Source organism: Emticicia agri, assembly GCF_004168285.1.
Taxonomy (GTDB): Bacteria; Bacteroidota; Bacteroidia; order Cytophagales; family Spirosomataceae; genus Emticicia; species Emticicia agri.
In genome coordinates, this window is the sequence record NZ_SEWF01000014.1 from 57672 (window position 1) to 115342 (window position 57671).

The following is a 57671-nucleotide window of genomic DNA, read 5'->3' on the forward strand; positions in this document are numbered from 1 at the left end:
TATTTGTCTGATATGCGCAGGCATTTCTTTGTGCAGATACGCCAATAAAAGTAATTTACCCAGATGTCCGCCACTTCCTTCATCACCTAACCAGAAACCTAAAGGTGGCACCTGATAGGCAATTTTTTCTCCATCAAAATAGCAGGAATTAGAACCCGTGCCTAAAATACAACCTATCCCCTCCTGATGCCCACAGGCGGCTCGTGCTGCGCCTAATACATCGCTTTGCACATCAATATGCTCAACCTCATCAAAAACTTTCAGAATGGCCGTGCGCAATACATTTGCTTTTTCCTCATTGGTAATACCCGTGCCATAATAAAAAACCTGTGTAATTTTACCCCTGCAATGTGGCTCAAGATTGGCTTGCAATTCAGTGGCTATCGAATCGGCATCCTGGTAATAAGGACTAAAGCCCACAGTCTGGGTTTGTCCTGTAATTGCACTCCCATCTACAATTCGCCAATCTGTTTTAGTTGAACCACTATCTGCAATTAATATCATCTTTAATAATTTAGAGATTGGGTGACTGGGTAAATGAGTGGTTGTGTGATTAAATTGTTGATCCTTTAATCACTCATTCACTCAATCGCTAATTCACTATTTTTTTTTAAAACCCTCCCTGCCCATAAGTCTGGCGGCGACGGCTTACTTTTAGCTCTTGCAGTAAGGTGCTTCTTACACGCAAATCGAAAGAATAGTTGCTTGAGCGAAGGTTATTTCCGGCAATAGGTGTCCAGTTAAAACTCATATCCCAGCAATGTAATTCTCTGTGTAAACTCACATTGGTTAAGGTAGCAGCCTTGAACTGAAAATCCCAACCTGTATTAAAGCCCACTTTCCATTTGGGTGTCAGACTAAAATCTCCCTGTACCGTAACAGCCTGTGTTACCTGCGCAATGGCCAGCCCTTGTTTGCTATAATTAAGGTTATAACTCAAACTCAAAGTCCATGGAATAGAGAAATCAACATAGAGTTCCGGATTAGCCGCTACAAATTTTTTCATAGCATCCATTGCAGGGTCTGTCGATTTTGTTTCTTTTGGTTTGGCTTTCGATTTATCAAAGGTTTCCGGCGATAGACGGGTAGCAATAGCAATATTGGCCGAACGCAGCGTAGCCAGATTCCCTAAGCTGAACTTACCGCTCTCTGCTACTTTATAAAAACGTGTAATACGCCCGGCAGGGTTTAATGCTCTCAATTCTGCGGTGCTTTCCTGTGTATAATAATAAGGGTCAAAACTACCCGAGAGATTGACATTAATCAAGTTTTTAAACAGGTTTGTATTTGCACTCATACTGATATTCGATAAATTCATGGAATCGCCTATTGCTAAGAGGTTATAGCTTCCGTTAATACCGAAATTATCTAATAAAGAAATTTTTTCAAAAGCTTTGGCGGCAGTATCTGACTTAGACCTGACTTTAGCTTCTAACTGATTGGTTATACCAAATCCGATACTACCTGATGCTCCGGCTGACGCACCTAAGGAAGGATACCTTGGCAGAAGTCTGTTTAAGGCTGTACGTGTAACTACTCCGGTAACAGAATCTCTTACTTCATCAATACGAACCACCTTGTAGTCGAAAAGGTTTTTGGTAAAATCAGGCGCATAACTCACACTGATAGACGGAGCCAATGTATGCCTGATAGCCTGCAAGCGTCCTTTCCCCTTAAACTGATAGGTACCATATATACGAGTATTCATACTACCCGAAACGGATGTCTGATAAGTAGGAAAGAAGCCTTTAACTGTATCTATTCTGACTGCATTCTGGCTTTCAATATATTCGTAGCTAAGTGCTTGTGTAAAAATATCACCTCTTAAAGATATGCTTGGCGTAAAGTTGATATAACGGGCAATTTTGAAGTTGGGTAAAGTAATAGGCAAAGAGTAGGTAGTACGAAACTGTCCGTCAGCTAATATATCGCTTAAAGCGCTTAAACTATTGATTTTTCTTACATTATTCAATCGTTCCTGTAGTGCTTTTTGTCCGGCCCGGTCTTCTAATGATAAAGTTAATGGGTTAGCATCCCGTAGTCTTATTTCTTCATTGGTTAGTGGCTTTGCCTCAATTGACTCGTAGGTACCATCAGCTAATTGACGAACAATTTTATATTCAGAATAACTTGTAATGCTATTCACCTTGGTGTTGGTAGCCTGATAACCCCCATTCACATTGAACCCTACCCTGAATGATTCAAACCAACGCCCTATCATCTTTTTTTCCGGCACAAATGGATTGAACTGGTTCAGACCAATGCTATAATTCAATGAGGCGTCCATTTGTCCGGTCGTAAAGTTCTGCGAGATATTCAGCCCTGCACTGGTTACTACTTTCTGCGCAAAAGTACGCCCAAACTGAACAGAAGAATTTGAACTACTGCTCAGGTAATTACTTACATCAGCCGTATTCACATTATTTCTGTTGAAACCATTACTTCTCAGGTTTACTGATGAAGAAAAGCTCCGGTCAGGACGTTTGTTAGCCGGAGAATGCGACCAGTTTAAACTGAAATCTTTGGCAGCCGTTTGTGTAGTAGTAGGGTCTAAAACTTCAGCTACAGGTTTATTGTAGTTGTATTGAAAACTCAGGTTACCTGCATATTTATACCGTTTTGCATAGCTCGACTGAATACCCACCCCATAGCTACCTTTTGAGTAAATCTGAGCCAATACCTTAGCACCAATGTTTTCGTTGATAGCAAAATAATAGCCAAAGTCCCGGAAGTAAAAACCACGGTTACGAGGCTCTTCTCCATAAGACCCCATAATAATACCTGAAGTGCCTATTTCTTTCTTCTTAGGTACAGGAAAAAAACCAAAGGGAAGCCCAATAGGCAGTGGAATGCCACTCAATACAAAATTGAATGGTCCTGAAATAACCTGTTTTTTATTTACTAATTTGATTTTTCGTGCAGCAATATGAAAGTGTGGTTCTTTCAGGTTACAGGTGGTATATTTGGCATGCACCAGATAAAGATTATCCTGGGGGTCTTTCTTTACTTTTTCGCCTTGTACAAAGCCCTCTCCCTGCTGTGTTACAATATTCTTGATAATTGCCTTTCGGGATTTAAAATTATACCTGATTGTATCGGTATTGTACTTGTCTCCACTCTGGGAAAAAACGGGTTTCCCTTTTACTTTTTCTCCTTGCTTGGTAGTATCGGGCGAACCGTGCGCAAAAATCTCATTCTTTCCCCAATCTAATCTGATGTAGTCGGCTTCCAATTCAATATCGCCGTAAGTAACCTTGGCTTGCCCGTATAAATGTACAGTTTTGCCATCAACCTCCATAATGGTTGAATCCTGTGCCGTATATTTTACGGTCGATTGCAAACTGCTGTCTTTACTTTTAAGGGAGTCGGCAATAATAACCTTTACGGTATCCTGTTTTTCGGCAAACAGTTTATTTCCTGTTACGGTACGAGTTTTTCGGGTATTTTCAGGAAGTGGTTGTCCAAAGCCATTATTCCCACCAGTACCAGTACGTCTGAGCGGGTCTATAGACGGAAACTGTGCAAAGGCTGAAATACTGAAAAATATACTACAGACAATGAGGAAAAACTTCAAGCGATTATGACATTTTAAAAATTATACTACAAAACCAACAGACTTCCTCACGCAAAATGAGTGTATTTACAAAAAGTTTATCATTTAAGTTGCTTCAAAAATAGTACTTTTGTAAACAAATTCGTTCTAATAAGTCTATAACGATAAGTCGTGGCACAAAATTAGCTTATTAATACTATAGACAGAACGTTTGCCTGTAAAATCATGTTAAAATTTCTTAAAGTCCTATTTCTCATACTTATTGCTGTTGGCTCGGTTGCTGCGCAGAAGCGTCAGTTAAAAACCATTGTCATAGATGCCGGACACGGAGGGAAAGACCCGGGCACAAGTCACGGGAAATTGAAAGAGAAAAACATTGCTCTTAGTATCACGCTCAAGGTAGGTAAACTGATAGAAGAAGAGTTGGGTATAAAGGTGGTATATACCCGCAAAAAAGACGTTTTTATACCCTTACACGAGCGAGGTTCTATTGCGAACCGTCATAAAGCTGATTTATTTATCTGTATTCATGTAAATGCCAATCCCTATTCGTCAAAAATATATGGCTCTGAAACCTATACGATGGGGCTTCATAAAACAGAAGAGAATCTGGAACTGGCCAAACGGGAGAATGGGGTAATTCTGATGGAGGAAAATTATGAGAAGAATTATGATTTCGACCCTAATTCTCCGCTGGCTCATATCAAGATGGCCAATTACCAAAATGCCTTTATGAGACAAAGCCTTAACTTGGCATCGAAAGTCGAAAAACAATTTCAGAAGTCAGGTCGTAAAAGCAGAGGAGTAAAACAGGCAGGGTTTCAGGTTTTATGGGAAACTACCATGCCGGGTATCTATATTGAAACCGGATATCTGACTAACGCTACCGACAGAAAACTACTGGAAAGCGAAAAGGGACATCAGCAAATTGCTGAGGCTATTGTAAAAGCATTGAAAATATATAAAGAAGAGATTGAAAAATAAATATCAAATACGAAACGTTGAAACACGAATGTAGAAATGTATTTTTGTAAAAATTGTTCTTATTAAACGTATTTATTCCTTAATTCACCATCACACGAGTTTTGCAATTATGAAAAAAGAAGTAAAAGTAGGTTTGTTGGGTATTGTTACTTTCGCAATTTTCTATCTTGGATTTAATTTTTTAAAAGGCTTAGATGTTTTCCGTACAGAAAATGAATACTTTGCCTACTATTCAAATGTAGAAGGTTTGCAAACCTCAAACCCTGTGATGTATAATGGTGTAACCATAGGAAGAGTAGTAGAGGTAGTGCCGGAACAAAACCAGAACAGGGTAAAAGTTCTTTTAGCAATCAAACGTGAAATTTCTCTCAATGATAATTCAGTAGCCATTCTATCTGACAACGGGCTATTAGGGGGTAAAATGATAAAACTGCTGATTCAGACCGGAAATCCTTTAAAAGATGAGGGTATATTGAAAAGTGAGATTGAAGGCGGATTAATGAGCGGTTTAAGTGAAAAAGCCTCTCCGGTTCTGAAAAATGCCGACTCATTGATTGTTACCCTTACTACTATTGTCAAACAATTTGACCAGACAGGTGTGGCCTTGAAAGCATTGGTTGCCAATGCCAACCAGGCAACTACGGGTGTGAATGCAGTAGTGGCCTCTAACGCAAAAAATTTATCTGCCATTACGGCCAATGCTGCAACACTTACTTCTAATCTGAACGGCATAGCCACTAATTTAGATTCTCAGATAAAACCTATTCTGCAAAAGACCAATACTTTTGCCGATTCGCTCAATGCAATTCGCTTAGGGCAAACCGTAGCACAACTCAATAACTCTGTGGCAAGTCTGCAAGGAATCCTGAAAGACATTAATCAGGGTAAAGGCACACTTGGTAAACTCACTTCTGACGACTCGCTTTACGTAAATTTAGATAGAACTGCTGCCAACCTTGCTGCCTTAATGGCCGACCTGAAAGCTAACCCGAAGCGCTATGTACATTTTTCTTTATTTGGTGGAAAAAAAGACAAAGAGAAAAAGAAATAAATGACTTAGTATGGGCTAAAAGAAACGTTTTTACGTTATGCTGATGTAATTATTCGAAAGATAAAAACGATAGTCCATGTTCAGAGGTCTGCGCAGCATACTCATCATATTCTTCATTGTTATCGGTTCTATTTTTCTCTGGGAAAAAGGTAAATCTCTTAATCCTTTTAGTCAGCAGGAAATCAGGACTACGCATAATATGGTGCTGAAAGAAATGTCGGCCTTAGGAAAAATAGAATTAGCTAATTTTACCTTTCGTGATGTAGTAGAGCAGGAGCTGAAATTTAATTATCTGCCTAATCCTAAAGCCATTCTGATTGTGCAGGGCAATGCCATCGGTTGTATAGATTTAACAAAAGTGAAAGCCGAAGATGTAGCCACCAAAGATGATACACTGATTGTACATTTACCTGACCCGGAGCTATGCCATTATAGCATAGACCATAAAAATTCCAGGATTTATGATACACAGTATGCGTTTATGAACGAGCAAACTTTACTGAATGAGGCTTATAGTCGTGCACAGGACAAAATCAAAGAGTCGGCACTTGAAATGGGGATATTAGAACAAACAAAGAAGAACGCTGACTTGGTACTGAAGCCAATCCTCGAAAAAATATCAGGGAAAAAAGTAGTGTTACAGTATCAGTTGAGGGCAACCTTAGATAAGCCGAAGTAACAGGTTACACTTTTCCGCCATAAGATAAATCTCCTGCATCGCCTAAACCCGGCACTATATAAGACTTGTTGTTAAGGTCTTCATCAATATCTCCTATCCATAAACGACATTGAGGCAATCGGGCTTTGATGAATCTGACTCCCCTACGACTGGCAATGGCTGATACAATATGTGTCTTGGCCGGAATCCCGTAACGAAGCATGGCATGATACGCTTTTTCTATAGACTTTCCGGTAGCCAGCATCGGGTCGCTGATAATCAGCACTTTATCCTGAATATCCGGACTGGTAATATAGTCCATCTCTATCTCGAAAGATTCTTTGTCATCATGTTTGCCACGATAGGCACCTATAAAAGCATTTTCAGCTTTATCGTAGTAATTCAATAATCCCTGATGTAGCGGTAAGCCAGCCCGAAGTATAGTAACCAGAACCACCTGTTGCGAAACCTGCTGAGTAATCTTTGCCCCTAACTGAGTTACCACATCACGGTTCTGATAGGTCAATGTCTTTGAAATTTCATAAGCAAAGATTTCACCAAGACGCTCCATATTCTTTCTGAATCGCATGGCGTCTTTCTGTGTTTCCTGGTTACGTAATTCAGCCAAAAAATGATTGGCAATAGAATAGGTTTCGGTAAGGACAAACATGAGCTGTTGTTTGAGACGACTATAGGCTTAAAATATGCACCATTCTCAGCAAATCGTCGTGAATTGGCTTAGGTTTTTTTATGGTATCAATAAATGGTGTATAAACCATTTCATTATTTACGATTCCTGCCATCACATTTTTATAGCCCTTTATCAAACCCTCTACTGCCCCTACACCCAAACGGCTTGCCAGAATACGGTCGTAGGCCGTTGGTGTACCACCTCTCTGAATATGGCCTAAGGTTGTAACCCTGATATCCAATTTATCGGCTACTTGTGATTTTATTTTTTCTGCAATATCAGTAGCGTGTCCTTCCTCGTCGCCTTCGGCTACTACAACTATCGATGAAGACTTTGAGCGGGTCCAGCCGTCTTTCAGGGTACTTACTACTTTTTTCAGTGGTGTATGTGTCTCCGGCACCATTACAATTTCGGCACCGCCACCAATACCCGACTGAATAGCAATATATCCTGAATCACGACCCATTACTTCAATAAAGAAAACACGGTCGTGTGAGTCGGCCGTATCACGTATTTTATCAATGGCTTCCAGCGCCGTATTTACTGCAGTATCAAACCCAATTGTATAGTCAGTACCATACAGGTCATTATCAATCGTTCCCGGGCAACCTACAGTCGGGATTTCATATTCATTAAAAAAAACTTCTGCTCCTGTAAATGTTCCGTTTCCACCAATAGCCACCAAACCTTCAATGCCTGCATTCATCAGATTCTCATAGGCTTTTTTTCTACCTTCAGGGGTCATAAACTCTTTACTACGTGCTGATTTCAGGGTAGTACCTCCTCTTTGCACAATATTACTTACCGACTGTGATGTCATTGGAAAAATATCTCCTGCAATCATTCCACTATATCCTCTCCTGATACCATATACCTCTAATCCATGATAAATGGCTCCCCGCACCACCGCTCTTATACAAGCATTCATGCCCGGAGCATCACCACCAGAGGTAAAAACTGCAATTCGTTTCATCTTAATATAGGTACTTTATTTTAGCTTAGAATTAAAATAAAAATAGTTTAATATGGTTGTATTGTCTTACCGCAAAAGTAATTAGTTTTATTCACTTCTCCCAAATTTTAATTGTTATTAGTATTTAATGATTATTCTGTTAAAAGTAATTTTACCAAAATAATATTCTTTTATATAACTATTTTAAGAAACATTTGAATAATATCATCTTTAAAAGCCTGATTAAGCATTTGGCTTAACAAAAAAATATTTTTTCAGCATAATTTATTTCTTCTTACGGGGCAACTTCTTTTTAGCACAACCATAAATCACTCACTATCAGCCACTTACAAACAACAACACAAAAAATGATTTTTTGGCATACTATTTGAAACTGATTTACTGAAGTCATTACGACCCAATCCCACTTACTAAATTAAGTTAGCTATAATTAACTTTTACAAAATGTCAGGAATAAAATTACTTTCAAAGAGACACCGTTCTTTTACCGGAACGATTATGTTTCTACTCTTAGGTGCTTTCCCTTTAATGGCGCAAACAGGCTCTGAAAATGTTGGTATCGGAACAACGAAACCTGACAGATCAGCCCTATTAGACCTTTCATCGACCTCTAAAGGTTTACTAATCCCCCGCATGACTTTAGAACAACGCGGTAAAATTATGAATCCGGCAAACGGCTTGATGATTTACCAGACCGATTTTCTGGCAGGCTTTTATTATTATGACGGCACGGCATGGAAAAGCATGTCTGCATCTAACATCGGCAAATCTCTCAGGTCAGATGCAGCTGTAAACGAGGCAACCTGGAGCATCAACGGTAATGCAGGAACTAATTCAGATTTACATTTTATAGGTACAACCGATACTACTTCTTTATCTTTTAAAGTAAATAATTTCCGTTCGGGTCTCATTGATTACCGCTATGGTAATACTTATTTCGGATATAGAGCAGGTTATAGAAGCATAGGTTTCAACTCTGTGGCTATCGGGGCTTATGCCTTGCATGAAGTGAATTTAGGTTTAAACAATATAGCCGTAGGTTACCAGGCTTTACCTAATAATCAGACAGGTAGTGATAACGTAGCCGTAGGTACAAGTGCCTTGTTTTTCAATGTTGTAGGCTCACAAAATATAGCTATAGGCACACAGGCCGGGCAAAAATCGGTAGGCGACGGAAACGTCTTTATCGGAAATAATGCTGGGGTTAATGAAATAGGCAACAACAAATTATACATAGAAAATGGTAGCCCGAATGGGCCTCTTCTATATGGAGATTTTGCCAAAGGGTTCTTGGGTATCAACACCAAAGCTCCTGAATCTGCACTTAGCATTGATAGTAAATCAGCCAATATCAGCGGTTTACAGTTTAAGAATCTTACGAATGCTTCTCCGGCGTCAAGACCTAATCAGAAAGTATTATCAGTTGATGATAAAGGTAGAGTAATATTGGTAAGAGATTCGATTGGTGTAGGCACTACGTTTCCTACCGCCCCGACAACCAACTACTGGACAGCTAAAGGCAATGCTATTGAAAACAACAATGTTGGCGATGTAGTAGTGGGTAATATTCGTTTCAAAAGTCTGCGTTCTACTTCAACAGCGGGTAAATCGAACGGCAAGGTTTTATCAATAGACGAAAATGGTTTACTGGTTTTAGTAAAAGACTCTGTTGGAACGGCTAAAAACCAGACCAATGTTATCAATGGTTTCTGGGAAGAAAATGACAATACGCTTTCTAACCTTAATGATAACGGTGTAGTAGAACTAAAAGGCTCAGTAAAGCTAAAAAACCTGACTGCTTATAACCAGGCCTTTACACCTTACGGAAAAGTATTAACTGTTACAGATGAGGGGCGCCTGATTCTGGTAAGAGACTCTGTGGGTGTGGGAGGTGGTGGGCCTTCTTCGTGGAATATCAACGGGAATAATATTTCAAATAATAACTCCGGAACTGTACAAATCAATGCAGGGCTGAAACTATCTCAACTTACCAACGCAACTCCGGCAAGTGTAACCAGCCAGAAGTTCTTATCGGTTGATAATCAGGGAAATGTTATTTTAGCTAATAGTGCTGCCACAGGTGGAGGAGAAACTAACTGGGCACTTACCGGCAACAATATCAGCAACAACAATACAGGTATTGTAACCATTAATAATGGATTGACTACCAAAAATGGTATTAAAATAGAAACAGGTAAACTAACACTATCACAGCTAACGGCCAATTCAACTGCCGGAAAACCAAATGGCAAGGTTCTTTCAGTTGACAATGCAGGAAACCTGATATTGGTCAGAGACTCATTAGCTGCCACAAGTAATTCGGGGGGTGTACCTGTTATACCATCAACAGAGCCATCATCATGGTCTGTGAATGATAACAATATTACCAATAAAAACTCGGGCAATGTATTTATCAGCAATGGTTTGGTATTATCAAAATTAAGCAGTGATGCTCCTACTTCAATTACTTCACAAAAAGTACTCTCGGTTGATGCCAACGGACAAGTGATTCTGGTGAATACACCTGTATCAACCGGCAATGGTGGCATTGGAAACTCTTTATGGAGAAACAACGACAATGGCATCGGAATTGTAAATAACAATACAGGAGGCATTTTTGTAAACAGCAATGAAGATAATAAAAGTGGTCTGCAACTGACACGTTTAAAATCTTCTTCGCCTGCCGGAAATGCCTATGGCAAAGTGCTATCGGTAGATGATAGTGGGAACATAATTTTAGTAACTGATGGTGGTAGTAATGTAGAAAATTCATGGAATAATATTGATGGACGCTTACATAATGCCAACAACGGCAAGGTTGTCATTGGCACAGGTATTAACTCTTTCCCTGATGGCTATAGTCTGTTTGTAAAAAATGGTATCCTGACTGAGAGAGTAAGAGTGGCTCTGGCAAACTCGGAGCGTTGGGCCGACTATGTGTTCAAAGACGATTATAAATTGATGCCGCTGAAAGAGGTTGAGAAGTTTATTAAACATAATCAACACTTGCCCAATGTGCCATCGGCAGACGAAATGGCACAACGAGGCCTTGATGTAGCCGAAACTTCTGCCAAATTAATGGAGAAAATAGAAGAACTTACGCTCTATTTAATAGAAGCAAATAAAAAGATTGAGGAATTGGACAAGGAAGTAAAAAATCTTAAAAAAATACAAAAATAGACAATTCCTTTCTGAGTGAAAAATCCGACAGTGTTTTCCTAATTTTACAGTCCTTTTTTTCTTAAACAATTAAGGTTTATCGGATAGTGAATATATGCTTTCTATCTGATAAGCTGTAAAAAAAATTAGTTTTTAGCCAGAATATTTTCTTAAAAAATAGTAATTCTTAAATAAAACTGGCACACTAATTGCAATAGTATTTATTAAAATAATGCAAATATCAATAGTTTCATAATATTGATTTTTATGGGTTAGGGTTTATTGTTAAACGCCATGATACTTGATTATCGTGGCGTTTTTACATTGATGGCGAACCATTAAATTTCTCTATATTTACAGGTCATAATTTGTGATTGAGTGATTGAGTGAATTAGTGATTATTTTTGAAACAATAAGGTAATAATAACTTTAATAAATAATCAGATAAGGCAAAATCACTAAATCACCCATTCACTCAATCGCTCAATAGATATATGCCTAAATCTGTATCCTATTCACGTACAACTATTACCGAACTGATGATTCCTTCTTATGCCAATTTCGGCGGAAAAATTCATGGCGGTATTCTTCTTTCGCTGATGGACAAGGTAGCTTATGCCTGCGCCTCTAAACATGCAGGCACCTATGTAGTAACTGTGTCGGTTGATGGCGTTAATTTTTTGCAACCTATTGAAGTAGGCGAACTGCTGTCTTTACACGCTTCTGTCAACTACGTAGGGCGTAGCTCAATGGTAATTGGTATCAGAGTGGTATCAGAAAATGTAAAAACCGGAGAGCAAAAACATACTAATACCTCATACTTTACGATGGTAGCTAAAGATGACATAACCGGAAAACCAACCGAAGTACCGGAACTGATATTAGAAACCAAAGACGATATCAGGCGTTGTCTGGAGGCTATTAAGCGAAAAGAACTGAAAGAAGTCTATAAAGATGATTTTAATAATGAGATTTCAGAACTGCACATAGAAGGAAACCTGCATTTATTAGAAAAAGAAAGAATTATTATCAATCCATAACTTACTTCTTTATGAAAAACCTCATTACTATAATCTTTTCTTTTTTGTTATCATCTCATTTATTTGCTCAGAATTTAGACATTGATATTCTGAAAGATATACAAACTAACCGGACTCAAAACTCCGACCGTACTTTCGAGAATTTCAGCAAAGCTACCTATCCTATCAGTGCCGCTATTCCTATTGGTATTTTAGGGGTAGGGCTAATAAAAAAAGACAAAGATTTACAGCGACAAGGCATTGCCGCAGGAGCCGGAATGGTAGTATCTCTGGGTACTTCTTATATTCTAAAAAAAATAGTTGACCGCCCAAGACCCTTTCAGAAATATCCATTTATCCATCCGGCTATTGTTGAAACAGACCCTTCTTTTCCGTCAGGACATACAACAGCGGCTTTCGCAGCAGCTACTTCATTAAGTTTAACCGCCCGAAAATGGTATGTAACTATACCAGCCTTTTTGTGGGCAGGCACGGTAGCTTATTCCCGGTTGCATTTAGGAGTACACTATCCGACCGATGTGCTGGCAGGTGCGCTGATTGGCGCAGGTTCAACATGGGCCAGCTATAAGATTAACAGATGGCTTCAGAAAAAGAGACAGCATTGATTGATAATTACTGGTACTTTCTTGTGAACTTTAATGTACTGATACTTGTCTTAATTTTGCCGCATAAAAATTATAAAATCAATGAAAGCAATCCTATTAAAAGCATTTGGCAGTATAGATAATTTCGCAGTCGAGGAAATTGCACAACCTGTTATTCAGCGTAATGAAGTGTTAGTGGCTGTAAAAGCCATAAGTATTAACCCTGTTGATATGAAAACCCGTTCGGGTAAGGCTTTGGCCACAAGGCTGAAAGATGAAAACCCGGTTATTTTAGGTTGGGATATTTCGGGCGTAGTAATTAATGTTGAACCTGATGTGAAAGACTTTAAAGTAGGCGACGAAGTATTTGGTATGGTTAATTTCCCCGGCAGTGGCAAGGCTTATGCCGAATATGTAGCCGCACCTGCCGCACATTTAGCTTTAAAACCTGCTAATATTACACATGAAGAAGCTGCCGCAGCTACTTTAGCAGCTCTAACTGCCTGGCAGGCATTCAATACGCATATAAAAATCAACTTGGGTAATAGAGTATTGATACATGCCGCAGCCGGAGGTGTAGGGCATTTTGCTGTACAGATAGCCAAGTATTTTGGTGGGTATGTAATTGGTACGGCATCGGCCGAAAATAAAGATTTTGTATTGAGTTTAGGGGCTGATGAGCATTTTGATTACAAATCAAAACCATTTGAAGAGGCCATCAGCGATATAGACATTGTATTAGATACGATTGGCGGCAACAATATTGAGCGTTCTTTTGAAGTCGTGAAAGAAGGTGGTACAGTTATTACACTGCCATCGAATACATCAGAAGGAATTGTTGAGAAAGCGAAGGCCAAAGGTATTCATGGTTTCTTTTTTATGGTACAATCGAATGGAGAAGACATGAAACAGATAGCAGGTTTACTTGAAAAGGGAATTATCAAACCCCATGTATCTGCTGTTTATTCGTTCGATGAAATAGGCAAAGCACATCAGCAAATAGAAACAGGCTCAACCAGAGGAAAGATTATTATTAAACTCTGAGAATATTTGTTATTGAGAGTGGCACATGATAGATTTGTCTGATTGTGCCCATACTCTACTTTTTCTGATTACTCTAACATTAAAACTATGATTAACAACTCTATTACCTTTGTGATACTACGACTGGCAATAGGAACCAGTATGTTCTGTCATGGCATTGTGCGTGTGGTAAAACTTCCCAAATTCAGTGCCTGGATGGTTGAAAAGTTTGTCAACTCTATGCTACCAAAGGCACTGGTTACACCGTTTAGTTATGCTCTTCCGATAATCGAACTGGTGATAGGTGTACTTTTATTGATAGGTCTGTTTACGAGGGTAGCCCTGATTGTCGGAGGATTCACAATGGTAGCGTTAATTTTTGGCTCAGGCATGATAGAAGACTGGGGCGCATTACCCTCACAAATGATTCATACTTTCTTTTTTGCAGTACTGCTCTCTTATCTGAATTACAATAGTTATTCGGTAGATAATGCTTTGAAGAGATAAATTTGTTTTGTCCTGAACTGTGATTTAACTGATTTGATGATTACGCTGATTTTACATTAAACTAAAATCCTTTCCTAACTCATGATATAATTTTCAGTTAAATCATCAAATCAGCTAAATCAAAGTTCAGACAAAAAATTACTTAGGCATCAACACGGTATCAATTACGTGTATCACGCCATTACTTTGGTTTACATCTGCAATCGTTACTTTTGCCATTCCGCCTTTTTCGTCAGTAATCCATACATTTTTGCCTTTCATCCAGGCTGTCAGTGTACCGCCTTGTGCAGTTTTCAACGTAGCTTTACCGTTGCCTTCTTTAATTTTTGCCATCAAATCCTGTGCACTCCATTTACCAGGCACTACATGGTAAGTCAGAATGGTAGTCAACATAGTTTTGTTTTCAGGTTTTACCAATGTTTCTACAGTTCCGGCAGGTAGTTTATCAAATGCCTTGTTTGTTGGAGCAAATACCGTAAATGGGCCTGCACTTTGCAAAGTTTCTACTAATCCTGCGGCTTTTACTGCTGCTACCAATGTGGTGTGGTCTTTTGAGTTAACTGCGTTTTCAACAATGTTTTTTGATGGATACATCGGGGCTCCACCTACCTCTACGGTTTTTTCCTGTGAAAATGAGGCAATAGAAATGAAGGCAGCCATAAAGCTGATTGCTAAAGTTTTCATGGTTACTTTGTTTTTTTTAGATTGAGTTATTTATTGTAATTTTTGAATTATACTTCAACTAACGGGATTCTTCTGCAATTGGATTGAAAAGCAGTTTTATTTTTTCTTAATAATTTTTAAGCACCTATTAGTCAACACTTTACGGCAGACTATTTTATTAAACGAATTATTTCGTTGTTTTTAAGAAGAAAAAAAGAAAATCTATTCAACTTAAATAATTATTTCAGATTTTTGCAGAAGTTTTCGCCCATACTTATGAACCGCTTCGACCGAATCACTGCTATCTTAATTCAACTACAATCGAAAAAAATCGTAAAAGCACAGGATATAGCCGACCGATTTAATATCAGTCTGAGAACTGTGTATAGAGATGTGCGTTCATTAGAAGAAGCAGGTGTGCCGATTATTGGCGAAGCAGGCATCGGGTATTCAATTATGGATGGCTACCGATTGCCGCCCGTGATGTTTACCCGTGAAGAGGCACGAACTTTTATTACTGCCGAAAAACTGATGGAAACTTTTACTGACCTTTCAACCAAAGCCAGTTATAAATCGGCTATGTATAAAGTGAAAGCGGTGCTAAAAAGTGCAGAAAAAGATATGCTTGATAGTATTGAAGAAAACATTGAGGTACGCCAGCGAACTACCCCTTTCAATAAATCTATCAGCAATACCCTTGAAATTATCCTGAACAGTATTTCTGAAAAGAAGATAGCCAAAATGGAGTATGTCAGCTTTAATTCGAGTGAACCCTTGCAACGCCGGATAGAGCCTGTAGGTATTTACCATGAGTTTAATTACTGGTACACGATTGCTTTCTGCCATTTAAGAAATGACTACCGACATTTCCGAACCGACCGGATTGCGAAGATTGCACTCACAGAAGAGCCTTTTAAAAAAGAGCATTATTCGCTGAAAGAATACCTGGAGCGTATGCCCGAAAACGATAACCTGGAAACAGTAGTGATAAGGGTAAATAAACCTGCCTTACGCTTTTTGCTGGAGCAGAAATACTTTAACGGCTTTGTTTCTGAAACAGATGAAGGGGAGGTAATGGAAATGACTTTTCTGAGTGCTTCGCTGGATGCTTTTGCCCGTTGGTACATTACTTTTGCCGACCAGGCCGAAATTTTAACACCAAAAAGCCTTAAAGACCAGTTGAAAACAATGGTTGCTAATATTTCTTCAAAATTTTAAAAAATTCTTCTACCCTGCTGACATAGGGCTGTCATTAGCCCATATTTACTTTGTAGCACTAAACGGAAAAAGGGTATGCTACAAGAACTTACTGTAACTACAGACAAGCACCTGCACACACAAATAAAAGATTATGCTATCTATAATCAGGTAGCAAACAAGCGGATTGTGAATTGGCTGAAAACCAACCCCACTGACCTGCTGAATGTGGAAGTACCCTCAAGCCTGAGTAGTGTTAAACAAACTTTAGTACATATATGGCAGGTGGAACTTTCGTGGTTTGCCTGTTTAACTAACACCTCGCCCCTACTACCCTATGAACAGACTTCAACTGCTTCAGCCGAAGAAATATTTGAAGGTTTGCTGGAGCAGTCAGAAAAATTTGCCGATTATATTTTAGACCTTGAAGAAACCGAACTGAAAGAAACCACACATGTATATATACCCCATATTTTAGACTGTAACATTCCACGCTTTGAACTCATACAACTTTGTTTTGACCACAGTACCTACCACAGGGTACAAATCACCAATATGGCACGCCATATCGGGTTAACTGATCCACCCATTACTAATTACATGTACTATCTCTCGCGAGAGCGGGCGTTAGCTTAAAAATTTTAGGTGTCTTTAGGGAAATACCGCTACCAATCTACAACTTTTACTATTTCCCACAACATTTATCTTTAATTGAATCTATGGGTAAACCTCCTGTATGCTTACCAATAAGTATAAAGAGGTTTACTCTTTTTTTATGCAATTCTTAGTAGGCTACCAATAAAAATCGCCCTTTTGTATCCGGTTATTGACACAAAAGGGCGACTCACTCAGTCCTATTAAATTTATTTTACTATGCCTTCAACTTCATTGCTACAGGGTCCCATCTTACTATTTTTTTAGTCAAATAACTTTCGTTACAAGCCAAAGCAGGAGCAGCGGCTCTAAAACCAAATTCGGCATCTTCTACTACGACTTTTCCGGTTCTTATGGCATCAAAGAAATTAGTGAAGTGGTCCACGTGTTCATTATAACCTGCTGGTGGGTTATATACAATATCTTCTTTTGTTTTCTTTTTTCTTTGTTCAGGCGTCCATTTAGCTTCAAAATCTTTCTGCATTTCTTCACGCATGGCTTTTGAGAACGTGAAAAGAGAGTCATATCCACCAAAACCAGGTGCTTCTGGCATAATGCTGTGTTTTACAGTAATTGTATTACCACGCACGTCAATAATCCCTTCAGAACCAATCAGACGGGTTAACTCCTGTCCACCTGTACCACTGATAAAGTTTACCTGTAAAGTCAACTGAAATGCCGGATGCTCAGGAGTATCAGGATATTGCATTACCCCCGACATTACATCAGGCAAATCACGTCCATCTTTCCAATAGCTGAATTGTCCGGTACTTACAATCGCTTCCGGCCCCTTAGAATTAGTCATGAAGTGTGTACCACTCAATAAGTGAATAAACAAGTCTCCTGCTACCCCTGTGCCCACATCTTTAAATGCTCTCCACCAGAAAAACTTCTTCGGGTCGTAAGGTATTTTCTTTCCGGTAATAGCAATAAATCTATCCCAGTCAAGCGTTTCAGGGCTGGCATCTTTCGGAATAGTATATTGCCATGCACCAATAGAACTTTGTCTGTCATTGACTGAGTTAACCATATTCAGCTTACCTATTTCTCCGGCAGCTAATAATTCTTTGGCTTTTGCCAGACCAATGCTACTTACCCGCTGGCTACCAATCTGCACTACTTTACCTGATTTCTTGGCGGCCGCTACTACCGGATGCCCTTCACTGATTTTGTAAATCATTGGTTTTTCGCAATACACATGCTTGCCTTTTGCCAAAGCATCTAATGTCATTTTGGCATGCCACACATCGGTAGTACAGATTAATATGGCATCAATATCACTTTTGTTGAGTAGTTCTCTATAGTCTCTTGTAACAAACAGGTCGTTACCATATGTTTCTTTGGCATTTTCAAGTCTGCCCGGATACAAATCGCAGATACCTGCTAATTCAACTCCGGGTACTTTCAGGGCAGAACCTAAATCATAATGTCCCTGAACACCAAAGCCAATCACACCAATTCTCACTTTGTCGTTGGCTGTAATTTTTTTGTCGTAGGTTAAAATACGCTCTTCTGCTTTCTGTTGGGCGGCTAAAGAAGCAAAAGGCGACGAAGCAGCTACTAAACTGGTAGCCCCAATCTGTTGTAGAAACTTCCTTCTGGAAGATGAACTATCGTTTTTCATGTTTTGTATTAAGGTTGATTTATTTGACTAAGTAACTTACAAAGGCAATTTTTTTACTATCAGCACTCCACGAAGGTACATTAATTGTGCCTTGTCCGCCAAAAAAAACCGGAGTAATATCTTTGATATCTTTGGTCTGCAAGTCCATCAAGCGAAGTTTCACATTTTTACCGAATAAATGGTTTTGTTTTTCGTCAGAAGTATAAGCAATATAAACAATCCATTTATTATCTGGCGAAGGATGAGCAAACCAGTTGGAGTTCTCATCAAACGTGAGTTGTTCGGGTTGCGTACCATCTGCAAACATACGCCATATTTGCATATGACCACTACGATACGAATTAAAATATATATATTTTCCGTCTGGCGAGTAATCAGGGCCATCATCTAAGCCTGTTGTTTCGGTCAGTCTCTTTTCTGTTCCTCCGTGCGACGGACCGTCCTCAACACCAATGGTATAAATATCAAAATTGCCGTTCCGTTCGGCACAATAGGCTAAAGTTTTGCCGTCAGGGCTCCAGCCATGCCAAAAAGAAGGTACTTCGGGGGTTACCAATCTGGGTTCACCCCCTGTTACCGGCAGTATATAAAGCGCCGATTTATACGACTTTGTCGATGGATGGTTTTTATCATGATTACTAATAACCAGCCATTTTTTATCAGGTGAAATACCGTGGTCGTTGTTATTAAATTTAGCAAATCCGGTATTCAGTTCTGTTATTTTCTTTGAAGATAAATCTAAGGTATGAATTTTCCCTTTACTATTCAAAATCAGGTAATTATCAGGGTGCCAGTTAGGTGCTTCAAAATGCTTTTTAATAGCTAATACTGTATCAATTTTTCCGGTAGTAATATCTACTATGTGGATATAACTGGTGGTATCAACCTTGGTTTGCGCCCAAGCACCAACGAAAATTGTACAAATAAAACAGATAGACAAGTGATTTTAAAATGAGGCATTGCAGCCCATGAGCAAAATGTTTTTTTCATAGAGTAATTGATTTAGAAAGAAAATAATGATTGAATGAACAAATGTAGAGAATCTTTTTCTTTATTATCTATTTTTTAGATAATAAATTTTATTACTATATTATCATTAAATAATCATATTTTAAAAACGTTGAATGCGAAGGATAAATCTTATATTTGTGGCGTTTTTAAGACAAAATCTGGCATTGATGGAGCAATTTGGCATTGATAAATACATTTCACATCTTTCGATTGACTGTGTGATTTTTGGATATAAGGATAGCGAACTGAAAGTTTTGATTTCTAAACCCAAATATGGGAAAGAGTTCTGGGCTTTACCCGGAGGCTATATTCTGAAAACTGAAAGTATTGATAAAGCCGCCAGCAGAATTCTGAAAGAACGAACAGATTTGGAAAATATCTATCTGGAACAGTTCAGGGTATTTGGTGATGAAAACCGTATCATCAGCAGCGAATACAAGGAAATTATGAAATCGGGACTGGCACAATATGATAGCAAACGATTTGATGCCAGAACCATTGAATGGATAACCAGTCGGTTTGTTTGTATAGGATATTATGCGCTGGTTGATATAAACAAGGTAAACCCTCAGAATAGTGAGTTTGACGAATATCTTGAGTGGAGAGGCATTAAGAATGTTCCGGAAATGACCTACGACCATAACGAGATTCTGACTTTTGCACTTCAAGCCCTCCGCCAGAATCTTGATCAGAAACTCATTGGTTTCAACCTGCTACCCGAAACTTTTACAATGCGGGAAATACAGTCGTTATACGAGGCTGTTTATGATAAACCATTTGCGATGAACAATTTTCAGAAGAAAATCCTTGACCTGAACGTATTAGAGCGACTTGAAAAGAAGTTTACGGGAGCGCAGAATAAAGCACCTTATGTATATCGGTTTAAGAAGAGTGAGGAATAAGATTCAAAAATCTTCTACATCTTGTTACGGTATGTTACAACGCTTGCATTTCCTCTTTGTCATAGTATTGAACCCGTTTTATTCATCCACAAAACCAATAACAGTATGTCGTTTCAAGCATATATAGATAATATCAAGCAAAAAACAGGTAAAACTCCTGAATATTTCAAGCAATTGGCAGAAGAAAAAGGTTTATTGAAACCGGGTGTAAAAGCAGGCGAAATAGTTGCCTGGCTTAAAGAAGATTTTGGCTTAGGTCATGGCCATGCGATGGCAATTTATACCACTTTAGACCCATCAAAAGTGGATAAAATTAAGGGAAAGGAAAAGAAGTAAGTTAATTTGTTATCTGATATATATTTGCTTATTCGCTTGAATAGTACAATAGGCTATTATTTTTCAACCCATTGATTCACAAACCCATGATTTATTCCAAGCGTATCGCTTTATTGTTAATTCTGCTTTTTTCTATTGGTGCAGTAGCGCAAAGCAAGAAACCAAAATTCAAAGTCATTGCTTTTTATACAGCCAAAAACGACAGAGCTCACATCAGTTATGTGCATGAAGCCAACAAATGGTTTCCGAAAATGGCTCAGGAAAATAATTTCACCTATGATTCTACCAATAACTGGAGCAATCTGAACGCTGATTTTTTGAAACAATATCAGGTAGTACTTTTTCTGGATACACGACCAGAAGACCCGGCACAAAGAGCGACTTTCAAACAATATATGGAAAACGGTGGTGCCTGGATGGGTTTCCATTTTGCTGCTTTTGCCTTGAACAAATCATCCTTTAATCAGGATTGGGACTGGTATCATCAGGAATTTTTAGGTTCGGGCGAATATGGAAGCAATACGTGGCGACCTACGTCTGCTGTTTTAAGGGTAGAGTCAAAAAACCATCCGGCTATGAAACATCTGCCCGAAACCTTTAAATCATCGCCTAATGAATGGTACAGATGGAAAAATGACTTAAAAGCAAACCCTGATATAGAGATTCTGCTGTCTATCGACTCTACAAGTTTTCCGTTAGGGACAGGTCCTAAACAGCACGAAATCTGGCATAGTGGGTATTATCCTGTGGTCTGGACAAACAAAAAATACAAGATGATATATGCCAACATGGGGCATAACGACATTGATTACGAAGGCAAAACCAATAAAGAATTATCTTTTACTTTCAACAACGAAACTCAGAACAAATTCCTGCTTGATGCGTTGTTATGGTTAGGCAATGGAAAGAAAAAATAATTGAGCGATTGAGCGATTGAGTGATTGTGTGATTTAGTGATTGTGTGATTTAGTGATTATAATTAAAGTCATTATAGTTGCCACCAATTTAAAAAATCACTCATTCACTAAATCACTAATTCACTCAATCCCTATATACATGAAACAACAAATCGCACATATCTCTTTAGTAGTCAACGATTATGACGAGGCTATAGAATTCTATACTCAAAAATTGAATTTCAAACTGATAGAAGATACCCCTTTGAGCGATACCAAACGTTGGATAATCGTTAGTCCACCGGGTAGTACTACGGGATGTAATCTGTTATTAGCCAAAGCATCTACCGAAGAACAAAAAAGCAGAGTGGGAAATCGGACAGGCGGGCGGGTGTTTTTATTCCTGTTTACCGACGATTTCTGGCGTGATTATAAAACCATGACAGCTAATGGTATTAAATTTACAAGACAACCCTCTGTAGAAGAATACGGAACTGTAGCCGTTTTTGAAGATTTATACGGCAACCTCTGGGATTTCATTGAATCTAAGAAAAGTACATAGTTTTCAGCCAGAACTTTTACCTGTAATCGCTCTTTCTTTTTTAAATCCAATACTACGTATAGCATGCGCTGTTGAGGCATTTCAAATGCTTTTTTACTTCAATGAAAGTATTTCTGAAAAATGCTTCTAAAATATTGGTTATCAGGTCATAAAAAATATATCATCAAAAAATAAAACCTGACAATTGATTAGTATATTTGATTAAAAAACAGATTGAGTCATGGCAAAAAAACTACTGATTCTGCTCTTCGTATTGAGTTTCCGGCAAATTTTTGCCAACTCAATTCTGGTTCCGATGGACGATACCCAATCTAACCATCTGAAAGCCTATGGGATAGCCTATAATACGCTTCAACAGAATACAGAACTTGACTGGCTGCTTAATTACCGGGGAGGTAGTTTTCTGTTCGATTATACTCCTGTTTTAGAAAAAGAATGTCTGGTAAGAGGGGTGTCTTTTGAGGTAGTTTCTACCGCCAATGTGCAAACGATTCTGAAAGAAATTGCTGACCCTGACGTAAATATGGAGGTAGTGCGTTTGTATAAAGCGGCAAAAATAGCCGTTTACTCTCCTATCAAAGTGAGTCGCTCTAACTTTGAAGATACTGATGCTGTTTTATTAGTATTAAAATATGCCGAGATTCCGTTTGAAGTAGTGTATGATGAAGAAATCGTGAGAGGTGATTTAGCTAAATACGACTGGCTTCACCTGCACCACGAAGATTTTACAGGGCAGTATGGCCGCAATATGCGGCGTATGTCGGCTTTGGATATGAAGGCTCAGGAAGACATTGCCAAACGTCTGAAATACCCAAAGGTATCGGCATTGAAGTTAGATGTAGCCAAAATGATTAAGCTCTTTTGTATGGGTGGTGGTTATTTGTTCGCCATGTGTTCTGGTGCTGAAACGTTAGACATCGCTTTGTCGGCAGAAGGAACTGATATAGTAAGCAGCCGATTTGATGGAGACGATATTGATGCCCATGCCCAATCAAAATTAGATTTTAATAAAACCCTGGCTTTTGAAAATTACAGTTTGTATCTGAGCGATGGTGAGGGCTACGGTTCTATGTCGTTTTCGGATATTAACGTTTGGTCGGGCAGATTTGATGACGAAGTAACCTCTTATTTCGATTTATTCGATTTCTCTGCCAAATGGGATGTCATTCCGGCTATGTTAGGGCAGAACCATGAGCACCTCATCAGAGAGTTTATGGGCCAAACCTCTGCTTTCAATAAGAAAACAGTCAAATCAAATGTACTGGTTATGGGTGAAGGCAAAGAATCTCATCGCTATATCTATGGCGAATTAGGTTTAGGGCAATGGGTATTCTACGGCGGTCATGACCCTGAAGGACGAAGGGGTTTTCATCGTACCCCTACCGACCTGAATCTTTTTCCACATTCGCCGGGTTATCGGCTTATTCTCAACAATGTGTTGTTTCCATCAGCCAAGAAAAAGAAAAGAAAGACCTGATGGGTTCATTTAATAAAAAACTCTATACATAATTCAAATCAGGCTTCGGTCTGATTTTTTTTTATTTTATCTTTGGCTACAAGAGTATAAATAGTTTTTTTACATTTTCTCCGGCTGGTTAAGCCATTTGTCATAATTCTGTCCGGTTTTATTCAAAAAATGCCTATTTTTAGCTATTAAACTGTTTATTTCTGCACATAACCTTTATGAAACCCTATGGATTATTTTGATAATTTAGAACCTTTGCTACGTACTTTCTGGTACATTGCTATTCCTGCAAGCCTGATTTTCCTGATTCAGACTATCATGACTTTTGCCGGAGTTGATGCCGCCGATGGGCTTGAAGCTGACTTTGACGGAGATTTAGGCAACTCGCACGAGCCTTTTCAGCTTTTCTCTTTCCGAAACCTGATTAATTTCCTTTTAGGCTTCAGTTGGGCGGGCATCTCGTTTTATAAACTTATTGGCAATCAGTTTGTACTTACTGTGGTTGCCTTTCTTATCGGTGTCGCCTTTGTAGCTGTTTTCTTTTTCATCATTCAACAAATCGGTAAGCTCTCCGAAGATAACTCTTTCCGGATTAGTAATACAGTTAATCAGGTGGGTTCTGTTTACCTGAGTATTCCTGAACGTAAAAGTGGCAAAGGAAAGGTACAGGTAAGTGTCAAAGGCGCCTTTTATGAATTAGATGCCATTACCGAAAATGGAAGAATCAAAACGAATGAAATTGTAAGAGTCATTGGGATTGAGAATAATACCCTTGTCGTAGAAAAAATTTAACCGTATATAAACACATGCTCGAAATGTCTTCTCCACTCATTATTATTGTTGTGGCTTCTATTGTTCTTTTTGTAACAATTACTGCTCTTATTTCAAGATATAAAAGATGCCCGTCTGATAAAATTTTAGTAGTTTATGGCAGAACCGGAGGAACCTCTGCCAAATGTATTCATGGTGGCGGTGCATTTATCTGGCCTGTTATTCAGGATTATGCTTACTTAGACCTGAAACCTATTTCTATTGAAGCTAATCTGACTAATGCACTTAGCCGTCAGAATATCCGTGTAGATGTACCTTGTCGGTTTACCATTGCTATATCTACCGAACCGGATAGTATGAATAATGCGGCTGAAAGGCTATTAGGCTTAACAGCCGAGCAGATACAGGAATTATCGAAAGATATTCTTTTTGGACAGCTGCGTCTGGTAATTGCTACTATGACTATCGAAGAAATTAACTCAGACAGAGATAAGTTTTTAGATAATATCTCTAAAAACGTAGATACCGAATTGAAGAAAATCGGTTTAAAACTGATTAACGTGAACGTAACCGATATTAAAGATGAATCGGGTTATATTGAGGCTTTGGGGAAAGAAGCAGCAGCGAAGGCTATCAACGAAGCCAAAATCAGCGTTGCTGCTCAGGAGAAAATCGGAGAAACCGGAAAAGCAATGGCAGACCGTGAAAAAGATATTCTGATTGCTGAAACCCACAGAGACCGGGACGTAAAAATAGCCATTACCCAAAAAGACCGTGAAATCAGTATTGCTTCGGCCGGAAAAGACGAAGCCATTGGGAAAGCCGAAGCCCAGAGAGATACCCGTGTGAAAACCTCGGAAGCTAACGCAATAGCCGTAAAAGGAGAAAACGAAGCCAAAATTGCTATTGCCAATTCAGAAGCACTGAGAAGAGAAAAAGAAGCAGAGGCACTGCGTATAGCTATTACAGCCGAAAAAGTACAACAAGCCAAAGCCTTGGAAGAAGCGTATCTGGCCGAGCAGAAAGCCGAGTTAGCACGGTCGGAAAGAGAGCGTTCTACACAAATTGCCAACATTGTGATTCCGGCTGAAATTGCCAAGCAACGAGCTATTATAGAAGCACAGGCTGAAGCCGAAAGAATCAGAGAAAGTGCCAAAGGAGAAGCTGACGCTATTTACGCCAAAATGGAAGCAGAAGCCAAAGGTTTGTTTGAAATCTTGACCAAACAGGCAGAGGGTTATAGAGAAGTAGTAGCTGCTGCAGGTGGAGACCCAACCAAGGCATTCCAGTTGCTTTTGATTGAAAAACTCCCTGAATTGGTTAAAACACAGGTAGAAGCCGTTAAAAACATTAAGATTGATAAAATTACCGTATGGGATTCGGGTAATGGTGCCACTGAAAACGGGAGCTCTTCTACTGCCAATTTTGTATCGGGTATGATGAAAACAGTGCCACCGTTAAATGACCTGTTTAATATGGCGGGATTGAATCTGCCTACGTATCTGAAAGGGGAAGATGTCCCGGAAAGTCCGGCACCAAAAGAAGAACCTAAAACCAAAAAATAGGCATAAACATTATTTAGAATTCATATAGTGCTATCAGTCTCAATGAATTGGTAGCACTATTTTTTGTTAAAAATCGTGGTAGAAAAACATTCTATACGTATCTTAGCAGCCCGATTAAAAAATTAATCATTTTTTATGAGATTGCCATTATTTTCCAGAAAAATGGCCAATTGAGTTATTATACTGTTTACCAAAGAATCTTACGTATGTCAATTGACTCAAAAATAAAGCGTTTAGCACAAGAATATGCTTCTGAAACTATTGCTAACCGCCGATATTTACATACCAACCCCGAACTTTCTTTTCAGGAATACAATACAGCTCGTTTTGTAGCGCAAAAATTGAAAGATATTGGACTGAATCCACAGGAAGGTATTGCTGATACCGGAGTAGTAGCACTTATTGAAGGAAAAAATCCGGAAAGCAAAGTAATAGGACTGAGAGCAGATATGGATGCGCTACCTATTTTCGAAAAAAATGATGTTCCTTATAAATCTATCAATGAAGGTGTGATGCATGCCTGTGGGCACGATGTACATACGTCTTCATTATTAGGCACAGCAAAAATATTATTTCAGCTACGTGAAGAATTTGAAGGAACTATCAAATTAGTTTTTCAACCTGCCGAAGAAAAAGCGCCGGGTGGTGCCTCTATCATGATTAAAGAGGGAGTTTTAGAAAATCCTGCTCCTGCTGGCATGATTGGGCAACATGTAGCCCCTAATATTCCGGTTGGTAAAATCGGTTTCCGTGAAGGAATGTATATGGCAAGTACCGATGAACTTTACCTGACTATTAAGGGTAAAGGCGGACACGGCGCCATGCCCGACCAGTTAATAGACCCTGTATTAATAGCTTCGCACGTAATAGTATCGCTTCAACAGATTATTTCACGTAATCGCAAGCCTGCTAATCCGTCGGTATTGTCTTTTGGACGATTTATTGCCGATGGTGTAACCAATGTAATTCCAAATGAGGTAACTATTCAGGGTACTTTCCGTTGCATGGACGAAGAATGGCGTGAAGATGGCTTACGCCGCATGAAAAAGATGGCAGAAGGCATTACAGAAGCTATGGGCGGTATCTGTGATTTTGAAATAGTAAAAGGTTATCCATTCCTGAAAAATCATCCTGAACTGACACGTCGTCTGAAAAGCGAAGCGATTGAATACATGGGTGCAGCCAATGTAATAGACCTTGACCTGTGGATGGCAGGCGAAGATTTTGCTTTTTATTCGCAGGTAGTAGATTCTTGTTTTTATAGATTAGGCACACGAAACGAAGCAAAAGGAATCGTTTCCGGCGTGCATACACCTACTTTTGATGTTGACGAAACTGCACTTGAAATAGGTCCCGGGCTGATGTCATGGTTAGCAATCCGTGAATTGGCCAAACAATAATTCCTTATCGTTAGTTAAATACGATAACCGTATAACTTTTGTTTGATAAACTTTTGCTCGTAATTTAAAATTATACCCTTAAACTGCTCCTATTTACTTTATCAACTGTAAAAGTTATAGTAAAAGTTTATGAAAATTTTAATTATCCTCTTACAAATACTGGGGGCTGTTACAATACTCCCCTGGTTCTCAATGGCTGGGTTATCATTTATTGTTTTTAACCCTGCCAAAGCACTCAGAAAGCAACTGCCCTGGCTTCTGATTATGGCTATTTTTAGTTACCCTTTTATTCTGGGCAGCAGCTATTGGTGGTCTTGGACAAATTTATTTGAAGGGTATCCTAAGAGAGCTATCTTTTTTAGTTGTTTACCTCTCATCATTTTCGGTGTCGCCTATTTCCTCATTGCTAATCTGACTGATTTTATAGAAAAAATCAGAACAAAAAAATAAGGTGCCTCACAGCACCTTATTTTTTTATTTCCCTGTGTATTTTTCTACTAAAATACCTTTTAACTCTATCCAGGGTATATCCAATACAATCATGCCACGGGCATACGATGCCACCTCATACGGGTTATACAGTAAGCGCAGACCATCTTTGGTAATGCCTATATTCTGCGACAATATGAATTTATTTTCAGGAAAAAAGTAATCTTCCATTTTAAACTCCATGCCATTCTCTTTTGCCATTTTGGTTTCTTCTGCTTTAAACTTTACTTCGGCCAGTTTATTTAAGGCTACTGTATCGCTTACTATTTCCTGCAATGCTAATAGTTTTCCGGTAGTAGCATCAAAATTATAGTAAGAAGTAGTATAGTTGCCATGCGCTCCGCCTGTATAGGTAGACTCATTATAATACAATGAGATAACAACCGGTGAAATCCATAAGGTATCACCTTTACCATCATAGGTATAAACCATGTTAGGAGCATCAGGCATTTCTTTTCTTGCTGCATCTACAGTACTAAAAAAGGCCTTTGATGCTTCTGCCATATTACCTGCTGTTTTATTATTTCCCTCAGGGTCTGCTACTCCCGAAACTCCTTTAAGCGGAAGCCCTGCCATAAAAGCATTGATTTTGCTGACAACCGAGTCGCTACCTCCGGTAAGTTTAGGATATACTATGTTGATAGAGGAAATAAGGGTATCGCCTCCGGGCGTATAATAGGGCGCACTCTCTTGTACAAAACTCACACTATCTACGGCAATCGGGGCAAGTGTAGTATGAGCATCTTTACCCGACTGACAGGCTAAGATAACCCCTATCAAAACCATTAAGTAAATTATTCTTTTCATTTATCAGAAGTTTGTTTGCCAAATATAAAGGTTTCTTTAATCTTGTTACTTAATATAAAACAAAATGCTGAAATTTGAGGACTCAAAAAGCCGATAGGCCTTGCTTGTATAAACCAACCCATCGAATGAAAATCTTTCAGAGACTAAGTGATAACTCTTTACCTATCCAATGGCATCATCTTTTGTTCTATATTCTATTAGTAGCTGTTATCCCTCACACAGGTTTCTGGTTTGATTTAAACAACGACTGGCCGCGCTGGTCTTATTACGCCTTTGAGCATGGACTAAGCCAGATATATAATTCAGATACCAACTATATGCCCTTTTACCTGCATGGTCTTTACTGGTTTGGTAAATTGCAGGGAAGCAAAGAATTGATTTATGCCAATAGTTATCAGTTAAAATACTTTTTTCTGTTGTTTGATTTTGGTTGTGCTTTAGCTTTAGCCTGGGCATTGCGTAAATATTATTCAGTTAAACTGGTTGAATATCTTTTATTATTCAATTTAGGTTACTTGTATTGTACTGTTATATGGGGGCAGTTAGATAGTGTTCCTACTACTATGGTTGTTTTAGGAATTATCTGTCTTTACGAGCGAAAAATGCTTTGGGCAGCTTTTTTCTGCACACTCTCTATTTATGTAAAATTACAAGCCATCATATTTGTTCCTTTTTTTGTGATTCTGTTGGTTTACCAGTTTTCACAGAAGTTTGATACATGGCTTCTGGCAAAAATGCTGGGTATCTCTTTGCTGACCCAGTTGTGGTTATTAAGTCCTTTTATATGGGGAGGCACATTCTGGAACTTCATTAAGGTAGTGAGAGAATCGGTAGGCTTTTTTCCGAGAGTATCGTGGAATGCCTACAACCTATGGTATCTGCTGATTAAAGAAGACCCTACTTTGTTGAATGACACCCTAACATTTGCAGGATTAACTTACAAAAAATGGGGGTTTTTATTATTTTTTGGTTTATCAGCGCTGGTGTTTATCCCAATTCTAGCACGAACCTATATTTTAATTTGGTTCAAAAAAATAGCCGATGCTGATTATTACGCTTTGTTGTGGCTTACTGCCTCAACCATTGCCACATTGTTCTTTTTTGTGAATACGCAAATGCACGAAAGGTACTCCTACCCTGCCATTGCCTTATATTTTGCCTATGCACTTATCAGCAGACAATATGCACTTTTCGCCTTGATTTCGGTAGCTCATTTAGCTAATGTAGATGGAATGAATAAATATTTTGGGTTGAATCCTTTTAAACCCGAATATACTTCTCTCCTCTTCGGTCTGATTCTATTGATTTCTTTTGTTAAACTATTTATTCAAACAAAAAATATACGGTTGGAGTACCTTCAACAAAAACTCAGATAATATGAAAACAGTATCAAAATCATAAAAATATAGCCATTTTATCACATTCAAAACAATAAGTCAATAAAAATTGAATATCCAAAACAACTAATTAAAACAATTAATACAGAATAAATAATCCATTCTGTAAATTCTAATTTTATAATTAAAACTAAAATTTCAGAAAAAATTGAAAATAAGAAATACAATTTCTCTCTACATAATAGCTATCTGTATTTTTAGTTCTTGTGCCAAACAAACCAATCCTTTAACTTATACCAAAAATCAGCTCATTTTTGGAAGTGGGGGTGGATTTGCCAATCAGGTAAATGAGTACAGGCTATTAGAAAACAAGCGTCTTTTCTTTAGAAAGAACAACGATTCTACATTTATAGACTTAGGTAGGCAAAAAGTTAAAACTGTAAAAAAGCTATTTGAAACATCAGAAATGCTATTTCAGGAAGTATCAGAATTCAATGAACCCGGTAATATGTATTATTTTGTGAGGCTGCAGAAAAACGGGCAGGCTCAATCGGTCGTATGGGGCAGGCCGAATATTACTGTGCCTGAAAAAGCAAAAGAATTGCACAAGCATTTAATGAATTTAGTACCTTTGAATCAATAAACGTACCTATTATGAGACTGACCTTTATTCTACTTTTTTTTATTGGCACTTCTGCATTTGCTCAGAAAGGGTTTGAGCGGAAGCAAAAATCATCATCAGTCAATACCCACGCTCCTGCGGGAGATTTCCTGAAAATTCAAGGAGAGAAAACTGATAAAAATACACGTCAGCTAAGTCCTAAAGGACTTACAACCAAATTTATCAGCAAATACAAAGTTACCAAAGACCCGGAAACAGGTCGGATACTGATGATTGAAAACTTCTCTAAGCCAGATACCAAAGCCCGTCTGAGCGCACAGGCATTAGCCACCAATTTCCTGGCTGATGTAAAAGCCACCTTACAGATTGAAGACCCGAATCAGGAATTAGTGGTAACAGCTACCGAAACCGATGCCATTGGCATGACCCACATGCAATTGCAACAAAAATATAAGAATATACCCATTTATGGGGGTGAAATATGGCTACACTCAAAAGACAACAAGATAGAAACCCTGAACGGGCGTAATTTCCCTACCCCAAAGCTGGTATCTGTTAAACCACAACTTACCGAAGCCAAAGCCATAGAATTAGCTATGGCAGATGTAGCTAAGAAATCAATTATACAAAAAAATATCAGCAACAGTTTCATTACGCAAGGCCATGTGTCAGAACTGTTGATTTATCATAAAGACGATAAAGGCACTGATGCCCGACTTACTTACTACTTAACTATCAGACCCAATATATTGGAGCGTTGGCTATATTTTATAGATGCCAATACAGGAGAAGTTCTGAAGAAATTTAATCATACTTGTGCCTTAGATGGCCCGTTTACAGCTAATGCCAAAGACCTCAATAATGTTACCCGTACGGTTAATATACAGCAATTCGGTGGTACCTATTACATGATAGATACACAACGACCCATGTATAACAAAACCTCTTCTAAATTGCCTGATACCCCTGTAGGTGGTATTATGACTATTGATGCCAAAAACACGCCTTCTAACAATACCAAATACTCACATGTTGTATCAAGTAGTGGTACCAGCTGGAGCACAACTTCTGTTTCGGCACACCATAATGCAGGCGTTTGTTACGATTATTTCCGTACCAAATTCAACCGCAATTCATTAGACGGAAAAGGCAGTACCATCATTTCAGTAATCAATATAGCCGATGAAGACGGTAAAGGCATGGACAACGCTTACTGGAACGGGGCATTTATGGGTTATGGCAATGGTCTTAGTTCGTTTAAGCCATTGGCAGGGGCTTTAGATGTAGCAGGACACGAAATGACACATGGGGTAGTAGAAGCATCAGCCCGTTTAGAATATCAGAATCAGTCAGGTGCCTTGAATGAATCTTTTGCTGATATTTTTGGTGCGATGATTGACCGTGACGACTGGACAGTGGGTGAAGATGTAGTTAAGGCAGGAGCATTCCCTTCCGGTGCCTTGCGTAGCTTGCAGAATCCTAATCAGGGAGGGAAGAAAGACCCGGGGTATCAGCCCAAAAATATGTCTCAATACCTGTATTTAGAAAATACCGAAGAGCAGGATAATGGTGGCGTACATATCAATAGTGGTATCCCTAACCATGCTTTTTATCTGTTTGCCTCTAATGCCAATGTTGGTAAAGACAAAGCAGAACTGGTGTATTACAGGGCATTGACTTTGTATCTGACCCGTACTTCTAAATTTGTTGATGCACGTTTAGCTGTAGTAAAAGCAGCCGCTGATTTATATGGTGCCTCTTCACCCGTTGTAAGTGCGGCTAAAGCTGCTTTTGACAATGTAGGTATTGCAGACCCATCAGGCAACACAGGCAACCCTACTACGCCTAATCCACCACCACAGACTATACCTGTAAATAATGGTACTGATTTTATTCTGGTATTTGACCCGACCAACGATAATTTATATGTGGCAAAGATTGGTGATTTACAATTTAAAGCTATCTCTGCAAGTGGTTGTTTAAGTAAACCAAGTGTTACAGACGATGGTCAGTATGCGTATTTTGTCGGAAAAGACAAGAATATCCGCCGCATTGCACTTACCGGAACTTTTAAAGAAGATAAACTCACCAGTGATGCTGTCTGGGATAATGTGGCCATTTCAAAAGACGGTAAAAGGGTAGCAGGGCTCACCAATGAAGAAGAACCTTACATGTATGTATTCGACTTAGAAAACAATGGCAAAAGTGCCCAATTCAAACTTTATAACCCTACTTACTCGTCGGGTGTAAGTACAGGAGAAGTAATCTTTGCAGATTCTTTCGAATGGGATTACTCAGGTGAAATTATTATTTATGATGCTTTTAACCGTTTAAGTAGTGTATCGGGAGAGATTGAATACTGGGATGTTGGGTTGATTAGGGTTTGGGATACTGCCAAGAAAACTTTTGGTGACGGGAAAATAGAAAAACTTTTTACTGACCTGGAAGAAGGCGAAAGTATCGGAAACCCTGCTCTATCAAAAAATACCCAGAATGTAATTGCCTTTGACTACTATAGTTCTGATGAGCCTGATACCTATTATCAGATAGGAGTGGATATTGAAACCAATGACCTTGACCTTATCTATACCAATAATGAGATTGGGTATCCGGGCTATTCCCGATTAGATGATAAACTGCTCTTTAATGCGCTTAATGACGAGGATCAGCAAATAGTGATGGCTATTAACCTACAGAAAAACAAAATTTCTCCGTCAGGCGATGCACAGGAGTGGCTATTAGATGCCAAATGGGCAGTATGGTATGCACAGGGAACCAGAGCCCTGCCTACCAAAACAGACCAGACTATTACCTTTGGTACTATAACCGACAAAGCACCAAGTGCTTCTTTTACAGTGACTGCTACTGCAAGCTCAAAATTACCGGTACAATATGCTGTCGAATCAGGTGATGCAACGGTGAATGGAAATAGAATTACTTTGGGAACTAAAGCCGGCAAGGTAAAAATCCAGGCATTTCAGGTAGGAAACAGTCAGTTCAATTCAGTCAGCGCATCTCAAACTTTCTGTATTTTACCTGTTACACCAAAAATAACAGCCAGTGGCAGTAACCTGGTGGCGTCAGGCGGCACAAAATACCAATGGTACCTTAATGGAAATGCCATAAATGGTGCTACACAAGCAACTATTACCCCTACCAATGCAGGTCAATATACAGTTAAATCTTTCACAGAAGACGGCTGTGCAAGTGCTTTTTCAACTGCTTATGCTCATACAGTAAAATCTAATCAGACAATTACTTTCGGAACAATTTCCGATAAAAATTTAGGGGCTATCTTTACTGTTTCGGCTACAGCAAGTTCAGGTTTATTATTACAGTATTCTATTGACTCCGGAGACGCAAAAGTCAGTGGCAATAGTGTTACTTGTGGAACTAAAGCAGGAAAAGTTACAATCAAAGCTCTACAGGCCGGAAACAATCAGTACAATTCAGCCAGTGCTACTCAAACTTTTTGTATAGTGCCTGCTGCACCAAAAATAACAGCAAGTAGTGGCAATTTAGTTGCGTCGGGTGGTACAAAATACCAATGGTACCTTGATGGAGCAATTGTAAATGGTGCTACACAAGCCACTATTACCCCTACTAACGCAGGTGGTATATATACGGTAAGGTCTCTTACTGACGATGGTTGCAGTAGTGCTCTATCAACTGCCTTTGAAGTAAAAGCAGCTATCCTGGGCACTGAATTGGATGCAAACATCAAGGTAACGATTTACCCGAACCCTACCAGCGATGAACTGAAAATTGAGCTTCCGGCAGGGGTTATTTTCAGAGAAGCCACATTCTATACACCAGGTGGAATTAAAGCTATGCACACAAACCAATTATCGGCCAATAATTTGTTTAATATAGGCCAGTTGGCTAAAGGTATGTATATCCTGAAAATAGAAACATCGCAAGGTAGCTTGTCGAGAAAAATTGTAAGAGAATAATCAGCAAAATTTAGCATAACTTTGTATCCGCAGGTTTTGTTACCTGCCGAATTATGTACAACCCTAAATAGTATAACAAAACTTATGAGTCCGATTCGTGTATTAGTAGTTGGTTGTGGAAACATGGGCGCTTCTCATGCCATGGCGTACCATACCAATGATGGATTTGAAATTTGCGGTATTGTATCAACCGGAAAAAGCAAAGAGGTATTAAACGAACGTTTAGGCGGTGGCTATACTTTATTTTCAGATTATGAAGAAGCCCTTGCAGCTACCAAACCCGATGCCGTTTGCATATCTACTTATCCGGATACGCATGAAGCATTTGCCATTAAAGCTCTTGAAAATGATGCGCACGTGTTTATCGAAAAACCCTTGGCAGATACAGTAGAAGGCGCTGAAAGAGTGGCTGAGGTAGCGAAGAAAACAGGTAAAAAAGTAGTAGTAGGCTATATTTTACGCCATCATCCTTCGTGGGAGAAATTTGTAGAACTCTCGCACCAGTTAGGCAAGCCTTTGGTTATGCGCATGAACCTGAATCAGCAGAGTCATGGGAATATGTGGGACGTACATCGTAATTTAATGAAAAGCCTGAGCCCGATTGTAGATTGTGGTGTGCATTATATTGATGTCATGTGTCAGATGACCCGTTCAAAACCTTTGCAGGTTACAGCTATTGGCGCAAGGCTAACCAACGATATTGCCACAACCAATTATAATTATGGCCAGTTACAAATCAGATTTGAAGATGGTTCAGTAGGTTGGTATGAGGCTGGTTGGGGACCCATGATGAGCGAAACGGCCTTTTTTGTGAAAGATGTAATAGGGCCGAAAGGTTGTGTTTCAATTGTAGCCAAAGAAGCAGGCGGTAGCGGAAAATCAGACAATGTTGATTCGCATACTAAAACAGAATCTTTACGTTTTCATCATGCAGATATTGATGCCAACAACCAGTTTACCAAAGAAGATACCTGGATTAACCTGACAGATGAGCCTGACCACCAAGAACTTTGCAACAGAGAACAAGCCTATTTCCTGAAAGCCATAGAGGAAGACATAGACCTGACAGACCATGTGCAAGATGCAGTAAACAGTTTAAAAATTGCTTTTGCCTGCGATGAATCGGTAAGAACCGGACAGGTAGTGCATTTGTAGATAATATATTCAGGGGAGTTGTTTAATAAACAATTCTCCTGAATATATTAGCGTTTTCTTCTAAGCTAAGGGGTTTTAATGACAGCTAATTTTTTAAGAAACTCTGCCTTACGATTTTGTGGTAGTGGTATTTTACCATTATAACCGCTTACATATATATTCTCTGCATCATACCTTATCAGATAGTCTAAGTTGACTATATAAGAACGAGAAATCTGATAAAAATTAGAGGTCAAAAAATATTGCGCTAAATATCCTATATTCATTGAAAAAAGGAATGGGGCAATTTGATTTTTAACATATACATTTACATAGGCTCCCTCTGCTTTAATAAATAATACATCGCTTTTTACTATTTTCTGATGCCCTCTTTCTAAAGGAAGAAAAACATTCTCTGATTTTACCGGATTATTTTCTACCTTCTTATTGGCAATATAATGATTATAAGCGAGTTCAATCTGAAAAACCACCTCCTGGTGCCTGATAGGCTTAAGTAGATAGGCCGCAGGATTGGTTGTTTTTGCTCGTTCAAACATCTGTGTCTCAGAGTGAGAAGTCAAAAAAACAAAAGGAATCATATAGACACTTGTCAATATTTTTGCAATCTCAATGCCATCTAAAGAAGAATTTCGAAGTTGTATGTCTATTAGTACTAAATCCGGAAGCTCTTTATTAAGTGCAATTAATGTTTCAGAATAGTTTTTGGCAATAGCCGTAACTATATGTCCATTTTGTCTGAGTATTTCTTTTAAATCAGTTGCTGTAATAATTTCATCCTCAATAATCAGAATTTTCAATAAAGTCATAGCAAATTATCATTTAAATCTCATAATAAATTCAAATCCATTGTTAAACCTTGTTTCATAGCTCCCATACAGTTGTTGAACCATCATATCAATTAGTTTCATTCCGAAAGAATTTTTATTTTCGCTATTTACAAATTCCTTGTTGCCGTTATCATTTACTGCTAAAATAACTTCTTTATCTGTTTCAGTCAATGTTATCGCTAAAATTGGATTCGGATGGGCATTAAAAGCATATTTACAGGCATTGGAAATCAATTCGTTTAGCATCAAGCCCACATATATAGCTTTATCTACCTGCATTTCATAGACTGTTATGGTATAATCTTGTTTAATATTGGTCAGCCCATAAGAACTAAAAATAATTGCGGAGAGTTGCTCAATAAACACCTCCATATTAATACTATCCGGCTGATCATTATCATACAATTGCCGATGTAGCACAGCCATAGATTCAATTCTGAGCTGACTTTCATCTACAGCCTGTCTGGCTCTTTTATCTTCTATCTGATTTGATTGCAGACGCAATAAACTGGATATAACCTGAAGGTTATTTTTTACCCGATGATTTTGCTCCTGAATGAGAATAGCGTTTTTTTTACTTATTTGCTTATTTTTTTGATATAACTTATATAAAAAGAAGCAGAGACTAAGAGCGAAAATAAGCAATAAGCTTATCACTATAATTGATTTTCTTTGCAGGCTTAGGTTCCGGTCTTTTAATAACAACTCTGTTTTTTGCCTATCTAATAATTCCTGTTTTTTTTGTGTCTCATATTGAATATTTAATCGACTTACAGCTCCTTCTCTATCTGCAGTTAAAAGTTTATTTAAGAAAAATTCTCTTTTTTTAAAATGTTCGAGGGCACATTTAAAATCATTTACTGCTTGACAATAATTCGCATAAACTCCTTCAAAATGTAGCCTCATTCCATTATCATTCGATATTTTTTTTTCAACAAAAATCTCTAATTCCTTTAACATTTTATATGCTTCTTTTAATTGATTAAATTTTATGTAAGTCTCCGTTAAATTCATCATCACATTTACTTTTGGAACAGTCATATCATGAGAGTTATAAATCTTTAAAGACTCTTTAAAATAGCTTATAGAATTATAGTCGTCCAAGGATGCAAAACAATTTCCTATTGAATGCCTTATTTGTGCTAACCCCGTAGTATCATTTAATCTTATTGCCAGCTTTTCGGCTTTTTTCAAGTAATAAATTGCTTTATCAAAATTAGCGTCAACAAAGGATGTCTCATTCTTAACTCCCCACGGTCTTCTTCGAGCTTCAGCTAACATCATATAACCAGCCAATAACCCTTTTTCTGAGTGTATTCCTTCAAAAATCTCCATAGCTCTATTTATGTGTTTCAAACAATCATTGTAATTTCCCATGCGTGTGTCATTCTCTGAAAGACGTAAGTATAATCTTCCATATTCATAAGAGTCTCCTTTCTTTTCTATAATATTTAAAGATTTGTAAAAGTATTCATTGGATTTTTTAAAATTAAACCGGAAATATTCTGCTTTTCCTAATAAATAGTATGCCTCTGCTATTAATAAGGAGTCTTTAATTTTAATCCCTTGCTTCAATAAAGAATCTGCATAAGCAAGTTTATCAGTTTGTCTAGTTCGTTGTGAATATCCATCAAAATTGAGTAATACAAAAAATACAACTATAATTCGTTGAGGCAATCTATTTATAAAAAATAGCATTTTTGATTAGTAAGATATGGTCAAAAAATGTATAAAAATCAGGTGAAAATACTAAAAATCAATCAACAAAACAGAAGAGTTTTTTCTATTAAGTTAATTGACAGTTTTATAAAGAATATTCTACATTTCATTAAGTGAGACTTTGAAAGCGAGATAGTATAAATCAAATTACATTAATTATTTTCTTTCGAATCATATAATCTTAGTTTAAAATAGTCTGATATAAAATCAACAAAAACAGAAAGCAAATTCCTTTGTGTCCTATAAACAATTCATTATTAGACAATTATATTTTCATAAAGATGAGAAAAATTTTATTTTTTACTTTAATAACTTTTACTACTCTGGCACAATTTAATTCTATTAATCCTATAGTAGTTGCCACGGGTGGTTATGCTCAACTGGGTCAAACTATAGCTGATGATAAGAATTCCATTGTTGTTTACAGCAATAGTGGGAATATTTTTATCCAAAAAATTGATAGTGCAGGCAATAAATTATGGGGTTCAAATGGTATAAGGGTTTCTAATAGAGAAGTACCAGAGGGAACTGCAAGAGTTGCTTTGTGCAAAACATCTACGGGAAATAAACGTTATGTCGTAGTCTGGCGTACAAATTCCACAAGTCCAGCAAAGTGCTATGCTCAATCTTATGACTAATTAGGTAATTCACAATGGTCAAATAATGGAGTAGAGGTAGTATCTAACCTTGCTGCTGGATTTGCTATTTCACCAGTACCTGATTTAAAAAGATTAGTTATTGCTTACGGAGCAAACTACACTTCAAATTTAACTCGCTTACAAATATTAAATGTGGATAATGGCAACATACAATTTATTAATGATGGTCTTTCTTTAGACAATATTAATACAGGGCGATTTGATGATGCCAATCGAATCAGCATTACTACCGCTGAAGATAATTCGGATATTCTTAATATATTCTGGACCGTCGGTTTTGGTGCTAATTCCTATGTAAGACGCTTCAACACAGCTACTAATACTGTTCTATGGGATTCACCATTAAGAATAGCAACTACTTCTATTAATCCTAATGCTACTCAAAGTGGAATATTCGCCTTAGGTAATTATGTTATTTGGAGTGATGCTCGTCATAGGGATATTAGCAATAATTATCAAAATTATGAAATTTATGCACAAAGAATATTACCTGATAAGACCGTTGCTTGGGGATTAAACGGTAAAAGAATTACCGATATTATTTCTAGTGAATTCAGTCCAAGAATGGTAAAATCTTCATCTGGTATTTATCTTTGTTGGAATGGTAATAATGGTGCTTCTCATAGAATCATGAAAATAGATAGTAATGGTATAATGCTTTGGGGAAATACCGGAATATTAGTAGAAAATAATGTTTCAAATAGTGAATTCACTCCTACTTTGTATGAAAATAACGACACTTTAACAACTTTCTATACCCGCCAATATAATACTGGAGTTGAAAGGTTTTGGGGACAAAAACTGACTCCTGAAGGAAGAAAACTATGGGGAAGTAATGGTCAATATGTATCTCACACGTCTAACTATAATGTATCATTAGAAGAATATCCTGATGTGCTAAAAGCTCCAGATGGATATATTATTGGATTCAATCAAGGTTACACAACACGTGTACTAAAAGCTAATCCTTGTAACAATCCACCTCAACCACCATCAGTTAATAATCCAAAACTATGCTTTTCAGGAGCATCAGCCAAACTTAAAGCAACTAATTGTGATGGTATTGTGCAATGGTATGCTAATGACCGTATAACCTTACTGCATAGCGATTCAACTTTTACTGTCTCTAATATATCACAACCAGTATCTTATTTCGCTGCATGTGTAAGCAATACGGGTTGTGCAAGTCTAAATCTTGCAGAAAGTAAAATTACTATACCCCAAAGCTCCGCCAATATAACAACTACATATACAAACAACAATACTCCTGTGGAAGTTGCTACAATCAATACTTTAATAGCTTCTAATCTAATTGAGCCCTCAGCAAGAGTAAATTATATCTCCAAGAATATACAATTAAATACGGGTTTTCAGGCCAAGCAGGGGAGTGTGTTTATAGCTATTGCACAAAACTGTACAAATGATTAACTAAAATAAATGTTATTTTCGAAAAATATCTTATATAAGTTGCATAGAGCCGTAAAATACGGCTCTATATAAACTTACTAAAAAATGAACGTAAATTCCTTTACATTGTTGAATGCTTTTATTAACCTAAAACACTTAGGTCAAAAAATCGCTACTCCTTATAAATCCTGAAAATTTTATGCTTATCTCGGTATCTGATATTCAGGAGATAAATGCCGGGGCTCTGATCAGATAAATCTTTATTTAACTGTTCTTTAAGAGTTCTCCAATAACCTTCCCGTTCACTAATTATCTGCCCTGTATTTCTCACTAACTTCAGTTTTATCAGATGATTATCCAAATCATCGCTTGCCAACAGATTAATGGTATTCTTAGTCGGATTCGGATAAACACTTAATATTACCGGGTCGGGGTCGGGGTCTGGATCAGGGTCCGGATCGGGGTCTGGATTATTGGTTGTATCAGTGGCACAAACAGGTCTTATATCTTTATCATAAGTAGCACTTAAACCTAAAGGGTCTGTTACAAGCAGGCTGACTCTGTAAAAATAGGTCTGGTTATCGCAAGGCACTTGTCCTAAAGTTACCTGTCCCTCTGATTTTCTTAAACTACTTACAAAATGGGTGTGCTCATCATGATGCAAAACCACTATCCATTGATAAAATAATTCATTTTGCTCTTTATCTGACACATTGGCGGTCAGGTTTACTGTAAAATCTTTGGCATTATCGAATGAATTGACGGCATCAATACTTGTACTGGTAATCGTCGGCGGCGTATTATTCAAATAAATTGTAAATTTTTTCGTATCCGACTTTCCGGCATTATCAGTAACCTTTAAGGTAGCTATAAATAGCTGAGGGGCTGTTGGGTCGGCAGGGACATTGGGATCGGGTCCCTGAATGGGTTTTGCCACATACACATGTTTAGGATTAGCCAATGCTGAATTATTACCATCGCCAAAATCCCACGAAAAGGTCAACGGCCCGTTTTCAGGGTCTTTTGAATTACTGGCAGTGAAATTGACCGTTAAAGGGCTTACGCCATACATAGGTGTTGCCTCTGCTACAATCACAGGTCTTAGATTAGCATTCGGATTGAATGATAGTCTTCTTACTTCGTGAATATCTGGATACAGATAGCTGACATAATAAATACTGCCATCAACCGGATTCAAAGCAAAACAGGTAGGATTTACCCTATCAACAAAATCTATTACCTCTATCGGATTATTTTTTTCGTCTAACCGGAAGGCTTTTACCCACCCCTCATAATCGCCTTGAAAATAGAGATTTCTGTAAGGTTCAGGGAAAGCCGTCATCGTATAAAACAGGCCACCAATAGAAGAATTACCTGTAAAATCTTTTCCCTTGAATTGAGCCGACCCAACACCATATACTTCACCATTTACAACGCCTTGTGCCAGAGGGCCTCGCCATTCAATAATAGGAAATACCGGATTATTTGGTTTAAATGCCTGATTGGTGTAAGATTCATTCGTATAGCTAATTCCTTCGTAGGTAGGCCAGCCAAAATTCTGCCCTCCCTTACTGACAACATTTATTTCTTCCCGATGGCTCCACCCTACATCTCCTAAAAAAATGGTTCCCGGATTACCATCAGCAGGGTTTGTACTCCCTGTATTAGGCTGGATTCCAAAACGAAAAGGATTACGCAACCCATAAGCCCAGATACGTGAACGGGCAGAACGGGGATTACTTGATTCATAAAACGGATTAGAGGCTATCCCATTACCAGTAGCGGGGTCAATCCTTAGCAATTTGCCATTCAGTGAAGTTAATACCTGGCTTCGATAGGCATTTACATTCTGGTCGGCGGTAATAATACCTGTTGATATAGCTTCTAAAAACCAGGGGTTCTGGCTATCAACACCCGGAGGCTCACTGGCAAGGGCAGCATCACCTGCCGTTACTAATAAAGTACCATCTTTCCCAAAAACCACAGAGCCTACTCCATGGTTATCTACTAAAATGGGGATACCTGTGCTTATACTCTCTCCTAATAATACCTTCCGGCTACTTTCATTAACGGTATTAAATCCATCAGCCTTATTGAGCGTGTAACGGGTCAGCCTACCTATGGTAGTTTTAAAACCATCAGCATTATTAGCATCATAATCGGGAGTACCAAAATATAAAACGTGATGTCTTTTTGCGGCATAAAGGAGATAAATATAGCCATTGTTCAGAAAATCAGGGTCAAGAGCTACTCCATTCAGACCGTGGTCATTAAAATCTAAGACTTCTTCGCTAATATCAATAACCGGAACAGGATTCTTTACACCATTCTCTACCATAAATACCTTACCTGCTTTTTCCCACACATACATTCGGCCTTGAGCATCAAATGTCAAACCTACAGGAATATTCCAACCATCTGAAATTTGCTCATCAACAAAACCCGTAGGTTGAGCAAAACTCTGTCGGAAAAAGAAGGATAAGAAAAAAAGCAGGAAATAAAATGATTTTTTCATAAATGGTTGTTGTGAATGTACTTAACTTTTTCGTTCATAAATATAACGGATAAAACGCTTATTACCTTACATTAAACTTATGACTCTCATTCCACGAAAATGGTTTGATAGCTTACGAATAAAATTTCAGAATCCCGATTCTTTCCCTATAAAAACTAAATTCATAATGAATGCTTTTTAACAGAAACTATCAGTAAGAATATTCATCTGCCCTCTATTATTCAGGTCTTACTCTGTGCATCCTCCCATTTTAGCACTAAAAGTGCCTCCCGGTTGCACTTCAAAACCCGTTATTAAATCGATTGACTTCCCTGCATCATAATTCACATTCCTGTCAGACAGAATTTTCACTGAGGAGGTTATTTTATCTGAAGCCTTGTAGGTGTCCATCACATCAGTAGCACTGTTGTTAATGGTATAAGATTCCTGACAGGCTTTTCTTTTGAGTACTATCAGAAAGCCACCAAAAGGCTTCATTAACTCATTACTATTGAAGTTTGTCTGAATAGTAGTATTCGTTTCTGCCGGAACAATGTCTCTTGGCGTATTACCATCTTTCAAAGATTGTTTTGCATACTCTCCATTGGCAATAAAAGAAAGATTAAGGCTAATCGTTTTTTCGGTATTCAGCCCATTAATTCCAGATATATACCAGTTCTGTCCTTTGCGTCTTGCCATCACTACGTGTGTACCCGGAAAACCATCTATCATACGGGTTTCATCCCATGTTGTCGGGAATTCCTGAATCATTTTCTGAGCAATTGCGGGTAATCCTAAATAACTCTGCGCTCTGTCAACCAAATGGGTTTCGCCTGATTCAAAGGTATTTAACAAGGCTATCTCATGCACATCGGTAGTGTAATGCACTACACCTCGTCCTTCACCAATAATTACAGGCGTATAATCCATTGACCCTATGGCATTGCGGGTAAAAGGTAAGATAGTATGATGCACAGGGGCATTAGGTCTGTAATTATCACCGTCGAATAAATATGCCTCTGCTCCTTTTATGGCTTCTGATGTTACTAAATTCGGATAGGTTCTCTCCCACCCTTTCGGTATGATACTACCATGAAAATTTACCATTAACTGATAATCGGCAGCATCTTTCAATATATCTATGTATTGTTTGATTACCTCCTGCTTATCACTCTGAAAGAAATCTATTTTTACACCCTTTATTCCCAGGTTTTTTATTCGCTGAAACTCATTCCTTCGTATTTCTTTTATGTGCATCAGGTCTCTCGGGTGGTCGTTATAAAACTCATTGGTAGGTCCTCCTGAATTATACCAAAGCCATAATTTAACATTTTTTGTATTGGCGTAATTGATTATATCGTCAATATTTCCCCCATTCCCCATCTGATTCCATCGGAGATCGACTAAAAAATAGGGTAATTTAAAAGTTGATGTAAAGTCGATGAAATTTTTTGTTGCTGCAAAGTCAGTCGGGCTATCAAGATTAGACCACCAACTCCAGGCCGATAAGCCCGGCTTAATCCACGATATATCAGCAATAGTAGAGGGAGTACTTAAATTACTTACCAGATTCGACTCTGCAATTGTTCTGTTTTCTTTTCCTATCATTATTACCCGCCACGGCATTATCCAGGGCAGGCTCGATTTAGCAAAATTGACAAACCCGTTGCCATCGTCCTGATTAGGAACTGCCACCTTGAAAGTGCCATTGCCATAATAGGCATCTAAATGGCTTCCAAAGAAATTATCGTGCAAGTCGGCCTCTGTTAATAGAAGCCAGAATTTTGAAGTTTTAAACAAAGCAGGAAATGCCGACTGTGTAAAGATATTTTGATTCAATGGTGTACCGTTGCTAAAGAATCTTTCATAAACCGGCTGAAAAGTAGCAAATTCCTGTATCCAGGCACTCCCATCGGTAGGCAACTGAAAAGTAGTATTTTCGCCGGTTACATAATATTCTGCACCTGATGTTTCAGGGAATATATATCTGAAAGCTACCCCATCATCATACGCACGAAAAACAACATTCAGTAATTTATTATTGACCTTGAAACTGACTGTCATTTCATTGGCATGGTTTCGCAGGCTTAGTTTTTTACCTGTTGCATTCTGGTAGTTCTCATCTATACTTCTGTTGGTAATTCCTTCAAAGCTAAAATTATTCATAAAAAGCTCATCCATTCTCTGCACCCCTAAATTTGATGCATTAATTACAGGGTCAGTAGTTGAGTTTTCAATATAATCTACATAATAAATCAGGTTTTTGTCAGGCTGTTTCAACTCAACGGTTATCCTTATTTTATTGTTGGGCGAAGAAACACTCCAGCTTTGGGCTACTGTTTTGAGGTTGATAAAGACGAAGGTGCCTAATAAAAAAAATAGAAGTCGATTATTCATAAAGAAATTAAATGTTTTAACCTTTTCCCAACTATCAGACCTACATACCAGCAATGTATCTATAAAAACAGATAAAAACGCCGAGTGTATAAAGACCTACTTTGGGTTAAGAGATTAATGCGTGACAAATTCAGTAATGCTAATTTTGAGTAGTACCTCACACAAGTAAAAGAACGCTTTAAGAATTTTACCAGTTTAGCCGCAGTTAAAAAACCTTCTCTTTGGTAGCAAAACATGGGTAAAGATAAGCTAAAATTTCAGAAAGTAAGTTAAACTTTTGCAGGCTTGCACTTCTTGTAAACTAAATTATCTATCACTTTTGAGGTATAGTACGCTATTGATTGGTATATTTACACCGTTAACTCATACCAATTCTTAACCATTATGATGCTTAAAATTTCATTCAACCTCACAATTAGAAATTTATTTGTTTGTTGTTTATTGGTAAGTACTTGTTGGCAGGCTGATGCGCAAGATAAAAAAACATCAGGTAATCCGATTTTCCCGGGTTGGTATGCCGACCCTGAAGCCATCATCTTTGGTAAAAAATACTGGATATATCCAACATTCTCAGCGCCTTATGGCAAACAGGTATTTTTTGATGCCTTTTCTTCTCCTGATTTAATAAACTGGACAAAACACGAACGCATATTAGACACGGCCAGTGTAAAATGGGCCAAACTTGCCATGTGGGCACCCTCAATTATTGAAAAAGATAAAAAATATTACCTGTTCTTTGGGGCGAATGATATTCAAAGCGATAAAGAATCAGGGGGCATTGGTGTAGCCGTTGCCGATAAACCCGAAGGCCCTTATAAAGACCTTTTGGGCAAGCCTTTGATTGATAAGTTTCACAATGGTGCGCAACCTATCGATCAGTTTGTGTATAAAGACAAAGGCGAGTATTACCTGATTTATGGGGGCTGGAGACATTGCAATATTGCCCGTTTAAAGAAAGATTTTACTGGTTTTATTCCATTTGAAAATGGCAGCACTTTTAAAGAAATTACGCCTGAAAACTATGTAGAAGGGCCGTTTATGTTTGAAAAAGGGGGCAAGTATTATTTCATGTGGTCGGAAGGTGGCTGGACAGGCCCCAATTATAGTGTAGCTTATGCCATTGCTGATTCGCCTTTCGGGCCGTTTAAACGCATTGGTAAAATATTACAACAAAACCCTGAAATTGCTACAGGAGCAGGACATCATTCTGTCATTCATGACCCTAAAAGTAAGGATTGGTATATTGTGTATCATAGAAGACCTTTAGGCGAAAAAGATGGCAATTCAAGAGTAACCTGTATAGATAAAATGTATTTTGATGAGCAAGGTTTGATCAAACCTGTTGTCATTACAAATGAGGGTGTTGAAAAAAGTACTATTAAGTAATATTAAATAGCTGCATACTGGGTGAAATTAATTTCACCCACCAGAAAAGGGCTTTTAGAACGCCGGGAAGTAGATTTAGATTATGTTATCAAAAACAATTGGAAAGTAGTCTATCAATAATCAGCATAGTTTTTTAATAGTTTTTATTTATAATGATTATGAATTATTAAAAAAAACCTTCAAAAGGTGCCTTTTGTCGATTTTAATGTTTCGGGTGTGGCAAGATTATTTATATTTGTTAAAACATTTCTCAATAGTTGCGCCGCACCATTGCTCTCATATTGTTTGTTACTATCTTTTTGGGTAGTTTAGTTCCGAAAGTCAACTGGAGTCAATCCATTAAACTTCCTGAACTGATTACGCATTATTACCAGCACAAAAGAGAAGCCCCTAAAGATTTTAATATGTGGGATTTTCTGGTTATGCACTATTCGGCTAATTCTCAACACGCCAAAACCAAACATCCAAGTTTACCGTCCTTCGATATTAATGGGGTAAGCTATCTATATGTAGCTCCTGCATTTATTTCTTTTTCAAGTACCACTACTTTTTCTTTTGTCGAAAAAGAAGACCATTTCAGTTGGTTAAATAATTATTTCTTTTCTGCAGAAACCAATCTTCTCAATCCTCCCCGAGCATAAGTATTTGTAATTTTTTCAGAATTGAGGAATTCCCAATCTGTTTACCCAGATTGAGAGTTGATTATTCTATATGATACTTTTTACAACTGCTTATTCATTATTTTCATCATGTTTGATACCATTATAAAATTCAGTATCAATAATAAAATCATTATTGGTATGATGGTTCTGGCTTTGGTTGGTTGGGGCGGTTATTCGCTTACGCAATTACCTATTGATGCCATACCAGACGTAACTAATAATCAGGTGGTTATCTTATCACAAACCCCTACGCTGGCAGCCCAGGAAGTTGAGCAGTATATTACCTCACCTATCGAACAGCAAATGGCTAACCTGCAAGGTGTGGAAGAGATACGTTCCACTTCTCGTCTCGGTTTATCGGTCATTACTATTGTATTCGACGAGTTCATTCCAATACTACAAGCAAGGCAATTGGTAGCTGAACAGTTAAAGGCTACTGAGGATAAAATTCCGACCCAATTTGGTAAACCCGAATTAGCTCCGATTACTACCGGCTTAGGCGAGATTTATCAATACACTATCATTCCCAAGAAAGGTTATGAAAATAAATATTCACTGACCGACCTCCGCACCATTCAGGACTGGATTATTAAACGCCAGTTAGCAGGCGTAAAAGGGGTCATTGAAATCAGTAGTTTCGGCGGCTACGTGAAACAATACGAAGTGAGCGCCAACCCGGAGCGTTTAAGAGCCAACAATATCAGTATGGCTGAATTATATGAGGCTTTAAGTCGCAACAATGCGAATACAGGTGGAAGCTATATTGAGAAAAACAATCAGGCTTATTTTATCAGAGGAGAAGGAACAACCAAAAGCCTGTCAGATATTGAAAACATTGTTATCAAAACTGTCGGCGGCACACCTCTTTTGGTAAGAGAAGTAGCTACTGTACAGTTTGGCCATGCCAACCGATTTGGTGCCATGACACAGAATGGTAAAGGCGAAACCGTTGGTGCTGTAGTATTGATGCTGAAAGGGGCTGATTCTGAAAAAACCATTAAGGGTGTAAAAGAACGTATCGAGAGAATTCAGAAAACATTGCCGGAAGGATTGGTGATTAATGCCTTTATTGACCGTACCAAATTAATCAGCAAAGCTATTCATACCGTAGAAACCAACCTGATTGAAGGCGGACTGATTGTAGTTTTTGTGCTGGTGTTATTGATGGGGAGTATCAGAGCAGGCTTTTTAGTAGCATCGGTTATCCCGCTATCAATGCTGGCAACGCTAAGTCTGATGAATACCTTCGGTATCTCTGCCAACCTGATGAGCTTAGGGGCTATTGACTTTGGGCTTATTATCGACGGGTCTATTATAGTCGTAGAAGGCATTCTGCATTACCTGCAAGATAAAGCCCATCTACCCGAAAAAACAAAACTGACGCAAGCTGAAATGGATGGGGTTGTGTTTAAGGCTACTTCAAAAATATTAAATTCTGCCATTTTCGGGGTTATTATTATCCTCACAGTTTATCTTCCTTTATTGTCACTTTCTGGCGTTGAAGGGAAAATGTTTCAGCCAATGGCTATTACAGTGAGTCTGGCTATTGTTTCTGCTTTGGTATTGTCTTTAACCTATGTGCCTGCAGTATCGGCCTTGCTTCTGAAAGACGAAGGTAATAAACACTTTAAGTTATCGGATACCATTGTCAATACGATTTTTAATGTCTATCAACCCTTATTCAAATGGGCAATGGCTAAGAAAAAACTGGTAGCAGGCATTGCCTTTGGTTTGTTTGTGATTAGCCTGGGCATTTTTTCTATGCTGGGCGGTGAATTTATTCCGAGTTTAGAAGAAGGTGATATCGCCATTGATTTTCAGACGCCTCCGGGAACATCTCTTACCGCAACCATTGAGGCAACTACCAAAGCTCAGAACGCACTAAAAAAACATTTTCCTGAAATAGACCAGATAGTAGGCCGTATTGGTGCATCAGAAGTCCCAACCGACCCCATGCCTGTAGAAATGTCGGATCTGATGATTTCAATGAAAGAAAAATCAGAATGGGTTTCAGCAGAATCGAAAGAGGAAATGTTTGAGAAAATGGCTGACGTGATTGATAGAGAGGTACCGGGTATGAGTGTAGAGTTTACACAACCAATACAGATGCGTTTCAATGAAATGATAGCCGGTTCGAGGTCTGAAATTGTAGTAAAGATTTTTGGAAATGATTTGGAGAAACTGGCCGAAAGAGCCACCGCCTGTGCCAAGATAATAGAAAGAATTGAGGGTGTAGCCAGTATAAAAATAGAACGATTGGTAGGCTTACCCCAGATTTCGGTAGTGTATAATCGTGAAAAATTAGCCCAGTATGGTTTGCATATCGAAGACCTGAACCTGATTCTGAAAACAGCATTTGCCGGAGAAAAAACCGGAACTGTATTTGAAGAAGAAAAACGCTTTGATATGATATTGCGGCTTGACTCTCTATATAGGAACGACATTGAAGGGATAAAAGCTCTTTATGTAAAATTAAACAATGGCTCTTATATTAATTTTGAAGAAGTAGCAGAAATAGCTTATATAGCAGCTCCGGCACAAATCTCACATGAAAATACCCGTCGGCGCATTACCATTGGCATAAGCCCTCAGAACCGTGACGTAGAGAGTCTGGTACAGGAGATTCAGGAAAAATTAGATGTACAAATTAAATTACCTGCCGGGTATTATATTGTCTATGGAGGTGCATTTGAAAACCTGCAAAAAGCCAAAGACCGCCTGAGTATTGCCGTACCTATTGCCCTGCTGCTCATTTTTATGCTTCTCTATTTTACTTTCCATTCATTCAGACAGGCGTTCATGATTTTTACAGCCATTCCATTATCTGCCATTGGCGGTATTGTAGCCCTATGGATTCGGGATATGCCATTCAGTATTTCGGCAGGTGTGGGATTCATTGCTTTATTTGGTGTGGCAGTTCTTAATGGTATCGTACTGATAAGTCATCTGAATCAATTAGAAGAGGAAGGGCATCTGGATATTTACAAACGGACTTTTCAAGGGGTTAAGAATCGTTTTCGCCCTGTACTGATGACTGCCTCTGTGGCATCATTAGGTTTTTTGCCAATGGCTATTTCAAACTCAGCAGGTGCCGAAGTACAAAAGCCTTTAGCAACGGTTGTTATTGGGGGTCTGATTTCGGCCACGCTACTTACACTCGTTATATTGCCTGTTATCTACACCTTATTCAATAAAAACAAAGTTCAATGAAAACTTATCAACTAGAATATCATCGTTTAATAGCAATACTCTTCCTGTTTTTAAGTAAGGGAGTCTGGGCTCAGACACTTACCTTACAACAAAGTATTGAATTAGCCTCTAAGAACAATTATCTGCTTAAAATCAGTAGCCTTGAAACCGAAAGCGAACAATTATTAATAAAGACGACAAAAGAACTGGCCAAGACTAATCTGGATATACAGTTAGGTCGTACACAAGCTGCCTATACCAATGATTATACCCTTGGTCTGGTGCAACAGTTTTCTCACCCTAAGCTCTATCAGGCACAGGCTGACTTACAAAAAAGTCGTGTAGTAGCCAGTCAGAGAAATGAAGTACTACAAAAAAATGAGTTGACAGGGAATATCAAGCAGGTGTACTATCAGTTGTTTTATTATCAGCAGCTAAGGGAGATATTATCCCAACAAGATAGTATTTACCGCAGCACCTTACAGATTGCATTAGCCAGACACAAAACAGGAGAAACTAATTCATTAGAAAAAATCAGCGCAGAAATACGCTTGCAGGAAATAAACAATAGATTAAGTGTTTTAGCAAAAGATGAAGAATCAGCGTATCAGCACTTTAAACTTCTGCTGAACAACTCGCAGGATTTTAAACTTGATTTTAACATTCCTCTAAGAAGAGACACTTCTGCTATTACAAATACTTTGTCTTTAACTAACAACCCTCTTCTCTCTGTATTTGAGCAGCAAACTATCATCAGTCAGCAACAAATCCATGTAGAAAAACAAAAATTAAAACCTGACTTCAGACTGGGAATAATAAACCAGAGTATTGAGCATAACTTCAATCAGATGGTTCTTTCGGCAGGCATTGGTTTACCTATTTTTACACAGGCACAGAAAGCAAGAGTAGAAGTAGCTAAAGTGAACGAAAGAATAGCTGACTCAAACCGGAAACAGATTGAATTACGACTGAACACGCAACTGAACATGCTGAAAATGGCCTACCAGAAGCACCGTAACTCGCTCCGGTACTATGAAAATTTTGCGCTCCCGCAAGCCGACCTGATGATGAAGAATGCGATAAAAAGTTACCAGAGCGGTGAGATTGAATACGTAGAATTGATACAAATAAATCAGCAGGTATGGCAACTCAAGGATAGTTATTTCTCAACAGTTTTAGATTTTAACCAGACCATCATTCAGATAGAAACACTTTTAGGTATCGAATAAATGAACATTATCATGAAAAAATATTTTTTTGTAACTCTCCTGTTTGTGTCAGGTCTTACTTCCTGTTCGAAGAAGCCAGACACACCTGCATTAAGTGCTGATACAACTACTGCCCCACTACAATCGGAACAGATAAAAATAACTGCCGAGCAGTTTAAAAACCTTAATCTGAGTTTAGGCAATTTCAGCGAGACTGCGATAAGCGATGAAATAAAAACTACAGGCGTAGTAGAGGTTCTACCCGAGAATCTTGCTTTTATCAGTATTCCTACCACGGGCTTTATTAAAACCATCTTTGCTAATACAACATTGCCAGGACAATTTGTTACCAAAGGCATGGTTTTAGCTACGGTAGAATCTATTGAGTTTATTCAGATGCAACAGGATTATTTTCAGGCAGTGGCTCATTCAGCTTTCCTTGAAAAAGAATTAGAGCGCCAGCAGACCCTCAATTCAGAAGACATAGGCATAAAGAAAAAATTACAACAGGCTGAGGCCGAATTTAACAGCAATCTGGCACTGATAAAAGCGCTGGAAGCCAAACTTAAATTATTAGGTATTAATGCTGCTACCTTGAAAAAAGGAGATATTTCGTCGATAATTAAGGTTACTGCGCCCATTAGTGGCTATGTGAAAGCAGTTCATATTAACACGGGTAAAGCCATTACACCCAATGATGTACTGTTCGAACTCATCAACAAAGATGATTTACACATAGAATTGAAAGTATTAGAAAAAGATGCTCATAAAATTCAGAAAGGGCAGAAAGTACTCATAGATGATAAACGATTAGGAGAAAATGTAATGGCCACCGTATTTGTGGTAGCAAAAGTATTTGATAATGAAACAAAGGCAATGACCATTCATGTACACCTCGATAATCACCAACAAGAACAAAAACTTATTCCGGGAATGTTCGTCAATGCCAAAGTGCTGACAGGCACACATATGGCTAAAACATTGCCTGAAAGTGCTATATTAAGAAAACCCGAAGGGAATTTTATTATAGAATTAGAAAAACAAAATAGCAAAGAGGTAGTTTTCAGAATAATACCTGTTAAATTGGGCGCAATTCAAGGACAGCATGTGGAGGTACATTTATCAGAGGGTTTAAGTAATTCAGCTTCGATAGTAACCGACAAAGGGCATTTTTTATCAGACATGGGCGGAACTGTTGAAGATTAAAATTTTGTTCAGATTTTAGGTTAAAATACTCAATAAGCAATTTATGGTTCTAAGCGTTGAACATACCCTACATTATAAATATTCTCAAGCTGTATTTCTGACACCTCATTATATTTATCTTTCACCAAAGGCTTCTCCTCATCAGGAGATAAACGATTTTGAACTTGAAATTAATCCGGTAGCAGATATTCTTTATAAAAATATTGATGTAGAAGGCAATGCGCAATACATTGCCTATATTAACTCCTCTTGCGAAGAGCTGACGTTTAAGGCATCTTTTGAGATAGAATCATCGCCAACTAAGCCGTATCATTTTATTTATTTTCCGTTCAGCGCCGAGAAACTGCCTTTTCATTATCCTGAAAAAGAGGCGTTATTACTTCATCCCTATCTGAATCTGACAGGGGTAACTACGCTTATTCATCAATTTGCCCGCCAACTGGCAGCAGAAGCCAACTGGAAAACAACCGATTTTCTGGCACGTATCTCAAAATATATCAAAGAAAGTTTCAGCTATGAAAAGCGTCTGGAAGGCCCGGCCAATGTTGCTGAAAAAACACTGCTAAGCAGAAGAGGTACCTGTCGGGACTATGCCGTATTGATGATTGCCAGTTGTAAAGCATTGGGTATTGCCGCCCGATTTGCGAGTGGTTACTGCTATGGCAGCCAGTTACAAGCACACGAATTACATGCCTGGGTAGAAGTATATTTACCCGGCGCAGGTTGGAGGGGTTTTGACCCTACAGAGGGGAAAATTGTAGATGACCATTATATTACCTTAGCCTCTTCGGCACAGCCCGAATTAATTAATCCTATTACCGGAGGATTCAGAGGGAGTGCCAAATCTGAATTAAATGCTTATGTGAATATCAAACGCCTTTGATATTTTATTTGCTACCTATAGATTTTAATCAGCCTGAAAAGAAAAGGATAGAAAAAACACAGTTTTTTTTTATCTTTGTCGGTGATTAACCTTAATCAATAGGCATATTAGTTCAGGATTACCCTCAATTAATGTACTAAACCTAATTCCTAAAATTCCCAAAACACATTCAAAGTGACCCTTATTAAATCTATTTCTGGTATCCGCGGAACTATTGGCGGCAAAAGTGGTGATGCCTTAACTCCGTTAGATATTGTAAAGTTTGCTGCTGCTTATGGGGCCTGGCTCAAGAAAAAAAATCCGGATGCCACCCTTAAAGTAGTTCTTGGAAGAGACGCACGCCTGTCAGGTAAAATGGTTTCAGACCTTGTTTGCTCTACCTTAGTGGGTATGGGTTTTCATGTAATTGATTTGGGACTTTCTACTACACCTACCGTTGAAATAGCTGTTCCTTTAGAAAAAGCTATCGGCGGTATTATTCTTACAGCCAGCCATAATCCTATTCAATGGAATGCGCTGAAATTGCTCAACGAAAAAGGTGAGTTTATTTCAGCAAATGATGGAGCCGAATTGCTTGAAATTGCAGAGAAAGAATCTTTCGAATTCTGCGATGTAAAACATTTAGGCAAAGTAACCTACGATGATACTTATCTAAAAAAACATATCGACCTGATTTTAGCATTACCGCTGGTAGATAAAAAGGCCATCGAAAAAGCTGATTTTAAAGTAGTGGTTGATGCTGTTAATTCAACAGGTGGAACAGCAGTACCTTTGTTATTAGAGGCTTTAGGTGTTACACAAATTAAAAAAATCAATTGCGACCCTACGGGTATCTTTGCTCATAATCCTGAGCCGTTGCCTGAAAACCTGCGGGAAATTTCATCTGAAACGCGCAAAGGTAATTATGATTTAGGAATTGTGGTGGATCCTGATGTTGACAGGCTGGCCTTTATTTGTGAAGATGGTGAGCCATTTGGCGAAGAATATACCCTTGTAGCAGTAGCTGACTATATTTTATCGAATACAAAAAAGAAAAAAGGATTAAAAACAGTCTCGAATCTTTCTTCTACACTTGCCCTGAAAGATGTTACCGTAAAAGCAGGTGGCGAACACGCATCAGCAGCCGTTGGTGAAGTAAATGTAGTAGTGAAGATGAAAGAAACCGATGCTATTATTGGTGGTGAAGGAAATGGAGGAATTATCTATCCTGAATTACATTATGGCAGAGATGCCTTGGTAGGTATTGCTTTATTCCTGACTCAGTTGGCTAAGTTTGGAAAACCGGTGGGCTTTTTAAGAAAAACCTACCCTAATTACCACATTGCTAAAAAGAAAATAGAGCTTACCCCCGAAATTAATGTAGATGAGATTTTGGAAGATATTAAAGCAAAATATGAGCGTTATCCGATAAATACAGAAGATGGCGTGAAGATTAATTTCGAGAAAGAATGGGTGCACTTGCGTAAATCTAATACTGAACCCATCATCCGTATTTATGCTGAATCAGAGTTTGAAACCACGGCTTCTAATCTTGCAGACAAAATAATAAGAGATATTAAGGAATTAATTTCTCAAAGAGTTTAATGATAAATCGTGGCATTTAGAGGGTTTTTTAGCCCTTGTGTCACGATTTTAATCGTTTTTTAACCTATGCTTTTAGTTTTTTCACTAATTTTGAGGTGCGTCCTAATGAGTACTCCTCCTGCTTTTTACAACCATCTATAGTCTGCTTAACAACTCTTTGGCTTTTGGCATTAATTTTGTGCCAGTAGCTTTAAGCGGCATTTTAACTCGTTACACTGCTTTATAAATAAGACTCATGCCTTTGCCAACAAAGGGTGTTTTATCTTTGTAATTATTTATTAAAAATATGAATAATACAAGAAACAGACGGCACATATTTTTTCGCAAATATTGCACAAAATCGATACTTAACTAAACCATGAATTGCAACCCATAAACAATTAATGATACCATTAGAAAATAAAATTCATTTTATCATAACATTTGTATAATTTTTTCATTATTACCTAAGTCAGTAAATTATAAATTTTAAAAGATTATTCGTTTTTATTACAATTGTACTTTAACCGAATACAAATTAAATTAAGGCATTCGCTAAAGCCTTTATCCAGAAAAATTCGTGCAATTAAAATTTTACAAGTTATTATTGTCATGTCAGGAAAAAAAACAGCCCTCTCGCTCATTACGTGCCTCCTTGCTCTTTCCGTTTTTCTACAAACGAATGCCCAGAATTCAGCCACTGCCATAGAGTGGCAAAGATGCTATGGCTGGAACAGTTGGTATGGTGATGAAGGGTTAAGAATAAACCCTTCTCAGGATGGAAACTATATAACTACAGGCAAAAAAACGCTCAATGGTTATGAAACAATCGTAGCTTCAAAAGTAAATGCAAAAGGTGAACTTCTTTGGGAAACCATTATTTTTGATGACAAAGCCTATACAGGGTTCAGAGGTGTAGAAACTATTCAGAACTCTGATGGTGGCTATATTCTGATAGCCAAAGTAATTAGTGTACAGAAACTTAGTTTTGTTAGTACCGACGGGCGAAATATAGAGTATAATACCGATCCTAAAGGATATTATGATATATTAATCACCAAATTAAATGCCCAGGGACAACGCCAGTGGTTTAAATTAATAGGAGGTTCAGGCGAAGATATGCCTGTCAGGGTTCTTCTTACTTCCGATAATAATATTATGCTGCTCGGTTATACTACTTCGGCCGATTACGATATCAGTGACTCAGGGAAAAATACTTCTTCTTATAACCGTGATATCTGGGTAGCCAAAATCAGTCAGACGGGTAACATTATGGCTAAAAAATGTTTTGGAGGCAATAATGATGACCTTGCATTTGATATGAAAAAATCATCAGATGGTAATTATGTAATAGTAGGTAGTACCAACTCTGACGACGGGCAGTTAGGTACCAATAAGGGAGCGAAAGATATATTTGCTATTAAAATCAATGAATCTCTTAATAGTATCTGGGAAAAAACCTATGGCGGAAATCAGAACGATGAAGCCCGTAGTGTGGTAGCAATGCCTAACGGAGAACTTATTGTGGGTATTGTTTCTAACTCGCTCACAGATGACTTCTTTAAAGATCCTACTAACGATTTTCCGAACAATTATCAGGAGAATGTCTGGTTATTCAAGCTGAATTCCGGTGGTGATTTCGTCTCTTCTAAAATATTTGGTGGTTCAGGAAGAGATTTTATCAATGATTTGATTCTGACCCGTGATGGTAATTGTGCCTTTATAGGTTCTACTACTTCTAACAACGGAAGTATTACCGATAGAAACAGGATACCCAGCAACAACAATGATAAATTTGATGTGTTTCTGATGAAAACAACTACCAATCTTGACCCTATATGGCAAAAAACTATGGGTGGTTCAGAAGATGATGAAGGGAATGGTTTAGTAGAAACACCAGATGAAACATTGATTACCATAGGCACTACAAAATCTTTTAATGGAGATGTGGTGGGCAACCATGATAACTCGCAAGACCCTCGTGATATATGGTTAGTGAAATTAAATTATGCCTGCCAATCAGATGTAGTAACCAGTATTGATTTGGTAGCTACTAATACCGATGTACTTGCCTCAGAAAGTATCAACAGTTCAGACAGAATTACCCAACACTCTTCTGTGCGGTATTCTGCCAACAAAAACATTGACCTTACCGAAGGGTTTAACATTGAACTTGGCAGTGTATTAGAAGTTAATCTGATGGGTTGTACCAATGGTACAGCAGGTATCAGTAGCTTGCCTATTCAGGTACAAACTAACAACGCATGTAGAGAAGGAGGAATGAAATTTACTTTCTTCCCTCGTACACCTGATACTGATTTGTCGCAATACCGCATATCAATCCAGAATCTTGAACCATCTATTGAGTTTAAATTTTCAGGAAATGCACTGATTACCAAAAACAATTCACCTGATAATCACAATGCTTATTATCTGCTA

General features: G+C 38.1%; 45 protein-coding genes (2 of these 45 cut by a window edge). 33 read left to right on the plus strand and 12 right to left on the minus strand.

The features are described from left to right. Window positions 1-504 carry the 5' portion of an N-acetylglucosamine kinase gene (locus EWM59_RS11455; protein ID WP_130021111.1) on the minus strand. Its footprint begins 339 nt before the window's first position, so only the first 504 of its 843 coding nucleotides appear in the window; the start codon lies at window positions 502-504; its stop codon lies beyond the left edge, outside the window. A 106-nt stretch (window positions 505-610) separates the two neighbouring features. Then, the gene (locus EWM59_RS11460) at window positions 611-3574 is read right to left on the minus strand and encodes a putative LPS assembly protein LptD (RefSeq protein ID WP_130021112.1); all 2964 of its coding nucleotides are present in this window, start codon (window positions 3572-3574) and stop codon (window positions 611-613) included. A 204-nt stretch (window positions 3575-3778) separates the two neighbouring features. On the opposite strand from EWM59_RS11460, the gene EWM59_RS11465 reads away from it, so the two are divergent. The 3 genes from EWM59_RS11465 to EWM59_RS11475 all read left to right on the plus strand — a co-directional run bounded on the left by EWM59_RS11465 (window position 3779) and on the right by EWM59_RS11475 (window position 6267). Then, window positions 3779-4537, plus strand: a complete 759-nt coding sequence (locus tag EWM59_RS11465; protein ID WP_130021113.1) for an N-acetylmuramoyl-L-alanine amidase family protein — start codon at window positions 3779-3781, stop codon at window positions 4535-4537. Window positions 4538-4646: 109 nt separating this feature from the next. Beyond that, window positions 4647-5588 (plus strand): MlaD family protein, encoded by a 942-nt coding sequence (locus EWM59_RS11470; protein ID WP_130021114.1) that lies wholly within the window; start codon window positions 4647-4649, stop codon window positions 5586-5588. A 76-nt stretch (window positions 5589-5664) separates the two neighbouring features. After that, entirely contained in the window at window positions 5665-6267 is a 603-nt protein-coding gene (locus tag EWM59_RS11475) for a DUF4230 domain-containing protein (RefSeq protein ID WP_130021115.1), read from the plus strand. Between the two features lie 4 nt (window positions 6268-6271). Here EWM59_RS11475 and upp read toward each other — a convergent pair whose 3' ends face one another. Both upp and pfkA read right to left on the minus strand, forming a co-directional pair. Further along, window positions 6272-6916 (minus strand): uracil phosphoribosyltransferase, encoded by a 645-nt coding sequence (upp, locus tag EWM59_RS11480; protein WP_130021116.1) that lies wholly within the window; start codon window positions 6914-6916, stop codon window positions 6272-6274. Window positions 6917-6935: 19 nt separating this feature from the next. Continuing rightward, window positions 6936-7910, minus strand: coding sequence for a 6-phosphofructokinase (gene pfkA / locus EWM59_RS11485; protein ID WP_130021117.1), 975 nt, complete (start codon window positions 7908-7910; stop codon window positions 6936-6938). A gap of 444 nt (window positions 7911-8354) precedes the next feature. On the opposite strand from pfkA, the gene EWM59_RS11490 reads away from it, so the two are divergent. From EWM59_RS11490 to EWM59_RS11510, 5 genes are all read left to right on the plus strand, one after another. Then, window positions 8355-11090 (plus strand): phage tail-like protein, encoded by a 2736-nt coding sequence (locus tag EWM59_RS11490; RefSeq protein WP_130021118.1) that lies wholly within the window; start codon window positions 8355-8357, stop codon window positions 11088-11090. Window positions 11091-11563: 473 nt separating this feature from the next. After that, a complete protein-coding gene (locus EWM59_RS11495) occupies window positions 11564-12109 on the plus strand; it encodes an acyl-CoA thioesterase (RefSeq protein ID WP_130021119.1) in 546 nt (181 codons plus the stop codon). Between the two features lie 11 nt (window positions 12110-12120). Continuing rightward, window positions 12121-12714, plus strand: coding sequence for a phosphatase PAP2 family protein (locus EWM59_RS28385; protein WP_130021120.1), 594 nt, complete (start codon window positions 12121-12123; stop codon window positions 12712-12714). An 81-nt stretch (window positions 12715-12795) separates the two neighbouring features. Further along, window positions 12796-13737 carry an NADP-dependent oxidoreductase gene (locus tag EWM59_RS11505; RefSeq protein ID WP_130021121.1) on the plus strand — a complete coding sequence of 314 codons (942 nt, stop codon included), beginning with the start codon at window positions 12796-12798 and terminating at the stop codon, window positions 13735-13737. Between the two features lie 87 nt (window positions 13738-13824). Continuing rightward, the gene (locus EWM59_RS11510; protein ID WP_130021122.1) at window positions 13825-14223 is read left to right on the plus strand and encodes a DoxX family protein; all 399 of its coding nucleotides are present in this window, start codon (window positions 13825-13827) and stop codon (window positions 14221-14223) included. Window positions 14224-14361: 138 nt separating this feature from the next. Here the strand turns inward: EWM59_RS11510 and EWM59_RS11515 are convergent, their stop codons facing one another. Then, window positions 14362-14907, minus strand: coding sequence for a fasciclin domain-containing protein (locus EWM59_RS11515; protein ID WP_130021123.1), 546 nt, complete (start codon window positions 14905-14907; stop codon window positions 14362-14364). Window positions 14908-15162: 255 nt separating this feature from the next. On the opposite strand from EWM59_RS11515, the gene EWM59_RS11520 reads away from it, so the two are divergent. Together EWM59_RS11520 and EWM59_RS11525 are read left to right on the plus strand one after the other, a co-directional pair. Further along, entirely contained in the window at window positions 15163-16104 is a 942-nt protein-coding gene (locus EWM59_RS11520; protein WP_130021124.1) for a helix-turn-helix transcriptional regulator, read from the plus strand. A gap of 75 nt (window positions 16105-16179) precedes the next feature. Next, the gene (locus tag EWM59_RS11525) at window positions 16180-16719 is read left to right on the plus strand and encodes a DinB family protein (RefSeq protein WP_130021125.1); all 540 of its coding nucleotides are present in this window, start codon (window positions 16180-16182) and stop codon (window positions 16717-16719) included. Between the two features lie 235 nt (window positions 16720-16954). Here the strand turns inward: EWM59_RS11525 and EWM59_RS11530 are convergent, their stop codons facing one another. Continuing rightward, a complete protein-coding gene (locus EWM59_RS11530) occupies window positions 16955-18361 on the minus strand; it encodes a Gfo/Idh/MocA family protein (protein WP_130021126.1) in 1407 nt (468 codons plus the stop codon). Between the two features lie 19 nt (window positions 18362-18380). After that, window positions 18381-19301, minus strand: coding sequence for a TolB family protein (locus EWM59_RS11535; RefSeq protein WP_130021127.1), 921 nt, complete (start codon window positions 19299-19301; stop codon window positions 18381-18383). A gap of 238 nt (window positions 19302-19539) precedes the next feature. Between EWM59_RS11535 and EWM59_RS11540 the strand changes: the two genes are divergently transcribed. The 9 genes from EWM59_RS11540 to EWM59_RS11580 all read left to right on the plus strand — a co-directional run bounded on the left by EWM59_RS11540 (window position 19540) and on the right by EWM59_RS11580 (window position 27719). Continuing rightward, window positions 19540-20274, plus strand: coding sequence for an NUDIX hydrolase (locus EWM59_RS11540; RefSeq protein WP_130021168.1), 735 nt, complete (start codon window positions 19540-19542; stop codon window positions 20272-20274). Between the two features lie 105 nt (window positions 20275-20379). Further along, window positions 20380-20610, plus strand: a complete 231-nt coding sequence (locus EWM59_RS11545; protein ID WP_130021128.1) for a DUF4287 domain-containing protein — start codon at window positions 20380-20382, stop codon at window positions 20608-20610. A gap of 86 nt (window positions 20611-20696) precedes the next feature. Further along, window positions 20697-21527, plus strand: coding sequence for a ThuA domain-containing protein (locus EWM59_RS11550; RefSeq protein WP_130021129.1), 831 nt, complete (start codon window positions 20697-20699; stop codon window positions 21525-21527). Between the two features lie 139 nt (window positions 21528-21666). After that, window positions 21667-22068 carry a VOC family protein gene (locus tag EWM59_RS11555; protein ID WP_130021130.1) on the plus strand — a complete coding sequence of 134 codons (402 nt, stop codon included), beginning with the start codon at window positions 21667-21669 and terminating at the stop codon, window positions 22066-22068. 220 nt (window positions 22069-22288) lie between these two features. After that, a complete protein-coding gene (locus EWM59_RS11560) occupies window positions 22289-23545 on the plus strand; it encodes an asparagine synthetase B (protein WP_130021131.1) in 1257 nt (418 codons plus the stop codon). 216 nt (window positions 23546-23761) lie between these two features. Next, window positions 23762-24325, plus strand: coding sequence for an NfeD family protein (locus EWM59_RS11565; RefSeq protein WP_130021132.1), 564 nt, complete (start codon window positions 23762-23764; stop codon window positions 24323-24325). A gap of 14 nt (window positions 24326-24339) precedes the next feature. Then, on the plus strand, window positions 24340-25869 hold the full coding sequence (locus tag EWM59_RS11570; RefSeq protein WP_130021133.1) for a flotillin family protein: 1530 nt from the start codon (window positions 24340-24342) through the stop codon (window positions 25867-25869). 206 nt (window positions 25870-26075) lie between these two features. Further along, complete coding sequence (locus EWM59_RS11575) at window positions 26076-27269, plus strand: M20 metallopeptidase family protein (RefSeq protein ID WP_130021169.1); 1194 nt, start codon at window positions 26076-26078, stop codon at window positions 27267-27269. 129 nt (window positions 27270-27398) lie between these two features. Continuing rightward, entirely contained in the window at window positions 27399-27719 is a 321-nt protein-coding gene (locus EWM59_RS11580; protein WP_130021134.1) for a hypothetical protein, read from the plus strand. Window positions 27720-27743: 24 nt separating this feature from the next. Here the strand turns inward: EWM59_RS11580 and EWM59_RS11585 are convergent, their stop codons facing one another. Continuing rightward, complete coding sequence (locus EWM59_RS11585; RefSeq protein WP_130021135.1) at window positions 27744-28565, minus strand: PdaC/RsiV family protein; 822 nt, start codon at window positions 28563-28565, stop codon at window positions 27744-27746. A gap of 125 nt (window positions 28566-28690) precedes the next feature. On the opposite strand from EWM59_RS11585, the gene EWM59_RS11590 reads away from it, so the two are divergent. The 4 genes from EWM59_RS11590 to EWM59_RS11605 all read left to right on the plus strand — a co-directional run bounded on the left by EWM59_RS11590 (window position 28691) and on the right by EWM59_RS11605 (window position 35632). After that, a complete protein-coding gene (locus EWM59_RS11590; protein WP_130021136.1) occupies window positions 28691-29941 on the plus strand; it encodes a putative hexosyltransferase in 1251 nt (416 codons plus the stop codon). Between the two features lie 169 nt (window positions 29942-30110). Then, the gene (locus EWM59_RS11595; RefSeq protein ID WP_130021137.1) at window positions 30111-30545 is read left to right on the plus strand and encodes a hypothetical protein; all 435 of its coding nucleotides are present in this window, start codon (window positions 30111-30113) and stop codon (window positions 30543-30545) included. Window positions 30546-30556: 11 nt separating this feature from the next. Further along, a complete protein-coding gene (locus tag EWM59_RS11600; RefSeq protein ID WP_130021138.1) occupies window positions 30557-34477 on the plus strand; it encodes a M4 family metallopeptidase in 3921 nt (1306 codons plus the stop codon). An 84-nt stretch (window positions 34478-34561) separates the two neighbouring features. Next, window positions 34562-35632, plus strand: coding sequence for a Gfo/Idh/MocA family protein (locus tag EWM59_RS11605; protein WP_130021139.1), 1071 nt, complete (start codon window positions 34562-34564; stop codon window positions 35630-35632). Between the two features lie 65 nt (window positions 35633-35697). Here EWM59_RS11605 and EWM59_RS11610 read toward each other — a convergent pair whose 3' ends face one another. Together EWM59_RS11610 and EWM59_RS11615 are read right to left on the minus strand one after the other, a co-directional pair. Continuing rightward, the gene (locus EWM59_RS11610) at window positions 35698-36438 is read right to left on the minus strand and encodes a LytR/AlgR family response regulator transcription factor (RefSeq protein ID WP_130021140.1); all 741 of its coding nucleotides are present in this window, start codon (window positions 36436-36438) and stop codon (window positions 35698-35700) included. 9 nt (window positions 36439-36447) lie between these two features. Next, on the minus strand, window positions 36448-38157 hold the full coding sequence (locus EWM59_RS11615; protein ID WP_130021141.1) for a histidine kinase dimerization/phosphoacceptor domain -containing protein: 1710 nt from the start codon (window positions 38155-38157) through the stop codon (window positions 36448-36450). 302 nt (window positions 38158-38459) lie between these two features. On the opposite strand from EWM59_RS11615, the gene EWM59_RS11620 reads away from it, so the two are divergent. Together EWM59_RS11620 and EWM59_RS11625 are read left to right on the plus strand one after the other, a co-directional pair. Then, window positions 38460-38816 carry a hypothetical protein gene (locus EWM59_RS11620; RefSeq protein WP_130021142.1) on the plus strand — a complete coding sequence of 119 codons (357 nt, stop codon included), beginning with the start codon at window positions 38460-38462 and terminating at the stop codon, window positions 38814-38816. Between the two features lie 153 nt (window positions 38817-38969). Continuing rightward, window positions 38970-40265, plus strand: coding sequence for an immunoglobulin domain-containing protein (locus EWM59_RS11625; protein ID WP_130021143.1), 1296 nt, complete (start codon window positions 38970-38972; stop codon window positions 40263-40265). Window positions 40266-40416: 151 nt separating this feature from the next. Here EWM59_RS11625 and EWM59_RS11630 read toward each other — a convergent pair whose 3' ends face one another. Both EWM59_RS11630 and EWM59_RS11635 read right to left on the minus strand, forming a co-directional pair. Then, a complete protein-coding gene (locus EWM59_RS11630) occupies window positions 40417-42759 on the minus strand; it encodes a PQQ-dependent sugar dehydrogenase (protein WP_130021144.1) in 2343 nt (780 codons plus the stop codon). A gap of 228 nt (window positions 42760-42987) precedes the next feature. Further along, a complete protein-coding gene (locus EWM59_RS11635; protein ID WP_130021145.1) occupies window positions 42988-45135 on the minus strand; it encodes a glycoside hydrolase family 97 protein in 2148 nt (715 codons plus the stop codon). A 384-nt stretch (window positions 45136-45519) separates the two neighbouring features. On the opposite strand from EWM59_RS11635, the gene EWM59_RS11640 reads away from it, so the two are divergent. From EWM59_RS11640 to EWM59_RS11675, 8 genes are all read left to right on the plus strand, one after another. After that, window positions 45520-46521: a glycoside hydrolase family 43 protein gene (locus tag EWM59_RS11640; RefSeq protein WP_229239342.1), complete on the plus strand. Its 1002-nt coding sequence runs from the start codon at window positions 45520-45522 to the stop codon at window positions 46519-46521. Between the two features lie 257 nt (window positions 46522-46778). Further along, window positions 46779-47162, plus strand: a complete 384-nt coding sequence (locus EWM59_RS11645) for a hypothetical protein (protein ID WP_130021146.1) — start codon at window positions 46779-46781, stop codon at window positions 47160-47162. Between the two features lie 108 nt (window positions 47163-47270). After that, window positions 47271-50393: an efflux RND transporter permease subunit gene (locus EWM59_RS11650; protein ID WP_130021147.1), complete on the plus strand. Its 3123-nt coding sequence runs from the start codon at window positions 47271-47273 to the stop codon at window positions 50391-50393. After that, window positions 50390-51601 (plus strand): TolC family protein, encoded by a 1212-nt coding sequence (locus EWM59_RS11655; protein WP_130021148.1) that lies wholly within the window; start codon window positions 50390-50392, stop codon window positions 51599-51601. Before EWM59_RS11650 ends, EWM59_RS11655 begins: the two co-directional genes overlap by 4 nt. A 12-nt stretch (window positions 51602-51613) precedes the next feature. After that, window positions 51614-52786, plus strand: a complete 1173-nt coding sequence (locus EWM59_RS11660; protein WP_165372157.1) for an efflux RND transporter periplasmic adaptor subunit — start codon at window positions 51614-51616, stop codon at window positions 52784-52786. 43 nt (window positions 52787-52829) lie between these two features. Next, the gene (locus EWM59_RS11665) at window positions 52830-53669 is read left to right on the plus strand and encodes a transglutaminase family protein (RefSeq protein ID WP_130021150.1); all 840 of its coding nucleotides are present in this window, start codon (window positions 52830-52832) and stop codon (window positions 53667-53669) included. A 174-nt stretch (window positions 53670-53843) separates the two neighbouring features. Beyond that, a complete protein-coding gene (gene glmM / locus EWM59_RS11670; RefSeq protein ID WP_130021151.1) occupies window positions 53844-55253 on the plus strand; it encodes a phosphoglucosamine mutase in 1410 nt (469 codons plus the stop codon). 591 nt (window positions 55254-55844) lie between these two features. Then, on the plus strand, window positions 55845-57671 hold the 5' portion of the coding sequence (locus tag EWM59_RS11675) for a 3-coathanger stack domain-containing protein (protein ID WP_130021152.1). The gene runs 348 nt beyond the window's last position; 1827 of the gene's 2175 nt are visible here — the first part of the coding sequence; its start codon is at window positions 55845-55847; the stop codon falls past the right edge of the window.

What these genes read in the sequence shown, in the direction of transcription:
- EWM59_RS11465 (WP_130021113.1), top strand. Translation starts at nt 3,779, where the DNA reads ATGTTAAAATTTCTTAAAGTCCTATTTCTCATACTTATTGCTGTTGGC.
- EWM59_RS11470 (WP_130021114.1), top strand. Translation starts at nt 4,647, where the DNA reads ATGAAAAAAGAAGTAAAAGTAGGTTTGTTGGGTATTGTTACTTTCGCA.
- EWM59_RS11475 (WP_130021115.1), top strand. Translation starts at nt 5,665, where the DNA reads ATGTTCAGAGGTCTGCGCAGCATACTCATCATATTCTTCATTGTTATC.
- upp (WP_130021116.1), bottom strand. Translation starts at nt 6,916, where the DNA reads ATGTTTGTCCTTACCGAAACCTATTCTATTGCCAATCATTTTTTGGCT.
- pfkA (WP_130021117.1), bottom strand. Translation starts at nt 7,910, where the DNA reads ATGAAACGAATTGCAGTTTTTACCTCTGGTGGTGATGCTCCGGGCATG.
- EWM59_RS11490 (WP_130021118.1), top strand. Translation starts at nt 8,355, where the DNA reads ATGTCAGGAATAAAATTACTTTCAAAGAGACACCGTTCTTTTACCGGA.
- EWM59_RS11495 (WP_130021119.1), top strand. Translation starts at nt 11,564, where the DNA reads ATGCCTAAATCTGTATCCTATTCACGTACAACTATTACCGAACTGATG.
- EWM59_RS28385 (WP_130021120.1), top strand. Translation starts at nt 12,121, where the DNA reads ATGAAAAACCTCATTACTATAATCTTTTCTTTTTTGTTATCATCTCAT.
- EWM59_RS11505 (WP_130021121.1), top strand. Translation starts at nt 12,796, where the DNA reads ATGAAAGCAATCCTATTAAAAGCATTTGGCAGTATAGATAATTTCGCA.
- EWM59_RS11510 (WP_130021122.1), top strand. Translation starts at nt 13,825, where the DNA reads ATGATTAACAACTCTATTACCTTTGTGATACTACGACTGGCAATAGGA.
- EWM59_RS11515 (WP_130021123.1), bottom strand. Translation starts at nt 14,907, where the DNA reads ATGAAAACTTTAGCAATCAGCTTTATGGCTGCCTTCATTTCTATTGCC.
- EWM59_RS11520 (WP_130021124.1), top strand. Translation starts at nt 15,163, where the DNA reads ATGAACCGCTTCGACCGAATCACTGCTATCTTAATTCAACTACAATCG.
- EWM59_RS11525 (WP_130021125.1), top strand. Translation starts at nt 16,180, where the DNA reads ATGCTACAAGAACTTACTGTAACTACAGACAAGCACCTGCACACACAA.
- EWM59_RS11530 (WP_130021126.1), bottom strand. Translation starts at nt 18,361, where the DNA reads ATGAAAAACGATAGTTCATCTTCCAGAAGGAAGTTTCTACAACAGATT.
- EWM59_RS11540 (WP_130021168.1), top strand. Translation starts at nt 19,540, where the DNA reads ATGGAGCAATTTGGCATTGATAAATACATTTCACATCTTTCGATTGAC.
- EWM59_RS11545 (WP_130021128.1), top strand. Translation starts at nt 20,380, where the DNA reads ATGTCGTTTCAAGCATATATAGATAATATCAAGCAAAAAACAGGTAAA.
- EWM59_RS11550 (WP_130021129.1), top strand. Translation starts at nt 20,697, where the DNA reads ATGATTTATTCCAAGCGTATCGCTTTATTGTTAATTCTGCTTTTTTCT.
- EWM59_RS11555 (WP_130021130.1), top strand. Translation starts at nt 21,667, where the DNA reads ATGAAACAACAAATCGCACATATCTCTTTAGTAGTCAACGATTATGAC.
- EWM59_RS11560 (WP_130021131.1), top strand. Translation starts at nt 22,289, where the DNA reads ATGGCAAAAAAACTACTGATTCTGCTCTTCGTATTGAGTTTCCGGCAA.
- EWM59_RS11565 (WP_130021132.1), top strand. Translation starts at nt 23,762, where the DNA reads ATGGATTATTTTGATAATTTAGAACCTTTGCTACGTACTTTCTGGTAC.
- EWM59_RS11570 (WP_130021133.1), top strand. Translation starts at nt 24,340, where the DNA reads ATGCTCGAAATGTCTTCTCCACTCATTATTATTGTTGTGGCTTCTATT.
- EWM59_RS11575 (WP_130021169.1), top strand. Translation starts at nt 26,076, where the DNA reads ATGTCAATTGACTCAAAAATAAAGCGTTTAGCACAAGAATATGCTTCT.
- EWM59_RS11580 (WP_130021134.1), top strand. Translation starts at nt 27,399, where the DNA reads ATGAAAATTTTAATTATCCTCTTACAAATACTGGGGGCTGTTACAATA.
- EWM59_RS11585 (WP_130021135.1), bottom strand. Translation starts at nt 28,565, where the DNA reads ATGAAAAGAATAATTTACTTAATGGTTTTGATAGGGGTTATCTTAGCC.
- EWM59_RS11590 (WP_130021136.1), top strand. Translation starts at nt 28,691, where the DNA reads ATGAAAATCTTTCAGAGACTAAGTGATAACTCTTTACCTATCCAATGG.
- EWM59_RS11600 (WP_130021138.1), top strand. Translation starts at nt 30,557, where the DNA reads ATGAGACTGACCTTTATTCTACTTTTTTTTATTGGCACTTCTGCATTT.
- EWM59_RS11605 (WP_130021139.1), top strand. Translation starts at nt 34,562, where the DNA reads ATGAGTCCGATTCGTGTATTAGTAGTTGGTTGTGGAAACATGGGCGCT.
- EWM59_RS11610 (WP_130021140.1), bottom strand. Translation starts at nt 36,438, where the DNA reads ATGACTTTATTGAAAATTCTGATTATTGAGGATGAAATTATTACAGCA.
- EWM59_RS11615 (WP_130021141.1), bottom strand. Translation starts at nt 38,157, where the DNA reads ATGCTATTTTTTATAAATAGATTGCCTCAACGAATTATAGTTGTATTT.
- EWM59_RS11620 (WP_130021142.1), top strand. Translation starts at nt 38,460, where the DNA reads ATGAGAAAAATTTTATTTTTTACTTTAATAACTTTTACTACTCTGGCA.
- EWM59_RS11630 (WP_130021144.1), bottom strand. Translation starts at nt 42,759, where the DNA reads ATGAAAAAATCATTTTATTTCCTGCTTTTTTTCTTATCCTTCTTTTTC.
- EWM59_RS11635 (WP_130021145.1), bottom strand. Translation starts at nt 45,135, where the DNA reads ATGAATAATCGACTTCTATTTTTTTTATTAGGCACCTTCGTCTTTATC.
- EWM59_RS11640 (WP_229239342.1), top strand. Translation starts at nt 45,520, where the DNA reads ATGATGCTTAAAATTTCATTCAACCTCACAATTAGAAATTTATTTGTT.
- EWM59_RS11650 (WP_130021147.1), top strand. Translation starts at nt 47,271, where the DNA reads ATGTTTGATACCATTATAAAATTCAGTATCAATAATAAAATCATTATT.
- EWM59_RS11655 (WP_130021148.1), top strand. Translation starts at nt 50,390, where the DNA reads ATGAAAACTTATCAACTAGAATATCATCGTTTAATAGCAATACTCTTC.
- EWM59_RS11660 (WP_165372157.1), top strand. Translation starts at nt 51,614, where the DNA reads ATGAAAAAATATTTTTTTGTAACTCTCCTGTTTGTGTCAGGTCTTACT.
- EWM59_RS11665 (WP_130021150.1), top strand. Translation starts at nt 52,830, where the DNA reads ATGGTTCTAAGCGTTGAACATACCCTACATTATAAATATTCTCAAGCT.